This is a genomic window from Aeromonas sp. R6-2, from assembly GCF_040908155.1.
Lineage (GTDB): Bacteria > Pseudomonadota > Gammaproteobacteria > Enterobacterales > Aeromonadaceae > Aeromonas > Aeromonas schubertii.
The window spans coordinates 1-56,174 of sequence record NZ_JBFODE010000029.1 but is presented as its reverse complement, the minus strand read 5'-3'; the positions used below and the strand labels follow the sequence as shown (position 1 = coordinate 56,174).

53 protein-coding genes, 1 riboswitch and 1 other annotated feature (1 of these 55 running past the window's edge) are annotated in these 56,174 nt (G+C 63.2%); of the genes, 30 read left to right on the top strand and 23 right to left on the bottom strand.

Features of this window, described 5'->3' with window-relative positions; genetic code table 11:
- The 3 genes in view from queE to AB5Y48_RS04990 are tightly spaced (each overlapping or abutting the next) and all read left to right on the top strand, a layout consistent with a single transcriptional unit that may run on beyond the window.
- Positions 1 to 46 carry the end of a 7-carboxy-7-deazaguanine synthase QueE gene (gene queE, locus AB5Y48_RS05000; protein WP_050666005.1) on the top strand. The gene continues 626 nt to the left of window position 1, outside the view, so only the last 46 of its 672 coding nucleotides appear in the window; the start codon falls outside the window, past its left edge; it ends in the stop codon at positions 44 to 46.
- Entirely contained in the window at positions 46 to 273 is a 228-nt protein-coding gene (locus tag AB5Y48_RS04995; protein ID WP_050665898.1) for a DUF3820 family protein, read from the top strand. Before queE ends, AB5Y48_RS04995 begins: the two co-directional genes overlap by 1 nt.
- Positions 270 to 833 carry a cob(I)yrinic acid a,c-diamide adenosyltransferase gene (locus tag AB5Y48_RS04990; RefSeq protein WP_136613777.1) on the top strand — a complete coding sequence of 188 codons (564 nt, stop codon included), beginning with the start codon at positions 270 to 272 and terminating at the stop codon, positions 831 to 833. The genes AB5Y48_RS04995 and AB5Y48_RS04990 overlap by 4 nt, the downstream gene beginning before the upstream one ends.
- Positions 834 to 878: 45 nt before the next feature.
- Here the strand turns inward: AB5Y48_RS04990 and AB5Y48_RS04985 are convergent, their stop codons facing one another.
- Positions 879 to 1,283, bottom strand: a complete 405-nt coding sequence (locus AB5Y48_RS04985; RefSeq protein WP_050665900.1) for an H-NS family nucleoid-associated regulatory protein — start codon at positions 1,281 to 1,283, stop codon at positions 879 to 881.
- A 302-nt stretch (positions 1,284 to 1,585) separates the two neighbouring features.
- Positions 1,586 to 1,757: riboswitch (Lysine riboswitch) on the top strand.
- 87 nt (positions 1,758 to 1,844) lie between these two features.
- Between AB5Y48_RS04985 and AB5Y48_RS04980 the strand changes: the two genes are divergently transcribed.
- Together AB5Y48_RS04980 and AB5Y48_RS04975 are read left to right on the top strand one after the other, a co-directional pair.
- Positions 1,845 to 3,419 (top strand): Na+/H+ antiporter NhaC family protein, encoded by a 1,575-nt coding sequence (locus tag AB5Y48_RS04980; protein ID WP_050665901.1) that lies wholly within the window; start codon positions 1,845 to 1,847, stop codon positions 3,417 to 3,419.
- A 95-nt stretch (positions 3,420 to 3,514) separates the two neighbouring features.
- A complete protein-coding gene (locus AB5Y48_RS04975) occupies positions 3,515 to 4,096 on the top strand; it encodes a thymidine kinase (RefSeq protein WP_136613775.1) in 582 nt (193 codons plus the stop codon).
- Positions 4,097 to 4,129: 33 nt separating this feature from the next.
- On the opposite strand, the gene AB5Y48_RS04970 is transcribed toward AB5Y48_RS04975, so the two are convergent.
- On the bottom strand, positions 4,130 to 5,470 hold the full coding sequence (locus AB5Y48_RS04970) for a flavohemoglobin expression-modulating QEGLA motif protein (protein ID WP_050665903.1): 1,341 nt from the start codon (positions 5,468 to 5,470) through the stop codon (positions 4,130 to 4,132).
- Positions 5,471 to 5,655: 185 nt separating this feature from the next.
- Between AB5Y48_RS04970 and mltB the strand changes: the two genes are divergently transcribed.
- Entirely contained in the window at positions 5,656 to 6,720 is a 1,065-nt protein-coding gene (gene mltB, locus AB5Y48_RS04965; protein ID WP_224160015.1) for a lytic murein transglycosylase B, read from the top strand.
- A gap of 81 nt (positions 6,721 to 6,801) precedes the next feature.
- On the opposite strand, the gene AB5Y48_RS04960 is transcribed toward mltB, so the two are convergent.
- The 9 genes from AB5Y48_RS04960 to hisG form a co-directional block, all read right to left on the bottom strand.
- The gene (locus AB5Y48_RS04960) at positions 6,802 to 7,044 is read right to left on the bottom strand and encodes a hypothetical protein (RefSeq protein WP_368163898.1); all 243 of its coding nucleotides are present in this window, start codon (positions 7,042 to 7,044) and stop codon (positions 6,802 to 6,804) included.
- 94 nt (positions 7,045 to 7,138) lie between these two features.
- Positions 7,139 to 7,759 carry a bifunctional phosphoribosyl-AMP cyclohydrolase/phosphoribosyl-ATP diphosphatase HisIE gene (gene hisIE / locus AB5Y48_RS04955; RefSeq protein ID WP_060585570.1) on the bottom strand — a complete coding sequence of 207 codons (621 nt, stop codon included), beginning with the start codon at positions 7,757 to 7,759 and terminating at the stop codon, positions 7,139 to 7,141.
- 12 nt (positions 7,760 to 7,771) lie between these two features.
- Positions 7,772 to 8,545, bottom strand: a complete 774-nt coding sequence (gene hisF / locus AB5Y48_RS04950; RefSeq protein ID WP_368163896.1) for an imidazole glycerol phosphate synthase subunit HisF — start codon at positions 8,543 to 8,545, stop codon at positions 7,772 to 7,774.
- Positions 8,545 to 9,291 (bottom strand): 1-(5-phosphoribosyl)-5-[(5-phosphoribosylamino)methylideneamino]imidazole-4-carboxamide isomerase, encoded by a 747-nt coding sequence (gene hisA, locus AB5Y48_RS04945; RefSeq protein ID WP_368163894.1) that lies wholly within the window; start codon positions 9,289 to 9,291, stop codon positions 8,545 to 8,547. Before hisA ends, hisF begins: the two co-directional genes overlap by 1 nt.
- 5 nt (positions 9,292 to 9,296) lie before the next feature.
- A complete protein-coding gene (gene hisH, locus AB5Y48_RS04940; protein WP_368163893.1) occupies positions 9,297 to 9,899 on the bottom strand; it encodes an imidazole glycerol phosphate synthase subunit HisH in 603 nt (200 codons plus the stop codon).
- Positions 9,900 to 11,009: a bifunctional histidinol-phosphatase/imidazoleglycerol-phosphate dehydratase HisB gene (gene hisB / locus AB5Y48_RS04935; protein ID WP_060585579.1), complete on the bottom strand. Its 1,110-nt coding sequence runs from the start codon at positions 11,007 to 11,009 to the stop codon at positions 9,900 to 9,902.
- Positions 11,010 to 11,018: 9 nt separating this feature from the next.
- Positions 11,019 to 12,077, bottom strand: coding sequence for a histidinol-phosphate transaminase (gene hisC, locus AB5Y48_RS04930; protein ID WP_136613769.1), 1,059 nt, complete (start codon positions 12,075 to 12,077; stop codon positions 11,019 to 11,021).
- A 13-nt stretch (positions 12,078 to 12,090) separates the two neighbouring features.
- Positions 12,091 to 13,377 (bottom strand): histidinol dehydrogenase, encoded by a 1,287-nt coding sequence (gene hisD / locus AB5Y48_RS04925; RefSeq protein WP_368163891.1) that lies wholly within the window; start codon positions 13,375 to 13,377, stop codon positions 12,091 to 12,093.
- Positions 13,378 to 13,381: 4 nt separating this feature from the next.
- The gene (gene hisG, locus AB5Y48_RS04920) at positions 13,382 to 14,278 is read right to left on the bottom strand and encodes an ATP phosphoribosyltransferase (RefSeq protein WP_368163889.1); all 897 of its coding nucleotides are present in this window, start codon (positions 14,276 to 14,278) and stop codon (positions 13,382 to 13,384) included.
- A gap of 24 nt (positions 14,279 to 14,302) precedes the next feature.
- Positions 14,303 to 14,427, bottom strand: a sequence feature (His leader region).
- 212 nt (positions 14,428 to 14,639) lie between these two features.
- On the opposite strand from hisG, the gene AB5Y48_RS04915 reads away from it, so the two are divergent.
- The 7 genes from AB5Y48_RS04915 to rnd all read left to right on the top strand — a co-directional run bounded on the left by AB5Y48_RS04915 (position 14,640) and on the right by rnd (position 22,036).
- Complete coding sequence (locus AB5Y48_RS04915; protein WP_368163887.1) at positions 14,640 to 14,888, top strand: hypothetical protein; 249 nt, start codon at positions 14,640 to 14,642, stop codon at positions 14,886 to 14,888.
- A gap of 131 nt (positions 14,889 to 15,019) precedes the next feature.
- Entirely contained in the window at positions 15,020 to 16,867 is a 1,848-nt protein-coding gene (locus AB5Y48_RS04910; RefSeq protein WP_224160016.1) for an ATP-dependent DNA helicase, read from the top strand.
- Positions 16,868 to 16,879: 12 nt separating this feature from the next.
- Entirely contained in the window at positions 16,880 to 17,569 is a 690-nt protein-coding gene (tsaB, locus tag AB5Y48_RS04905) for a tRNA (adenosine(37)-N6)-threonylcarbamoyltransferase complex dimerization subunit type 1 TsaB (protein ID WP_224163290.1), read from the top strand.
- 38 nt (positions 17,570 to 17,607) lie between these two features.
- Positions 17,608 to 18,144: a Slp family lipoprotein gene (locus AB5Y48_RS04900; RefSeq protein ID WP_050665916.1), complete on the top strand. Its 537-nt coding sequence runs from the start codon at positions 17,608 to 17,610 to the stop codon at positions 18,142 to 18,144.
- On the top strand, positions 18,128 to 18,979 hold the full coding sequence (locus AB5Y48_RS04895; protein WP_368163885.1) for an alpha/beta fold hydrolase: 852 nt from the start codon (positions 18,128 to 18,130) through the stop codon (positions 18,977 to 18,979). Before AB5Y48_RS04900 ends, AB5Y48_RS04895 begins: the two co-directional genes overlap by 17 nt.
- A gap of 188 nt (positions 18,980 to 19,167) precedes the next feature.
- Positions 19,168 to 20,847, top strand: coding sequence for a long-chain-fatty-acid--CoA ligase FadD (gene fadD, locus AB5Y48_RS04890; RefSeq protein ID WP_144431459.1), 1,680 nt, complete (start codon positions 19,168 to 19,170; stop codon positions 20,845 to 20,847).
- A gap of 76 nt (positions 20,848 to 20,923) precedes the next feature.
- Positions 20,924 to 22,036, top strand: coding sequence for a ribonuclease D (rnd, locus tag AB5Y48_RS04885; protein ID WP_368163883.1), 1,113 nt, complete (start codon positions 20,924 to 20,926; stop codon positions 22,034 to 22,036).
- 159 nt (positions 22,037 to 22,195) lie between these two features.
- On the opposite strand, the gene AB5Y48_RS04880 is transcribed toward rnd, so the two are convergent.
- From AB5Y48_RS04880 to dusC, 3 genes are all read right to left on the bottom strand, one after another.
- Entirely contained in the window at positions 22,196 to 22,753 is a 558-nt protein-coding gene (locus AB5Y48_RS04880) for a substrate-binding periplasmic protein (RefSeq protein WP_368163881.1), read from the bottom strand.
- Between the two features lie 139 nt (positions 22,754 to 22,892).
- Entirely contained in the window at positions 22,893 to 23,261 is a 369-nt protein-coding gene (locus AB5Y48_RS04875) for a conjugal transfer protein TraR (protein ID WP_050666007.1), read from the bottom strand.
- A 94-nt stretch (positions 23,262 to 23,355) separates the two neighbouring features.
- Positions 23,356 to 24,300 carry a tRNA dihydrouridine(16) synthase DusC gene (gene dusC, locus AB5Y48_RS04870; protein WP_368163879.1) on the bottom strand — a complete coding sequence of 315 codons (945 nt, stop codon included), beginning with the start codon at positions 24,298 to 24,300 and terminating at the stop codon, positions 23,356 to 23,358.
- Between the two features lie 105 nt (positions 24,301 to 24,405).
- Between dusC and AB5Y48_RS04865 the strand changes: the two genes are divergently transcribed.
- From AB5Y48_RS04865 to AB5Y48_RS04790, 16 genes are all read left to right on the top strand, one after another.
- On the top strand, positions 24,406 to 24,780 hold the full coding sequence (locus tag AB5Y48_RS04865) for a YbaN family protein (protein ID WP_368163877.1): 375 nt from the start codon (positions 24,406 to 24,408) through the stop codon (positions 24,778 to 24,780).
- A 105-nt stretch (positions 24,781 to 24,885) separates the two neighbouring features.
- The gene (apt, locus tag AB5Y48_RS04860; RefSeq protein WP_050666008.1) at positions 24,886 to 25,431 is read left to right on the top strand and encodes an adenine phosphoribosyltransferase; all 546 of its coding nucleotides are present in this window, start codon (positions 24,886 to 24,888) and stop codon (positions 25,429 to 25,431) included.
- Between the two features lie 149 nt (positions 25,432 to 25,580).
- Positions 25,581 to 27,920, top strand: coding sequence for a DNA polymerase III subunit gamma/tau (gene dnaX, locus AB5Y48_RS04855; protein ID WP_050665923.1), 2,340 nt, complete (start codon positions 25,581 to 25,583; stop codon positions 27,918 to 27,920).
- A 120-nt stretch (positions 27,921 to 28,040) separates the two neighbouring features.
- Entirely contained in the window at positions 28,041 to 28,370 is a 330-nt protein-coding gene (locus AB5Y48_RS04850) for a YbaB/EbfC family nucleoid-associated protein (protein WP_050665924.1), read from the top strand.
- An 87-nt stretch (positions 28,371 to 28,457) separates the two neighbouring features.
- Positions 28,458 to 28,919 carry a molybdopterin-dependent oxidoreductase gene (locus tag AB5Y48_RS04845; protein ID WP_368163876.1) on the top strand — a complete coding sequence of 154 codons (462 nt, stop codon included), beginning with the start codon at positions 28,458 to 28,460 and terminating at the stop codon, positions 28,917 to 28,919.
- A gap of 91 nt (positions 28,920 to 29,010) precedes the next feature.
- Positions 29,011 to 29,613 (top strand): recombination mediator RecR, encoded by a 603-nt coding sequence (recR, locus tag AB5Y48_RS04840; protein ID WP_050665926.1) that lies wholly within the window; start codon positions 29,011 to 29,013, stop codon positions 29,611 to 29,613.
- 194 nt (positions 29,614 to 29,807) lie between these two features.
- Positions 29,808 to 31,718 (top strand): molecular chaperone HtpG, encoded by a 1,911-nt coding sequence (gene htpG / locus AB5Y48_RS04835; RefSeq protein WP_050665927.1) that lies wholly within the window; start codon positions 29,808 to 29,810, stop codon positions 31,716 to 31,718.
- A 204-nt stretch (positions 31,719 to 31,922) separates the two neighbouring features.
- The gene (gene adk / locus AB5Y48_RS04830; protein ID WP_050665928.1) at positions 31,923 to 32,567 is read left to right on the top strand and encodes an adenylate kinase; all 645 of its coding nucleotides are present in this window, start codon (positions 31,923 to 31,925) and stop codon (positions 32,565 to 32,567) included.
- 64 nt (positions 32,568 to 32,631) lie between these two features.
- On the top strand, positions 32,632 to 33,606 hold the full coding sequence (hemH, locus tag AB5Y48_RS04825) for a ferrochelatase (protein ID WP_050666009.1): 975 nt from the start codon (positions 32,632 to 32,634) through the stop codon (positions 33,604 to 33,606).
- A 13-nt stretch (positions 33,607 to 33,619) separates the two neighbouring features.
- The gene (locus AB5Y48_RS04820) at positions 33,620 to 34,003 is read left to right on the top strand and encodes an MAPEG family protein (RefSeq protein ID WP_224159945.1); all 384 of its coding nucleotides are present in this window, start codon (positions 33,620 to 33,622) and stop codon (positions 34,001 to 34,003) included.
- A gap of 149 nt (positions 34,004 to 34,152) precedes the next feature.
- Positions 34,153 to 35,457, top strand: a complete 1,305-nt coding sequence (locus AB5Y48_RS04815; RefSeq protein WP_368163873.1) for an inosine/guanosine kinase — start codon at positions 34,153 to 34,155, stop codon at positions 35,455 to 35,457.
- A 141-nt stretch (positions 35,458 to 35,598) separates the two neighbouring features.
- On the top strand, positions 35,599 to 37,230 hold the full coding sequence (locus AB5Y48_RS04810) for a methyl-accepting chemotaxis protein (RefSeq protein WP_368163872.1): 1,632 nt from the start codon (positions 35,599 to 35,601) through the stop codon (positions 37,228 to 37,230).
- A 108-nt stretch (positions 37,231 to 37,338) separates the two neighbouring features.
- Positions 37,339 to 37,704 carry a DUF2750 domain-containing protein gene (locus tag AB5Y48_RS04805; protein WP_050665932.1) on the top strand — a complete coding sequence of 122 codons (366 nt, stop codon included), beginning with the start codon at positions 37,339 to 37,341 and terminating at the stop codon, positions 37,702 to 37,704.
- A 208-nt stretch (positions 37,705 to 37,912) separates the two neighbouring features.
- Positions 37,913 to 39,313, top strand: coding sequence for an HD-GYP domain-containing protein (locus AB5Y48_RS04800; RefSeq protein WP_368163870.1), 1,401 nt, complete (start codon positions 37,913 to 37,915; stop codon positions 39,311 to 39,313).
- Complete coding sequence (locus AB5Y48_RS04795) at positions 39,310 to 40,857, top strand: HD domain-containing phosphohydrolase (protein WP_368163868.1); 1,548 nt, start codon at positions 39,310 to 39,312, stop codon at positions 40,855 to 40,857. The genes AB5Y48_RS04800 and AB5Y48_RS04795 overlap by 4 nt, the downstream gene beginning before the upstream one ends.
- 47 nt (positions 40,858 to 40,904) lie before the next feature.
- Entirely contained in the window at positions 40,905 to 43,280 is a 2,376-nt protein-coding gene (locus AB5Y48_RS04790; RefSeq protein ID WP_368163866.1) for a DNA polymerase II, read from the top strand.
- A 50-nt stretch (positions 43,281 to 43,330) separates the two neighbouring features.
- On the opposite strand, the gene AB5Y48_RS04785 is transcribed toward AB5Y48_RS04790, so the two are convergent.
- The 9 genes from AB5Y48_RS04785 to nrfA form a co-directional block, all read right to left on the bottom strand.
- On the bottom strand, positions 43,331 to 44,503 hold the full coding sequence (locus AB5Y48_RS04785) for a M28 family metallopeptidase (RefSeq protein WP_050665936.1): 1,173 nt from the start codon (positions 44,501 to 44,503) through the stop codon (positions 43,331 to 43,333).
- A 264-nt stretch (positions 44,504 to 44,767) separates the two neighbouring features.
- Positions 44,768 to 45,664 (bottom strand): D-alanyl-D-alanine endopeptidase, encoded by an 897-nt coding sequence (gene pbpG / locus AB5Y48_RS04780; protein WP_050665937.1) that lies wholly within the window; start codon positions 45,662 to 45,664, stop codon positions 44,768 to 44,770.
- 186 nt (positions 45,665 to 45,850) lie between these two features.
- Positions 45,851 to 46,885 carry a cytochrome c-type biogenesis protein CcmH gene (locus AB5Y48_RS04775; protein WP_368163864.1) on the bottom strand — a complete coding sequence of 345 codons (1,035 nt, stop codon included), beginning with the start codon at positions 46,883 to 46,885 and terminating at the stop codon, positions 45,851 to 45,853.
- Positions 46,882 to 47,391, bottom strand: coding sequence for a DsbE family thiol:disulfide interchange protein (locus tag AB5Y48_RS04770; RefSeq protein WP_368163863.1), 510 nt, complete (start codon positions 47,389 to 47,391; stop codon positions 46,882 to 46,884). Before AB5Y48_RS04770 ends, AB5Y48_RS04775 begins: the two co-directional genes overlap by 4 nt.
- A complete protein-coding gene (locus tag AB5Y48_RS04765; protein WP_368163862.1) occupies positions 47,379 to 49,244 on the bottom strand; it encodes a heme lyase CcmF/NrfE family subunit in 1,866 nt (621 codons plus the stop codon). The genes AB5Y48_RS04770 and AB5Y48_RS04765 overlap by 13 nt, the downstream gene beginning before the upstream one ends.
- A 68-nt stretch (positions 49,245 to 49,312) precedes the next feature.
- The gene (gene nrfD / locus AB5Y48_RS04760) at positions 49,313 to 50,266 is read right to left on the bottom strand and encodes a cytochrome c nitrite reductase subunit NrfD (RefSeq protein WP_224162094.1); all 954 of its coding nucleotides are present in this window, start codon (positions 50,264 to 50,266) and stop codon (positions 49,313 to 49,315) included.
- A 2-nt stretch (positions 50,267 to 50,268) separates the two neighbouring features.
- On the bottom strand, positions 50,269 to 51,009 hold the full coding sequence (locus tag AB5Y48_RS04755) for a 4Fe-4S dicluster domain-containing protein (protein ID WP_368163861.1): 741 nt from the start codon (positions 51,007 to 51,009) through the stop codon (positions 50,269 to 50,271).
- Positions 51,006 to 51,515 (bottom strand): cytochrome c nitrite reductase pentaheme subunit, encoded by a 510-nt coding sequence (gene nrfB, locus AB5Y48_RS04750; protein ID WP_231686249.1) that lies wholly within the window; start codon positions 51,513 to 51,515, stop codon positions 51,006 to 51,008. The genes AB5Y48_RS04755 and nrfB overlap by 4 nt, the downstream gene beginning before the upstream one ends.
- A 94-nt stretch (positions 51,516 to 51,609) precedes the next feature.
- On the bottom strand, positions 51,610 to 53,025 hold the full coding sequence (gene nrfA, locus AB5Y48_RS04745) for an ammonia-forming nitrite reductase cytochrome c552 subunit (RefSeq protein WP_082634842.1): 1,416 nt from the start codon (positions 53,023 to 53,025) through the stop codon (positions 51,610 to 51,612).
- Between the two features lie 502 nt (positions 53,026 to 53,527).
- On the opposite strand from nrfA, the gene AB5Y48_RS04740 reads away from it, so the two are divergent.
- A partial coding sequence (locus AB5Y48_RS04740; RefSeq protein WP_368163859.1) for a retention module-containing protein occupies positions 53,528 to 56,174 on the top strand: 2,647 nt, incomplete at its 3' end.

Sequence of the window (56,174 nt, the reverse complement as noted above, 5' to 3'; positions counted from 1 at the left end):
CTGGCGGCTCTCAATACAGACTCATAAATATCTGGATATCGATTGATGACCCATCCCGATCCAGAAGTGTTGCTTCATTTGAATATGAACATGCCTTATGGGAAATATCAGGGACGGCGCCTTATCGACCTGCCCGAGCCCTATCTGGTGTGGATGGCCAGAGAGGGGTTCCCGGCCGGGAAATTGGGCAGTGCACTGGCCTTGGCCCACGAGATCAAGGTCAATGGTTTGGAATCTGTGGTATTACCACTACTCAACGGGACACAGGGATGAGGATATATACCAGACAGGGTGATGGAGGAATGACCAGGCTGGCCGATGGGACCGTATCTGCCAAGACCCATATGAGGGTTGAATGTTATGGTCTTGTCGACGAGCTCAATTCTCATATTGGTTTGTTGATTGCACTATTACCCGACGAGGCTCTCCATATGCAGTCCACGCTGCAATTGTTACAGCATGAGCTGTTCGATCTGGGGGCTGAGTTGGCGCTTCCCGGCTCGGCACAAAATAAGGATGTGTGGCGAGTCACTCATGAATGGACCTTTCGTCTCGAGCAGGAGATGGATCGGATGAGTCAGGATTTGTCACCACTGAAGCAATTTATTCTGCCCGGTGGCTCACTGGTGGCGGCCCAGGCCCATGTGGTGAGAACCCTGACGCGGCGCTGCGAGCGGCAAGTGGTGATGCTGGGTGAGCATGAGCGGCTCAACCCCGCTCTGCTTCCCTACCTTAACCGTCTGAGTGACTGGTTCTTTGTCCTGGCCAGGTGGTTGATCAGGTGCGAGGGGCTCAGGGAAGTCATTTGGCAAAAAGAGAGTGAGCGCAAATAAAAAAAACCTCGCCATGGGCGAGGTTTTTTATTGGGCGATGTCACGTTAGATGGCGAAATCTTCCAGGGCCTTGCCCTCTTCCAGCGCCTTGGCAATCACGGCAGGGGTACGGCCCTGACCGGTCCAGGTCTTTTCTACGCCATTATCCATATAGCGGTATTTGGCAGGACGCGGAGCACGCTTGGCGCCTTTCTTCTTGCTTTCGCTAACAACCGGGCTACCGACCAGTTCGGTCGGGTCGATACCGGCTTCTTTGAGCATTTCGCTAAATTCTTGCAGTTTACGCTGATGCTCGGCCTGAGCCGCCTGGCTGGCAGCGGCTTCTTGCTGACGCTCGTCAACGATAGATTGCAGCTTTTCCAGACCTTCAACCAGTTGTTCCATGGTCATCTCACGGCACGCAGCACGCAGGCTGCGGATATTCAGCAGTACTTTCAAAAATTCGTTCATAAGGACACCACTCGAGCAGTTATTGATTTTTACACAGATGAAGTGTAGCTATTTCGTCGCAATTTAAACAGGGAATATGAGCAAGTCAAGTCGGAGATAATTATTAATTAATATTTCCTGACGTAAACCCATTTATTTACTTTCACGCTATTCCCGTTTGGGGGGGCAAGCGGGAGAAATCGGTCATCATGAGGGAAGGGTAAGATGTTTCTGCTGCACTTTGCGATAGAGTGTGGTTCATATGAGTAGTCATTCATAAAACTTGCGATTAATCTCTCGATTGATAAAATGCATCGCGAATACCTTTAAGTAGAGGCGCGCTGCCTATGAGTAACCGAGCGGAGGGTGATGCCTGTGATGCTCGAGGAAAGGAGTCAGCGCCGAAGTGGCCAGGCCATCATACCGGGCTGCTGGTTCTGCATCGAAGAGGTGCAGGACTGCCATAGTCATCCACTATGGAGCGCTACCTGAAGGGTGAGGAGTATGTCCGCCCCCGGTGGATCTTGTTTCTTTATCCTCTCGGTAGATCTCCACCTGAGTCTGTTGTAGGTGCAAGAGATCATGGAAATCACCCATTACGCCACGTCGGCATTGTCACTCGCCCCCCCCCTGATTGCGGTTATTCTGGCAATCTGGACCCGTAAGGTTCTGCTCTCCCTCGGAATGGGCATTCTCGCCGGCAGCATTCTGGTGAGCGGTTTTTCTCCGCTCGGTACTGCCGAATACATTGGCGATGTCGCCAAAGGCATCTTCTGGGCCGACGGTGCCGTTAACAGCTGGAACGTCAATATTCTCCTCTTTTTGTTGCTGCTCGGCGGCATCATCAGCCTGATGACCGTTTCCGGCGCGACCCGTGCGTTTGCCGACTGGGCCGCGACCCGTATCAAGAGCCGCCGCGGCGCCAAGATACTGACCGGTTGCCTGGTCTTCCTCTTCTTCATTGACGATTACTTCCACAGCCTCTCGGTGGGTTCGGTCTGCCGTCCGGTGACCGATCGTTTCCAGATCTCCCGTGCCAAGCTCGCCTACCTGCTCGACTCGACTGCCGCACCGGTCTGCGTGCTGATGCCCATCTCCTCCTGGGGGGCCTACATCATCGCCATCATAGGTGGCATCCTGGCGGCCCACGGTCTGACCGACCAGACCCCCATCTCGGCCTTTATCCAGATGATCCCGATGAACCTCTACGCCGTCTTTACTCTGGCGATGGTTCTGGTCGTGATCTTCTATCAGCTCGACATCGGCGCCATGCGTCAGCATGAGGAGTGGGCGGCCGAAGGCAAGCTGTGGGACGAGAGCAAGGGGGCGCCGGCCGGTGCCAGCGGCGAACTCTCCAGCTCCGACAAGGGGCGGGTGCTGGATCTGGTGCTGCCGATCCTGACCCTGACCCTCTCCACCGTCTACTTTATGGTGGCCTCCGGCGCCGCAGCCCTGGCCGAGAAGGGCACCCCCTTCACGCTGCTCGGTGCCTTTGAAAACACCGACGTGGGAGCCTCTCTGGTGAATGGTGGTCTCTGTGGTCTGGCCGTGGCCATCCTGCTCTCCCTGCGCCTTGGACTGGGTCTCAAGAACTGGATGCTGGCCGCCAAGCACGGTGTAATGGCCATGCTGCCGGCTATTTATATCCTCATCTTCGCCTGGGGGATCGGTGCCGTTATTCGCGAGGTCGAGACCGGCAAGTACCTGGCATCCCTGGCCCAGAGCGGTCTGCCTATCGCCTTGCTGCCGGCAGTCTTGTTCGTGCTCTCCGGCGCCATGGCCTTCTCCACCGGCACCAGCTGGGGTACCTTTGGCATCATGTTGCCGCTTGCCGGCGACATGGCTGCCGCCAGCGACATCACCATGCTGTTACCCATGCTCTCGGCCGTGCTGGCCGGTGCCGTGTTTGGCGATCACTGCTCGCCCATCTCGGACACCACCATCCTCTCCTCCACCGGAGCCGGTTGCCATCATATCGATCACGTGGTGACCCAGTTGCCTTATGCCCTCACCATCGCCTTCGGTGCCGTGCTCGGTTACCTGGCCCTCGGTCTGATGCACTCGGTGCTGGCCGGTGTCGTGGTCAGCGGGATCTGGTTTATGGCATCGAGCCTCTTCTTTATTCGCCGTAACCAACCTGTTCTGGCCAATGCCTGAGCAAACGGCGATCTCACCATGCGGGGGCCTTAGGGCCCCCGCTGGTTTATGGTAGTATTCGCCCCAGTTAAAAAGACCCTTCGGAATGCGTGCCCATGGCCTCTCTTCACTATAAATTTGCCGCCATGAACTCCGGCAAATCGACCCAGCTCATCCAGGCTCACTTCAACTATTGCGAGCGGGGGATGAATCCCCTGGCCATGACTCCTGCCATCGACGATCGTTTCGGTGTCGGTGTTATCTCGGCGCGGGTTGGTCTGACCCTGAAAGTCGAGGTATTTGGCGAGGAGAGCGATCTCTTCGAATTACTGCGTGAACGCAACGAGCAGAAGCGTATCGATGTCTTTATCGTGGACGAGGCCCAGTTTCTGACCAGGGAGCAGGTCTATCAGCTGGCGCGTATCGTCGATGAGCTCGATATCCCGGTGGTGGCCTACGGGCTCAAGACCGATTTTCGTGCCGAGCTCTTTCCCGGCTCCTACCACCTGCTCTGCCTCGCCGACAAGGTGGAAGAGCTCAAGAGCATCTGCTGGTGTGGCAACAAGGCCCACATGAATGCCAGGGTGAGCGCCTCGGGAGAGGTGATGCGCGACGGGGCACAGGTCGAGATCGGTGGGAATGACCGCTACGTCTCCCTTTGTCGAAAGCACTATCTGGAAGGCAAGGCCTACTCCTGATAAAAGACCCCGGCTGATGCCGGGGTCCTTGTATCAGTCGATGTCCACGTCTCCCTGGGGTTCGTAGAGGGGAGCGGTCTGGGGGAGGGTGTGGAACAGCTGGCGAAAATGCTGCTGTACCCGTCCGATGTCGATGAGGCTCATGCCCGACGAGAAGCCGAACCAGACGTAGAGGCCGGTCAGGTTTTTAAACATGGGGGGGAGGAAGCGCGGCGCCTCGATAAGCCCCTCCAGATAGTGGCGATAGAGCACCGGGATATCATCCAGGCTCACCTTGCCCACGAAGAGCATGGGCAGGATTTCGGGCACCCCTTCGAGTACGGCGCTGCGAATGAAGTTGACCGTCTCCACATAGCCGCGCACATAGGAAAGATCCTTGGTAAAGCAGGCGCTGCCGTCGACCGCGCCACCACGAAACACCCGCTGGGCCACCTTGTAGGCGTCGTGCTGACCCATGCCCCGGGCATGGAAGTGGCGATAGAGCTCGATAAAATCGGCCCCCTGCTCGGCCATATCGATGGCCATCACCCGATCCGAGATGCGCCTGGCCCGATCCGGGAAGGAGCTGAAGGTGAGGGTCTCGATAAGCACGGCCAGCCCCTCCTGACAGGCGGTGATGCGCGGGGAGCCGGCGCTGAGCCAGCTGGCCCAGGGTTGGGCCCGGCCGTTGAGGGTGGTGCCCACATGGACCCACCCTTCGTGGACCTCGAGTACCTGAAGATCCAGCTCGGAGAAGCGGGCGTGACTGCTGAGCTTGATATAGTCTCCGCCGGCGGCGGCATCCGAGACGATGCCATCGCTGAGCTTCACCCGCACCGTCCCCTCATCGAAGTAGTCGGTGAGTTTCTCCTGCAGTCGCGTCACCGCGCCCTCTCCCTGATAGATCTTGGGCCAGGGGCGGGTCAGGTGGCGGGCGCCGGGCAGGGAGAAGATCTGGCACAAACGCTCTCCCAGCTCCTTGAGGGTCTTGCGATCCCCGCGCAGGTGATCCCGGGCCGAGCCATAGAGCAGGCGGCTGTAGCGCAAAAAATCGGGCGTACCTCGTGAGCGCAGCATCTCGCATACCACCATGTATTGCTCGACCGTCTGCTGCAGGATCTGCCCCAGCTCGTCATGGGCTCCCAGGTGGCGGACAATCCTCTCGCGCAGCTCTCTTAGCTCCCGGTAGGTGTGGTGAGGATCGAAGGAGAGGGGGATCGCCTCATAGAAGTGGCGATCGACCCTGGGCAGGTGGCAGGCACCCGAGGCGAAGAACTCCTCCTCGAGCTGGCGCGGCCATTTGATGGCGTCGAGGATGCGGATGGGTTTTTGGATGGCCAGCAACTCGTCGGAGAGGCGGCGAAGTTGTTGGCGGTACTGTTCCTGATGGCTCATGGCGGTGTGAAAAGGGGGAGATGAACTCTATCTTATCGCCAATCTTGCGCCTGCGCCTGCTCCTTGCTTGCCATGGCCTGAATCGAGCCGACAGCGGGTGACGATTTAGCGGGGAGATGCGTTTGTTCCACTCTCACAATGGAGTAACATGACGGCTTCGTTTACCTGCTGGATCTTCAATGTCGATGCGTCACCTGGCTCTCTTTCTTCCCATCATTCCTCTTGTTACCGCCTGCAGCAGCACCCCGGCTCCCGCCGCGCCCAGTGAGCCCCAGGCACCCAAGGGGGGCTTTCTGCTCGATCCCGAGCATGTGCAGACACCCCTGATGGGGGATTTCTCCGCCAATCCACAGACGGCCCGTTTTATCGACAAGATGGTGCAGCAGCATGGTTTCAACCGGCAGCAATTGCACGATGTGCTGGGGCAGGCCAAGCGTCTCGACTGGGTGATCCGTCTGATGGACAAGCAGGCCCCCACCACCAAGCCGCCGGTTGGACCGAACGGGGCCTGGATACGCTATCGCAACAACTTCATCACCCCGGGCAATGTGGAGAACGGCGTCGCCTTCTGGAACCAGTATGAGGAGGCCCTTGACCGTGCCTATGCCCAGTATGGGGTCCCCCCCCAGGTGATCGTCGGCATCATAGGGGTCGAGACCCGCTGGGGCCGGGTGATGGGCAAGACCCGAATTCTCGATGCCCTCTCCACCCTGGCCTTCGACTACCCCCGCCGCGCCGCCTATTTCGAGGGGGAGCTTGAGACCTATCTGCTGATGGCCAGGAGTGAGGCGATCGACCCACTGGATCCCCAGGGCTCCTTCGCCGGGGCCATGGGTTATGGCCAGTTCATGCCCTCTTCTTTCAAGAATTATGCGGTGGACTTCAACGGTGACGGTCACACCAACCTCTGGGATCCGGTGGATGCCATCGGCAGCGTGGCCCACTACTTCCAGGCTCATGGCTGGGTGAAGGGGGACAAGGTGGCGGTACAGGCGAGCGGCCAGGCTCCCGGCCTCGAGCACGGCTTCAAGACCCGCTACAAAGTCAGCCAGCTCTCGGCCGCTGGCCTCACACCGCTGGCTCCTCTCGGTCATCACAGGGAGGCGAGCCTGCTGCGCCTGGACATGGGCAAGCAGTACCAGTACTGGTACGGCCTCTCCAACTTCTACACCATCACCCGTTACAACCACAGCACCCACTATGCCATGGCGGTGTGGCAGCTGGGTGAGGCGGTGCGGGTCGCCCGTTAAGGGAAAAAAGAGAGGGAGCGTCTGGCTCCCTCTGCACGCTTCATCGTGTCAGGCGTTTTTTCATCTCGTCGACGAGCCCCATCACCATCCAGGCCGCGCCTCCTGCCGAGGTGGCGGCGCTGTACTCCCGGCTGAGGTAACCAAAGCCCTCCCTGTGATGGGCGATGGCCTCTTCCCGGGTGGCCGCGTGGAAATATCCCCCACCACCTCCAGCCCCTGCTCCAGCAGTTGTCTCTTCTCCTCGAGAAAGGTGGGCGAGTCCATCTCCAGCAGGGTGAAGTCGGGGGCATCGGGGCGAGTCGCCAGAACCTGATACTTGCTCATGGGGTGCTCCATCATTAAGAGTGCCTGATGAGTACCACTTTGTGGGGGGATTGTCATCCCCCCGAAGGGGAGGGGGCGCCAGGCCAGCCTCCTGTCACCCCTGCCGATGCCGCTCGAAGAGGCGCTGCACCACGTCCTGCAGGGCCAGCCCCTCGTTTTGCAACAGCACCGTCAGGTGGTAGAGCAGATCTGCTGACTCGTTGATGAGCTCTTCTCTGTCCTTGGCCATGGCCGCCAGGGCCACTTCGACCCCCTCTTCCCCCACCTTCTGGGCGATGCGCTTGGTGCCCTTGCCGTAGAGGCGGGCGGTGTAGCTGCTCTCGGGATCGGCCCCCTTGCGTGCGGCCAGCAGTTGCTCGAGCTCGGCGAGAAAGCCCAGCGGCGGCAGCGGGTGGCCATCGAAGCAGGAGGCGTTGCCCAGATGGCAGGTGGGGCCGACCGGCTCGGCGGCGATCAGCAGGCTGTCGCGATCGCAGTCGGTGGTGATGGCCTTGAGGACGAGCACGTTGCCCGAGCTCTCCCCCTTGGTCCACAGGCGCTGCTTGCTGCGGCTAAAGAAGGTGACCTGGCCACAGGCCAGGGTCTTTTCCAGGGCTTCCTGGTTCATGAACCCCTGCATCAGCACCTGGCCGCTGTGGGCGTGCTGCACGATGGCGGGGATCAGGTTGTCACACTTGGCCCAGTCCAGGCTCTGGCTTTCGAAAGAGATGGTCATTGCACGCCCTCCTTAACTGCGAATGGCGATGCCCTGGCCCTTGAGCCAGGACTTGAGTTCGGGAATGGGGATGATCCCCTTGTGAAAGACGGAGGCGGCCAGCGCCCCGTCCACGTCGGCCAGGGTGAAGGCGTCGCGAAAGTGCGCCATGGCGCCGGCGCCGCCCGAGGCGATCAGTGGCACCCTGCACAGGGCCCGCACCGCCTTGAGCTGATCGATGTCATAGCCCTGGCGCATGCCATCCTGATTCATCACGTTGAGGACGATCTCGCCGGCCCCCCGCCGTTGCACCTCCTGTACCCACTCCTGGGTGGTCCAGGTCGTGGTGCGAGTGCGGCTCTCGTCGCCGGTGAACTGCTTGACCTGATATTGACCGCTCTGGGCGTCGAAGTAGGAGTCAATGCCCACCACCACGCACTGCACCCCGAAGCGCTCGGCCAGCCGGGTGATGAGGGTGGGATCGGCCAGGGCCGGTGAGTTGATGGAGATCTTGTCGGCGCCAAACTCGAGGACCTGGCGGGCGTCATCGACGCATCGGATGCCGCCGGCGACGCAGAAGGGGATGTCGATCACCTCCGCCACCCGGCTCACCCAGCTCTTGTCGACCACCCGGGCGTCGCTCGAGGCGGTGATGTCGTAAAAGACCAGCTCGTCCGCCCCCTCGGCCGCATAACGGCGGGCCAGGGCGACGATATCGCCCATTACCTCGTGATTACGAAACTGCACCCCTTTGACCACCACGCCATCTTTGACGTCGAGGCAGGGGATGATGCGACGTGCCAACATCAGCGCACCTCCTGGTTGGCCCAGCAGGCGATCGCCTCGGCCACGGTGAATTTGCCCTCGAGCAGGGCGCGCCCGAGGATGATGCCGGCCACTCCCGATCCCTTGAGCGCTTCGATGTCGGCGAGGGAGCCGATACCGCCGGAGGCCTGAAAGGCAACCTGCGGGAAGCGGGCGCAGAGATCCCGGTAGAGATCGACGTTGGTGCCGGCCAGGGTGCCGTCGCGGCTGATGTCGGTGCACAGCACATGTTTAAGCCCGGCGGGCAGGAAGGCCTCGATGAGCGACTCTATGGTGGTGTCGCTCTGCTCCTGCCAGCCGGCCACGGCGATACGGCGCACCCCATCGCTCCCTATGTTCACATCCAGCGCCAACACGATGCGCTCGGGGCCGTATTGCGCCATCCAGCCCATCACCAGTGCCGGGCTCTTGACGGCGGTGGAGCCCACCACCACCCGGTTGGCGCCGGCGGCGAGCAGGTCGGCCACATCCTGCTCGGCGCGCACGCCACCGCCGACCTGTACCGGGGCGGCAGTGCTGGCCAGCAGCTCGCGCAGCAGGGGAAGCTGGCGGGCGGCGGCGTTCTTGGCACCGTCGAGATCGACCAGGTGAAGCTGCTGCGCCCCCTGGTCCACGTAGTCGTCGAAGCGCCCCTGGGGATCGCTCGAGTATTCGGTCTTCTGGCCGTAGTCCCCCTGATAGAGGCGCACCACCTGGCCGTTTATCAAGTCAATGGCGGGAATGATCATGCCGGTCACAGCTCCAGAAAGTTTTGCAAAAGGCGGGCCCCCACGGCGCCGGAGCGCTCCGGGTGAAACTGCGCGCCGAAGAAGTTGTCACGCCCGGCGATGGCGGTGAACGGCTGGCCGTAGTCGCAGGTGGCCAGGGTCGCCTCGGTCACCTCCAGCGCGTAGGAGTGGACGAAGTAGAAGTGGCTGCCGCTCGGGATCCCCTTGAGCAGGGGGTGGGTCTCGTCGTGCCACACCTGGTTCCAGCCCATATGCGGCAGGCGCAGATCGCCGACCTGCATCAGGCGGATCTTGCCCGGAATGATCCCCAGGCACTCGATATCGGTCTCGCCCCCCATGCGCTCTTCGGAAGAGGCGGCCAGCATCTGCATGCCGAGGCAAAAGCCGAGCAGAGGCTGGGTGGCGGCGCGAATGAGCGGCACCAGAGCGCGTTCATTCAAGTTCTGCATGGCCGCCACCGCCGTGCCTACCCCGGGCAGGATCAGCTTGTCGGCGGCGGCGATAAGGTCTGCCTCGCGGCTCACCACCGGGTTGACCCCGAGCCGCTCGAAGGCCATGCGTACCGAGGCCAGGTTGGCGCAGCCTGTGTCGATGATCACCAGCTTCATTCAGAGCACCCCCTTGCTGGAGGGGAGATCGCTGCCCTCGACCCGCACCGCCTGGCGCAGGGCGCGGCCGAAGCCCTTGAACAGGGCCTCCACCTGGTGGTGGGTGTTGCCGCTGCCCACCTTCATCTGCAGGGTGATAGCCATGGCGTCGGAGAGGGAGCGAAAGAAATGGGGCACCATCTCGGTGGCCAGATCCCCCACCTGGTCGCGGCCAAAGCCGGCCGGGCAGTCGAACACGAAGTAGGGGCGGCCGCTCAAGTCCATGGCCGTGGCCACCTCCTGCTCGGTCAGGGGGCGGGCGTCGATGACCGCCTGCACCTCGTCCATGGCGAGCACGAAGCCAAAGCGCCCGATGCCGCGCTTGGTGCCGAGCGCCGCCTTGAGGGCCTGACCCAGGGCGATGCCGGTGTCTTCCACCGTGTGGTGATCGTCGATATGCAGATCGCCGCTCACCTCGACTTCCATGTGGATCCCGGCGTGGGTGGCAATCTGATCGAGCATGTGATCGAAGAAGCCCAGGCCTGTGCTGATGCGGTTGCCGCCGGCCTGGTCGAGATCCACCGCGATGCGGATCCGGGTCTCTCGGGTGTTGCGCTCCACCTCGGCCTTGCGGCCGCGCCCGAGCAACTGGTCGCGAATGGCGAGCCAGCCATTTTCGGTCGGGTGGTAGCGAATGCCGGCGATCCCCATGTTCTCGGCGAGTTGCAGATCGGTCTGGCGATCGCCGATGACAAACGAGTTGCCACGGTCGATGCGGCCCGCGGCCAGGTACTCCCTGACCAGACCCAGGTTGGGTTTGCGACAGGCGCAGCCGTCACCCGGGAAGTGGGGGCAGATGAGCACCTGCTCCCAGTGCACTCCCTGGGATTCGAAGAGGTGCATCATCAGGTCGTGGGGCGGCTGGAAGTGCTCCAGGGGCAGGCTGGCGGTGCCCAGGCCATCCTGGTTGGTGACCATCACCAGGGTGTAGCCGGCGGCCTGCAGCTCGCGCAACACCGGGATCACCATGGGCTCGAAGCGCAGCTTGTCGAGGCGGTCTACCTGCTTGTCGCTGACCGGCTCCTCGATGAGGGTGCCGTCACGGTCGATGAAGAGGATTGGGGCAGTCATGGGATCTCCTTATCGTATGTCGCGCAGCACGTTGACCACGGCGTCCATCTCGCCGCGATAGCTCACCGTAATGCGCACCGAATCATTTAAACCGGGCTTGCTCGAGAAGTCGCGCAGTATGATGCCGGCCTCCTTCATGGCGGCGAACACCCGGGCGCCATCGTCAAAGCGCACCAGCACGAAGTTGCCCTTGTCCTCGAAGATCTCGGTGACGCAGGGCAGTGCCGCGAGCTCGGCCTTGAGCCGCGCCTTCTGGGCGTTGAGTTCACGTACCCGCTCCTGCATCAGGGTTAGTCCCTTGGCCGAGAGGGCCTCTGCCGCAATCTGGGCCACCGGATCCGGGATGGGGTAGGGGGCGATCACCTTGGAGAGCAGGGCGATCACCTCGCCGGCAGCCAGGGTGAAGCCGCAGCGGATCCCGGCCAGGGCAAACGCCTTGGAGAGGGTGCGGGTTACCACCAGGTTGGGGAAGCGCGCCAGCAGGTCGACCACGCTCGCCTCGGGGCAGAACTCGATGTAGGCCTCGTCCACGACGATGAGGGCGCGATCGCTGGCGGCCTCGAGCAGTGCGATGAGCCCCTCGCGCCCCACCAGATCCCCGGTCGGGTTGTTGGGGGAGCAGAGAAACACCAGCTTCACATCCGACAGGCGGCTCTTGATCTCGGGCCAGTTGGGCTGGCGGGCGGCGGTGAGGGGTACCTCGACAATGCCGACGCCGCAGGTCTCGGCGCTGATGGCGTACATGCCGTAGGTGGGGGGACAGATGAGGATCTGATCCTGCCCCGCCTCGCAGAAGGTGCGGATGAGCAGCTCGATCGCCTCGTCGGCACCGCGACTGACCAGCACCTGCTCGTCCGCTACTCCGGCGTAGGCGGCATAGGCGGCGATCACTGCGGGGGGTTGGCACTCGGGGTAGCGGTTGAGTCGCTCTCCCTCGATGGTGAAGGGGTAGGCCAGGGGGGCCTCGTTGGCGTTGAGCCAGACGTTGCCCTTGCCGCCGATGCGGCGGGCCGACTGGTAGGGGGTGAGTGCGCGCACCGCGCGCCGTGCCAGGTCCTTGATACTCATGCTCTGCTCCTTGTTATTTCAGCGCGGCCAGACGCAGGGTCACGGCATTCTCGTGGGCGCCCAGCCCCTCGGCGCGGGCGATGCACTCGACCACGGGGCCGAGCCCCTTGAGCCCCTCGGCGCTCAGCTCCTGCACCGTGTAGCGGCGCTGGTAGTCGGCGAGCCCCAGGCTCGAGCAGGTGCGCGCGTAGCCGTAAGTGGGCAGGGTGTGGTTGGTGCCGCTGGCGTAGTCACCCACCGACTCCGGGGTCCAGGGGCCGAGGAAGATGGAGCCGGCATTCTCGAGCTTGTCGAGCAAATCGCGCGGCGCCCGGGTCTGCACGATGAGGTGCTCGGGGGCGTAGGCGTTGGAGATGGCGCACGCTTCGTCGAGATCGCGGCACAGCAGGATCAGGCTGCTGCGAAGGGCCTCGGCGGCGATGTCGCGGCGTGTCAGCACGGCGAGTTGGCGGGAGAGTGCCTCCTGCACCTGGTCGGCCAAGGCCGGGGCATCGGTCACCAACACTACCTGACTGTCCGGACCGTGCTCGGCCTGGGAGAGCAGATCGGCGGCCACGAACTCGGGGTTGGCCGACCCATCGGCGATCACCAGCACCTCGGAGGGACCGGCCGGCATGTCGATGGCGGCGCCACGCACGTCCTGGCTTACCTGGCGCTTGGCCTCGGTCACGTAGCTGTTACCAGGGCCGAAGATCTTGTCGACCTTGGGGATGCTCTCGGTGCCGTAGGCCATGGCGGCGATGGCCTGGGCGCCGCCGATGGCGAACACCTTCTCGACCCCGCAGGCGCGGGCGGCAAACAGGATCTCGTCGCTGGCCGGCGACGGGGTACAGAGCACCACCTCACGGCAGCCGGCAAGGGCCGCCGGCACGGCCAGCATCATGACGGTGGAGGGGAGCGGGGCGCTGCCCCCCGGTACGTAGAGGCCGACCCGGCCGATGGGCTGGGTGCGCAGCTCGCACACCACGCCGGGTTGGGTCTCGATACGCAGCACCGGCTGGGCCTGGGCGGCGTGGAAGGTACGGATGTTGCCGATGGCCTGGCGGATGGCGGCTTTAATCTCCTCTCCCAGGCGCGCCTCTGCGGCGTCGAACTCGGCGCGGCTGATGCGCAGGGTCTCGCGAGGAGCACGCTCGAAACGGGCGGAGAGCTCGCGCAGTGCCGCATCACCGCGGCGCTGCACCTCGCTGATGATGCCGCGCACCGTGCTCTCGAGGGTGTCGGCGTTGGCCAGGGCCGGGCGGGCCAACAGGCTGCGCTGTTGCTCCGGGGCCAGGGTGTTCCAGATCAGGGTCTGCATGGCGTTACTCCATCATCTTTTCGATGGGCAGCACCAGGATAGAGCTGGCCCCCAGGGCCTTGAGACGCTCCATGGTCTCCCAGAACAGGGTCTCGCTTGAGACGACATGCAGGGCCACCTGGTTGGTATCGCCGGCCAGTTGCATGATGGTGGGACGCTCGGCTCCCGGCAGCAGTGCCGTGATGGCCTCGAGCTTCTCCTTGGGAGCGTGCAGCATGATGTACTTGCTCTCGCGCGCCTGCAGCATGCCCTGGATGCGCGGCATCAGCGTGTCGATAAGTTGCTGTTTGCTCGCCTCGAGAGGTTGGGCAGCCTGCACCAGCACCGCCTTGGAGCGGTAGATCACCTCGACCTCCTTGAGGCCGTTGGCCTCCAGGGTCGCCCCAGTAGAGACCAGATCGCAGATGGCGTCGGCGAGTCCGGCGCGCGGGGCCACCTCGACCGAGCCGCCCAGCATCACGCTCTTGAAGGGGAGGCCACGCTCGGCGAAGAAGCGTCCGAGCAGGCCGGGATAGGAGGTCGCGATGCGCTTGCCGGCCAGGCACTCGGCGCCTGTGTACTCCATCTCGCGCGGCACGGCGAGTGACAGGCGGCAGCCACCGAAGTCGAGTTGTCTGAGTACCTTGACATCGGCGGCCTGACCCAGGGCGCGGCGGCTCAGCTGCTCCTCTTCGAGCACGTTCTCGCCGATGATGCCGAGATCGACCACGCCGTCCATCACCAACCCCGGGATGTCATCGTCGCGTACCCGCAGGATGTCGATGGGCATGTTTTCCACGTGGGCGATGAGACGCTGCTCCAGGAGGTTGATCTTGAGGCCGCAGCTTTTCAACAGGGCCTGGGAGTCCTGGCTCAGGCGACCGGACTTTTGCATGGCGATGCGCAGACGTTGTGTTTCCATTGCTCGATTTTCCTTCGTATTAAAAACAAAAAACCCTCGGAAGCGGTGCTTCCGAGGGTCTGTTGATCGAGGGCCTGCAGGAAGTCACCAGTATCGGTCTTCCAGCAGCCAACCTCCTGAAAGACTAGTCGGGATGATGGTGGTGATGGTGACGGGTCTTCAGCAGGTTAGACATGATGTAAATCTCTCTTTACGAATTGGAGTGCCAGTGCACAATGGGTTTTAACTTACCCGTCTGGTCAGAAATTGCAACCCCGCCCCCGAAAAATAGTCGCGCATATCAAGCAAGCGGTTTTGCGGTCGATAAGTGATCAGTCCATCTTTAGGGGAGTCCGGCCCTCTGCCGGATAGGGAGCGCACCATGGCCAACCAGGATCTGATCTTCTCCATCCTGCCCCGTGCGCCGGCAACGCCGGGCAGTGAGCCTATCTCCCGTGAGGTGAGGGCAGTCGGCAAGAAGCCCAGAGTTGCCGAGAGCACGGCCGATCCCAAGGAGCGGCGCAAGGAGCAACCCCCTGCCGGCAAGCCGGTGAAGCGGGTGGCGAACGAGGTGGAAGAGGAGGCGTCGCCCCCGGACGATCCCCCCCATCAGATCGATCTCTTCGTCTGAGCGGCGCTTTTGGTATACTCGGCCTTTTCGCCGGAAGACCTGCCTTGACCACTGTCTCGACCCTGTTTGCCCCCGATGGCTCCCTCTCTCGTCACATCGACGGCTTTGTCGCCCGCGCTCCCCAGCTGGAGATGGCCAGGGCGGTGGAGCGCGCCATCGATAGCCACGGGCGCCTGTTGGTGGAGGCGGGGACCGGCACCGGCAAGACCTACGCCTATCTGGTGCCGGCTCTTCACTCTGGCAAGCGCATCGTCATCAGCACCGGCTCCAAGAACCTGCAAGAGCAGCTCTACCACCGGGACTTGCCGACCATCATAGGCGCCCTCGACTATGCCCGCCCGGTGGCCCTGCTCAAGGGGCGCAGCAACTATCTCTGTCTCGAGCGGCTCAACAACCTGATGAGCGAGTCTCATCTGCAAAAGGCCGAGGTGCTGGCCGATCTGGTCAAGGTCAAGTCCTGGTCCGGTACCACCAATACAGGGGATGTGGGGGATATTCCGGGGCTGCAGGAGAACGCCGAGATCCTGCCCCATATCACCAGTACCAACGACAACTGCCTGGGGCGCGACTGCCCCTACTACGACGATTGCCATCTGGTGATCGCCCGTCGCCGGGCCATGGAGGCCCAGGTGGTGGTGATCAACCATCACCTCTTCTTTGCCGATCTGGCGGTGAAAGACACGGGATTTGGCGAGTTGGTGCCCGAAGCCCAGGTCTATGTATTCGACGAGGCGCACCAGCTGCCCGAGATCGCCACCAGCTACTTTGGCAAGTCGCTCTCGAGTCGCACCCTGCAAGATCTTGCCCAGGACATCCAGCTCGCCTATCGCAGCGAGGCCCAGGACATGAACCAGCTTGGCAAGGGGGCCGACCGGCTGCAGATTGCCAGCCAGGACCTGCGCCTGGCCTTTGGCATGGAGAGCGGACGTGGCAACACCCGCGACATGATGAAAAGCAGTCACTGGGGCCAGGCGCTGGCGCGCCTCACCGATGCCCTGTCGCTCTGTTACGACGTGCTCAAGATAGCGCTCGGGCGCGGCGAGCGGCTCGACCAGTGCTTCGAGCGGGTGAGTGAGGTTAAAAGCCGCCTTGGCGAGGTGCTCTCGCTCGGGGAAACCGGCTGCTCCTACTGGTATGAGTGCACCCGGCTGCACTTCTCATTGAATCTGACCCCCCTCTCGGTGGCCGAACGCTTCAATGGCGAGGTGCAGCGCCCCGAGGTGAGCTGGATCTTTACCTCCGCCACCCTGACGGTGGATGGCCACTTTGGCCACTTCGCCGGTGAGATGGGGCTCGGTGGCAGCGCCGAGCTGACCCTGGAGAGCCCGTTTGATTATGCCGAGCAGGCGCGCCTGTGTGTGCCGCGCTCTCTGCCCGAACCCAACGCCTTCGGGCGTGGGGAGCGGCTTGCCACCATGATGATTCCGCTTATCAACCGTACCCCGGGCGGTTGTTTCTTCCTCTGTACCAGCCATCAGGCAATGCGCCAGGTGGCCGAGGTCCTGCGCCGCGAGATGGGCCGCACCGTGCTGCTACAGGGGGAGGAGAACAAGTCGCAGCTGCTCAGGCGCTTCGTCGAGAATGGCCGTGCCGTACTGGTGGCCACCGCCAGCTTCTGGGAGGGGATCGACGTGCGGGGGGCGGCGCTCTCGTGTGTTATCATCGACAAGCTGCCCTTCGCCTCTCCCGACGATCCCCTGCTCAAGGCGCGCATCGAGGATTGTCGACTGCGCGGTGGCGATCCCTTCTTCGACGTGCAATTGCCCAAGGCGGTCATCGCCCTCAAGCAGGGGGTGGGGCGCCTCATTCGCGACAGAGGGGACCACGGGGTACTGGTCATCTGCGATCCGCGTATGGTCAACCGCGCCTATGGCGCCACCTTTATCAAGAGCCTGCCCCCCATCCCCCGTACCCGGGAGTTGGCGCGGCTGGGTGAGTTTTTCCGCGAGGGCGCTGGGCCCTCGCCAAGCAATGTTTAAGGAAACAGCGTGTTGAAGATCCTGGCCGTCGATACTGCCACCGAAGCCTGCTCCGCCGCCCTGCTGGTGGGTGAGCAGGTGTTTGCCCGTTATGAAGAGGCGCCCCGCGACCATACCCGCAAGATCCTGCCCATGGTGCAGTCCCTGCTCGACGAGGCGGGTATCACGCTGGCGGATCTCGACGCCATCGCCTTTGGCCGCGGGCCCGGCTCCTTTACCGGGGTGCGTATCGGTATCGGCGTGGCGCAGGGGCTGGCGCTGGGGGCCGAGAAACCCCTCATCGCTGTCTCTACCCTGGCGGCCATGGCTCAGGGGGCCTGGCGTCGTGATGGCGCCCGCCGGGTGCTCACCGCCATCGATGCGCGCATGAACGAGGTCTATTTCGGACGTTTCGAGGAGCAGTCGGGTCTGATGGTGCCGGTTCAGGAAGAGTGTGTTATTGATCCTCAACGGCTGGCAGCCGAACTCGCCCTGGAGGGGGAGTGGCACGCCATCGGCACCGGTTTTGCCACCTATGGGGAGGTGCTGCAACTGGCAGGCGAACAGGTGCCTGCGAGCGCTCCCTGGCTACCGATGGCCGAGGACATGTTGCCGCTTGCCCGCGCCGCCTGGTTGGCCGGTGAGGCGGTAGCGGTTGAGGCCGCAACCCCCGTATACTTGCGGGACAAGGTGACCTGGAAGAAGCTGCCGGGTCGGGAATGACCGGAGGGGGAGCCCCCCTCTTTCGAGGAGGGTTGTGCATGGGTTATTCATCGAAACCGTGGAGCAGACTACTGTTGGGCGCGGCGACCCTACTGCTCGCGGCCTGCGGCACTGTGCCGCGGGAGCTCGCCTACGAGCCTGAATCGGCGCTGGTACCGTTCAAGCCCGCGCTGGAGCAAAGTGGTGCCATGGCGCGCTGGAGCGGGGTCATTGCCGAGGTGCGCAACGAGCCGAGCCGCAGTGTGCTCGAGGTGGTGGAGTTGCCGCTCAAATCCAACGGGGTGCCGCAGCAGACCGAGCAGAGCGCGGGGCGGTTTCTCGCCATCATGCCGGGCTTTGTGGATCCCACCCTCTATGCCAAGGGGCGCTCCCTGAGCGTGCTCGGCAAGGTGGCGGCCCCGGTGGATGGCAAGATAGGGGAGCATCCCTACCGTTTCGCGGTCCTAGAGGTGGACAAGAGCAAGCTCTGGCCCCCGGTCAAAGAGGTTGAGGTTCGCTATGTGGATCCCTTCTTCTATGACCCCTTCTACGATCCCTTCTGGCCGCGGCGCTCTATCCATGCCCTGCCACGCTGACACCGGCGAGATCCGGCTCGATGATGGCCGCCGGGTCGCCTTTCAACGTTGGGGGGAGCCCGGCGCTCCCCTGATCCTTGCCCTTCACGGTTGGCTCGATAACAGCGAGAGCTTTCGACCCCTGGCCGCTCACCTTCAGGGGTGTCAGCTGGTCGCCATCGATCTGCCCGGTCACGGTCATTCGGACCACAAGTCGACCCCCTATGTGTTTGTGGACTGGCTGGATGATCTTCATCGCATCATCCGGGCGGCGGGGTGGCACCATGTCATCCTGCTCGGCCACTCTCTCGGTGCGCTGATCGCCTCGGCCTATGCCGGGGTCTTTCCCGAGCCGGTCTCTCACCTCATCCTGCTCGAGGGACTGGGTCCTCTCACTGCGCCCGATGAGGAGGTGCCGGGGCAGATCCGCCGGGTACTCGAGAGTCGTACCCGCACCACCCGGCGCCAGCACCCCGGTTTTTCGACACCGGAGCAGGCGGTGGTGGCCCGCTGCCAGGTGGGGGATCTGGCTCCTCATCTGGTGCGTCTCATCGTGGAGCGAGCCCTGATCGAGCGGGCAGGGCGTTGGTATTGGCGCAGCGATCCCGCCTTGCGTGAGCGCACACCCCTGCGCATGAGCGAGGGACAGACCAGGGCGCTGCTCGGGGCGATCACGGCGCCCGTACTGCTGTTGCAGGGGACACGCGGTTATCCCGAGCTCAGCCATCAGTTGGTGGCGCGTCGTGATACCATAGGGCGCTTGGAATCCGGCATGGTGGAGGGAGGACATCACTTCCATATGGAAGATCCTGCAATCACCGCAGCTTGTATCGAAAAATTCTGCCTTATCCGGTAGAATCCCCGCCCTACGTCACTATTCTTTCAATTCAATCCAGTCTCACTCTGTTAAATCGCTGTTAATTCAATAATCCTTGTGTCACCATGTGACTACCTTAGAGCTCTAGCTCAAAACAGCCGATTGAATGATCCAGGGATGGAGGAAACAGGGTGAGCGCACAGGTGCTTTATATGCAGGAGAATCACGTGGAGAAGGTCTGGCTCAAGCGTTACCCGGAAGGGGTTCCGGCCGAGATCGATCCGGACAAGTACGGCTCTCTGGTGGAGATGTTCGAGGAGTCGGTGAGCAAGTTTGCCGACATGCCCGCCTTCGTCAACATGGGACAGACCATCACCTACCGCCGCCTCGAAGAGCAGTCCCGGGCCTTCGCCGCCTACCTGCAAGATGAACTCAAGCTGGAGCGGGGTGATCGGGTCGCGGTCATGATGCCCAACCTGCTGCAATACCCCATCGCCGTCTTTGGCATCCTGCGCGCCGGCATGACGGTGGTGAACGTCAACCCCCTCTATACCCCGCGTGAGCTGGAGCATCAGCTCAAGGACTCGGGCGCCAAGGCAATCGTCATCGTCTCCAACTTCGCCCACACCCTGGAGAAGGTGGTCTACGATACCCCGGTCAAGCACGTCATCCTGACGCGCATGGGCGATAACCTGGGGCTGGCCAAGGGAACCCTGGTCAACTTCGTGGTCAAGTACGTCAAGAAGCTGGTACCCAAATACAACCTGCCGGGGGCCAGCACCATGCGCCATGCCCTCGCCAAGGGACGCTTCCTGCAGTACGTCAAACCCGAGATCAAGAATTCGGACATCGCCTTCCTGCAGTATACCGGCGGTACCACCGGCCTCTCCAAGGGGGCCATGCTGACCCACCGCAACATGATTGCCAACGTCGAGCAGTGTCTGGGTGTCTACGGGCCGCGCCTGCAAGCGGGCAAGGAGTTCGTGGTCACCGCCCTGCCGCTCTACCACGTGTTCGCCCTGACCGTGAACTGCCTGCTCTTTATGCGCCTCGGTGGTTACAACCTGCTCATCAGCAACCCGCGCGATATTCCCGGGTTTATCAAGGAGATCAGGAAATATCCCTTCACCTGCATCACTGGGGTTAACACCCTGTTCAATGCTCTGGTGAACAATCCCGATTTTTCCTCCATGAACTTCGAGCGCCTCAAGCTCACCATTGGTGGCGGCATGGCGGTACAGCGCGCGGTGGCCGAGAAGTGGCAGCAGACCACTGGGGTGCCCCTGCTCGAGGGCTATGGCCTGACCGAGTGTGCCCCCCTGGTGAGCGTTTGCCCCTACGATCTCACTACCTACAACGGCTCTATCGGCCTGCCGGTCTGCTCCACCGAGATCCGCCTGGTCGATGACGAGGGTCAGGTCGTGAGCGAGCTCGGCAAGCCGGGCGAGATGCAGGTGCGCGGTCCCCAGGTGATGACCGGCTACTGGCAGCGCCCCGAGGCGACCGCCGAGGTGATCCAGGATGGCTGGCTCTGCACCGGTGACATCGCAACCTTTGACGAGCAGGGTTTCTTCAAGATCGTCGATCGCAAGAAGGACATGATTCTGGTCTCCGGCTTCAACGTTTATCCCAACGAGATCGAAGATGTGGTGGCCATGCATCCCAAGGTGATGGAAGTGGCCGCCGTCGGTATGCCTCACAAGGTGTCCGGCGAGGTGGTGAAGATCTTCGTGGTGCGCAAAGACCAGAGTCTGAGCGAAGAGGATATGATAGCCCACTGCCGCACACATCTGACTGCCTATAAGGTGCCGAAGCTGGTAGAATTCCGCGACGAACTACCCAAGACCAATGTGGGCAAGATCCTGCGCCGCGTGCTGCGTGACGAGGAGCTTGCCAAGCAGCAATAAGGTCCCTGCCTTCCCCGGCGCCGTGGTTCCCCCACGGCGCTGTTGTTTTCGGGGCCGGTCAGCACAAGGCGACGCCATGCAATACCAACTGATTTTTGAGCAGCCCCGTCTCGAGGCCTACCTGGCCGAGCTCGCGGACGGGCCGCTCGCCATCGATACCGAATTTGTACGTACCCGCACCTATTACCCCCAACTCGGCCTGTTCCAGATCTACGACGGCCATCAACTGGCCTTGATCGATCCCCTGGCCGTGGACATGTCCCCCTTGTGGAAGATCCTCGGTGAGCCGGGTCGTCTCAGCGTGCTGCACGCCTCGGGCGAAGATCTCGAGCTCATTCAGCACGAGGCGGGCCACCTGCCGGCCCTGATGCACGACACTCAGCTCGCCGCCGCCTTCCTCGGTTACGGCGTGTCGGTGGGCTTTGGTGCCCTGGTCAAGGATTTTATCGGGGTGGAGCTGGTCAAGGATCAGGCCCGCACCGACTGGCTGGCCCGTCCCTTGAGCCCGCGTCAGCTCGATTATGCGGCGGCTGACGTCTTCTATCTGGTGCCTCTCTACCGGCAGGTGATGGCGCGGCTCGCCGAGAGTGGCAAGCTGGCCTGGTTCGAGGAGGAGTGTCGTAGCCACTGCGCCCGCAAGGTGGCCATCAGCGATCCCTATCAGGCGTATCTGGACATCGGCAACGCCTGGCAGCTGGGGCGGCGCGAGCTCGCCATCCTGCGCGAGCTGGCGGCCTGGCGCCAACAGGAGGCGGTACGCCGGGATCTGGCAGTCAACTTCGTGGTCAAGGAGCTGCATCTCTACAAGGTGGCGGAGCGCCGACCGGCCTCTTTGCGCGATCTCAACGAGCTTGGCCTGCTGCCCATCGAGATCAAGATCCATGGCAAGCGCCTGCTCGATATCGTCGCCAAAGCCCAGGCCGGGGATCCGCAGCTGTGGCCCGAGCGTATCCGCCGGCTGGTAGACTTTCCCCAGTACAAGGGGGAGCTCAAGCGCATCAAGGCCCTGGTCGAGGAGAAATCCAAGGAGTGTGGCGTGCCGCCCGAACTTATCGCCAGCAAGAAGACCATCCACCAGTATTTCACCTGGAGCTGGCGCCTGAGCGAGGCCGAGCGTGCTGCACTCGAGCCTCCTGCTCTGCTCACCGGCTGGCGCCGTGAGCTGGTGGGGCATCTGCTGCAGGAATAGGGAGCAGGGAGATCTCTGCCCCGAAGCGTTTGAGTATGTTCTCATAACGCCGCTTGTCGACGAGCAGGGCCCGGATCGAGGCATCGATCCGGGCCTTTTGTCGCTCATCGGTACTCGCGAGGCTCATGATGAGGTGCACCGGGGTGGCCCGGGTCGTTATCAGCGGGTAGAGCTCATCGAGGGGAGGGCACTTTGTCTCAGGGTGATGAGATTACCCGGATCTATGATGATGCCCTGGATCCGATCAGAGAGCAGCAGTCGAACCAGTGGCTCGAGGCGCATACGAACGATCAGCTGTTTCTGAAGGCGGGGATCGGCCAGCAGGGGGCGAAAGGTCTCACCGTAATCAAAGCCTTTGAGCACCCCGAGCAGGAAGTCGTCGCGTTCCACAAGCTCCTGTAATCCCTTGAGGTGCTGCCACTGGGGCAACTGGGGGCGGTGGATCATCAGGGCGGTCTGTTCGGTGCGGTAGGGGAGAGAGAAACGGGCATAGCGGGCGCGCTCTTCGGTGTTGTTGGCCGACATGCCGATATCTATCGAGCCAAATTCGATCTCCCGCAGCACCCTGGCCCAGGGCATCTCGATAAATTGGGGGGTGAAGCCTGCCTCTTCCAGGATGAGACGGGTCAGCTCCACATCCAGGCCGGTCAGGTTGCCTGCGCTGCGATAGGAGTAGGGATACCAGTCGGTCCAGCCGACGCGCAGGGGTTGATGCATCTTGTTGGCCTCATGGGCCGCAAGAGGAAGAGCCAAAAAAAGAAGCAGGAGTAAACGAAGCACGATACGCCCCCGGCTGGAGTCACTCCCCAGAGTATTGAGCAGGGGAGAGCGGCTCACCAGCCAGAGGTGGCATCCATTACAATTCGTGGGCGTGGTTGCCCTTGCGATAACGACTCTCGCAGCGCGGGCAGCGCTGCAGGGCGGGATCCTGATCCAGTGCGGCGACGGAGAGCGGCTCCTCGCAGTCGGCGCAGAGACCATAGAGGCCCAGTTCCATCTGACAGAGGGCGGCCTCCACATGGAGCAGCCGGGCGGTCAGGGGGGCGCTCTGATTGGGCAGGAGTCGCTGTCCTATGCTGATCAGCTGCTCGGTATCACACTGGGCCAGCTCGGGCCCCATTTCGCCAACCTGCGTCGCTTCCATCCGGGCAACCAGCTCGGCGCGGGCTTCGGCCCAAAGGGATTCGAGACGGCGACGCCATTCGATCAGGCGTGCCTCACTCAGTTCACACACAATGCCCCCATCAGGCTAACAACAGTGCGCTCAGTATAGGGAGGGCGAAGGGGGCTCAGAATGATATGAGTCAAGTTAGCCATGGTTAGCCCAGCTTTTCTGCCGCCTGCAGCAGGGCCTCCCGGATTGGCGCTATCTCTTTATAGGTACGCAGGGAGAGAAACAGCGCATCGGCCTCAGGGTATTCCCGCTTGAGGTAGCTAAACCACTGCTTGATGCGGCTCGGGTAGTAGTCGGCCTTGTCACTGGCCAGATCCTGATCGCTGTAACGCACCATGAGTCGCAGCACCTCGGGCCAGCTCATGTGGGGGCACCCTTGCTTCATCACATCGGCAAGGTTGGGCAGCGACAGGGCGCCGCGTCCCACCATGAGGCGATCGCAACCCGACACCTCGCGGCAGCGGACGGCGTCGGCGTGGTTCCAGATCTCGCCGTTGGCGGTGACCGGGATGGGCAGGGTGCGGCGGATGGCGTCCACGTATTCCCAGTGGGCCGGAGGACGGTAGGCCTCGACCTTGGTGCGGGCGTGGACTGCCAGCTCGTTGGCGCCCCCCTGACAGACGGCGTCGGCGTTCTCCATATAGAGGGACTTGTCCTCGAAGCCCAGGCGGATCTTGGCGCTGACCGGCAGGTGCGCCGGCACCGCATCGCGCACTGCCCGCACGATGGCGTGTACCGTCTCGGGGGTTTTCAGCAGCACGGCGCCCCCCTGGCTCTTGTTGACCGTGGGAGCGGGGCAGCCAAAGTTGAGATCGACCCCGGGGGAGCCGAGCTCCACGGCGCGCAGGGCATTTTCGGCCATCCACTGTGGGTGTTGTCCCAACAGTTGTACCCTGACCGGCGTGCCGGCACGGGTCTTGCCGCCTTGCTTGAGTTCGGGGCAGAGGCGGTGATAGACCTTGGCAGGCAGCAGCTGATCGACCACCCGCACGAACTCGCTGATGCACAGGTCGTAGTCGTTGACGGCGGTGAGGGTCTCGCGCATGAGATGATCGAGCACCCCCTGCATGGGGGCCAGAGTGACGTGCATGAAGATGGCTGCCTGCGTGAAAAAGGAGGCGAGATTGTAGTGGCAAGGGGGGCGCCTGTCAGCCACCATCTCAGCCAGGATAGTCGTACTCTGGGGAGGAGCGAGATGAAGACACTCTTGATGCTGCTTGGCTGGCTCAGTCTTGTCACTGGTGTGATTGGGATGGTGCTGCCTCTGTTGCCGACAACCCCGTTTGTATTGCTGGCCGCCGCCCTCTTCGCCCGCTCGTCACCGCGCTTTCACGCCTGGCTGTTGGCCCACCGCTACTTCGGCCCCCTGATCCTGGACTGGCAGCAACACAGGGGGATTCGTCGTTCGGCACGGCGGCGGGCCAACCTCTTTATATTGATGACCTTATCACTCTCGCTGATCCTGATACCCGATATCCGGGTGCGTGTCCTGCTTGTGGTGATAATGGTGATCCTGCTCACCTGGCTCAATCGTTTGCCCCTGGTCGAGCCAGTTGCATTGAAGGAGTGAAGTGCCTAAGCTATGGCGGCAAAATGCAATGGAGTGGGCCTGTCATTTTTGCGATGACGGGCTTTTTTGTTTTTCGCCGAGGCGAGTCGAATCAACGGTTACAACATGAACCCGGATACCCTGAAGTTTCTCGAAAACAGCATCAAGACCATTCCCGACTATCCCAAGCCGGGCATCATGTTTCGCGATATCACCAGCCTGGTGGAAGATGCCGAGGCATTTCGCACCACCATCGATCTGCTGGTGAAGCACTATCAGGATCAGGGGATCACCAAGGTAGTGGGTACCGAAGCCCGTGGCTTCATCTTCGGTGCACCGGTGGCCTGTGCCCTCGGCGTCGGCTTCGTGCCGGTTCGCAAGCCCGGCAAGCTGCCGCGTGAGGTGATCGAGGAGTCCTACGAGCTGGAATACGGTCAGGACACCCTGCAGATGCACACCGATGCTATCGTGGCCGGTGACAAGGTGCTGGTGGTCGACGATCTGCTGGCCACCGGTGGCACCGTGGATGCGGCGGTGAAGCTTATCCGCCGCGCCGGCGGTGAGGTCACCGATGCTGCCTTCGTCATCTCCCTGCCCGAGCTGGGTGGCGATGCCCGCCTGACCGCGGCCGGTGTCAAGGTGCTGAGCCTGGTTGAGTTCGAGGGGGAGTGATCCCCTCGTGCTGACAAGGGCCGCCTCAGGGCGGCTCTTGTCGTTTATGGGTGCCGCAAATCCGCGCACTCGATCCCCGGACGGTATTGCCGTCGTCCCCTTTGTGTTAGCATCCCCGCCATTACCTTCCCAGCCCCAGATGGAGTGCGATGAGCTATCAGGTTCTGGCCCGCAAGTGGCGCCCCCGTACATTTGACCAGGTGGTAGGTCAGCAGCATGTGCTGATGGCCCTCACCAATGCCCTGGAGCAGGGGCGATTGCACCATGCCTATCTGCTAAGCGGCACCCGAGGGGTCGGCAAGACCACCATCGCCCGCATTCTGGCCAAGAGCCTCAACTGCGAGCAGGGGGTGAGCAGCCATCCGTGCGGCGTCTGCGACACCTGCCGGGAGATCGACCAGGGTAACTTCGTCGACCTGCTGGAGATAGATGCGGCGTCGCGCACCAAGGTGGAGGACACCCGTGAGCTGCTCGACAACGTCCAGTACCGACCGGCCCGCGGGCGCTTCAAGGTCTATCTCATCGACGAGGTGCACATGCTCTCTCGTCACAGCTTCAACGCCCTGCTCAAGACCCTGGAGGAGCCGCCCCCCTATGTGAAGTTTCTGCTGGCGACCACGGATCCCCAGAAACTCCCCATCACCATACTGTCGCGTTGCCTGCAGTTTCACCTGAAGAGCCTGGATCAGACCCAGATCGCCAAACAACTCGAGTGGGTGCTGGACAGGGAGGCGCAGCCGTTTGAGCCGCGCGCCCTGTTGGCCCTGGCCAAGGCGGCCGATGGCAGCATGCGCGATGCCCTGAGCCTGACCGATCAGGCCCTGGCCCACGGCAACGGCAGCGTGCGCCTCGAGAGCGTGCTCTCCATGCTCGGTACCCTGGATCATCGCCACCTCTACCAGCTGGTGGAGGCGGTGCTGCGCCAGGATGCGCCGGCTGCCATGGCCAAGGTGGCCGAAATCGCCACCCTGGGCCCCGATTTTGATCAGCTGCATGCCGAGCTGGAGGCCCTGCTGCACCGCACCGCATTGGCGCAGATGCTCCCCTCCAGCGTGCAGGAGGAGGGGGGCGATGCCGATGCCCTGCGTCTGTTGGCCCAGACCATGAGCCCCGAAGAGGTGCAGCTCTGTTACCAGATTGCCCTCAATGGTCGCAAGGAGCTTCCCTGGGCCCCGGATGGTCGCTCCGGCCTCGAGATGACGGTGCTGCGCATGCTCGCCTTCTCGCCCCGCCGGGTTGCGCTGCCGCCGGCGAGCTTCAGTCCGGCGCCCCAGGCCATGGCGCCTCTGGGGACCATGACGGCGGTGCCCGCCCAGGTGACGCGCTCTGCCGATGAGAGTGCCCCTGCCCGGCCCCAAGGGTTGGCGCAAGAGCAGAGTATCAGCCCGGCGCCGGTGGTCGCGGACGAGACGGGAAAGTCGTCACCGGCGGGAGAGCCTGAGCCCGCCGAGCAGGCCCTCTTTGCCGAGCAGGCCGAGTTGATGCAGCAGGCCGAGCAGATGGGTTATGCGCCCTCTTCGCAAGAAGAGGTACAGGCCGTGGCGCCTTCCCCCGTGGTCGACTCCCCTGAGCCTGAGCCCAGGGTCTCGGGGGCCCTGGCACTGCTTGGCAAGAAGAATATGCTGCGCAGCCGCTCCCGTGGTGAGCCTGCGCCGGTGCGGGTACCGTCGGTCACACCGCCTCGCCAGGTCGAGAGTGCCCCGTCCCCCGCGCCGCGAGCAGAGCCTTTGCGTCCCGCGCCGCCTCGTGTGGATCCGGCCTTCGCCCCCCTTGAGGAAGAGGAGGATGACGGTCAGCTCTGGAGCGACTACGAGGCGGCCATGGCCAGTGCCGAGCCGCCCATGAGTGCCCCGCCCGCGTCGGCGGCATCCGTCGACGATCTGCCGCCTTGGCCGCTGGATGATGGTCCGGCGCCCATGCCGGCCCCCGAGCCTGTCGCGATGCCAGTGACCGCGCCGGTTGCGCCGCCTGTTGCAGAGCCTGTGATTGCGACAGAGGCGCTTGCCTCCCCCGAGCGACTGCCCATCGACTGGGATGAACTGGAGAGCGACGAGGAGCAGGGGGACTTTGGCGAGCGCCTGATGCCGGCCAGCCTGCTGGCCCACTGCGGCGATCCCTGGGCCGAGCTCATCTCCCACACCCAGGTGGGGGGGCGGCTGCGCCAGCTTGCCATTAACTCGGTGTTGCGCCGGGAGCCGGGTCTGTTGCACCTGACCCTCAAGCCCGAGCAGCGTCACCTGGTGAGCGACAAGGCGTGTCAGGCTCTGGCCGAGCATCTGACGCCGGCGCTCGGTGAGGCGGTGCGAGTCGAGGTGGAGCTGGGGGTCGTCGAGGGGCAGGAGACGCCGCTTGAGATCGAACATCGCCTCTACATGCAGGTGTTGGAGCAGGCGCGAGGGGACATGCAAGGGGATCCCCATATTCAGTTTTTACGTCAGCGCTTCGGAGCCGAACTTCATATCGACTCCATCGAACCTCTGACCGATTGATGTCAGTCACGCTGATGTCACCTTCGGGCCCGCCCGGCTTGAAAAAATGCTTGCCGCCCCCATATTGTTCGGTAAGCCCCGCGGCCTGGCCGCATCCGTTCACGATGAGAGACGAGAGATATGTTTGGTAAAGGTGGAATGGGTAACCTGATGAAGCAGGCGCAGCAGATGCAAGAGCGCATGCAGAAGATGCAAGAGCAGCTGGCCGAGATGGAAGTGATCGGCGAATCCGGCGCGGGTATGGTCAAGGTCACCATGACCGGCAACCACAGCGTACGTCGCGTCGACATCGACCCGAGCCTGATGGAAGATGACAAGGAGATGCTCGAGGATCTCATCGCGGCCGCCTTCAACGATGCGGTGCGCCGTGTCGAGGAGCAGAACAAGAGCAAGATGGCCGAGCTGACTGGCGGCATGCAACTGCCCCCCGGCTTCAAGATGCCGTTCTAATCCCGATGGGCCCCGCTTCGGCGGGGCCTTTTGTATCCGATTCAGGCTCATAGGCTATGATTGTGATGGTTTTTACGGGAGATCATCATGCGCACGCGACACGCTTTCTGGATTGGACTGCTGCTACTGGCCCCCTCGCTTCGGGCCGAGCCGCTGCTCACCATCGAGGCAGGCACCGGTGGGGTGGTGAGCCTGACTCGCGAGCAGTTTACCGCTTTGCCCCAACATCGTTTAACGACCAAGACACCCTGGACCGAGGGGATGCACGCTTACCAGGGGGTGTTGCTGCGGGACTTGCTGAATCAGGCCGGGCTCAAGACCCCCGAGGTGTGGGCCGTGGCACTTAACGACTATGCGGCGTCTATCCCCAGGGAAGATGCTGACCGTTACCCCGTGCTGGTGGCGGCCGAGCAGGATGGCGCTGTGCTCACGGTACGCAACAAGGGGCCGCTTTGGATCATCTATCCCTTAAGCGATTTTCCCGAGCTCGACAAGGAGCGCTACCACAGCCGCATGGTGTGGCAGGTCAAGCGTCTCGAGGCCCGCTAGTCTTCCGTATCGACGCAGGTCTTCGCCCATGACAAGGTGGGGCGGGTTTGGGTATAGTCCTGCCCCACACCGTGAGCAAAACGAGAGCGCGATGAAATTCAGTCCCCTCCTTGACGAGATGATCAAGGCCCTGCAAGTCCTGCCCGGCGTCGGCCCCAAGTCAGCCCAACGGATGGCGTTCCAGCTGCTTGAGCGCGAGCGCAGCCGTGGCCTGCGGCTGGCCCAGACTCTGACCCGGGCCCTGACCGAGATCGGTCATTGCAGCCACTGCCGCACCTTCACCGAGAACGAGCAGTGCGATCTGTGTGCCAGCCCCAAGCGTGCCGAGAACGGCCTGCTCTGCGTGGTGGAGAGCCCGGCCGATGTCGCTGCCATCGAGCAGACCGGCCACTACAGCGGGCGCTACTTCGTGCTGATGGGGCACCTCTCGCCGCTCGACGGTATCGGCCCCGAGGAGCTGGGGCTCGAGATCCTCGAGCGCCGGTTGCAAAACGAGGCCATCGAGGAGCTGATCCTCGCCACCAACCCCACCATCGAGGGGGACGCTACCGCCTGGTACATCGCCGAGATGGCCCGCTCTGCGGGGGTCAAGGTGAGCCGCATCGCCCACGGGGTACCGGTTGGCGGCGAGCTGGAGCTGGTGGACGGCACCACGCTCTCCCACTCATTGATGGGGCGTCAGCCCCTCAACTGAGTCGTCACTCCCGCCACCGGGTCGTCAGGCCCGGAAGATCCGGGCCCTGCACATGCGGGGCCTTTTTCTGCGGGCCAGTGGTGAAATATGCAGCGGTCGGTGCGGCATTTTATCTGTCACCCCTTGAAAGCCGTCAGGGCGCCCCCATCTTCCTTGTCGAATCCGTTCAACCTGAAATCGTCAAGGAATTGCCGATGACCCAAGCCGTTCATGCAGAAACCCACGGGTTTCAGACCGAAGTCAAACAGTTGCTGAGCCTGATGGCCCACAGCCTCTACTCCAACAAAGAAGTGTTCCTGCGCGAGCTCATCTCCAACGCCTCCGATGCCGCGGACAAGCTGCGCTTCAAGGCGCTCTCCGAGCCTTCCTTGTATGAGAACGACGGTCAGCTGCGCGTTCGTCTCATCGTCGACAAAGAGGCGCGCACCCTGACCATCTCCGACAACGGGATCGGGATGAGCCGTGACCAGGTGATCGAGCACCTGGGGACCATCGCCCGCTCCGGCACCGCCGAGTTCTTCAAGAACCTCTCCGGCGACCAGAGCAAGGACTCCCAGCTGATCGGCCAGTTCGGGGTCGGCTTCTACTCCGCCTTCATCGTTGCCGACAAGGTGACCGTGGTTTCCCGCGCCGCCGGCGAGCCGGTTGATCGCGCCGTGCAGTGGGAATCGGAGGGTGAGGGCTCCTTTACCGTCGCCGACGTGACCAAAGAGGGTCGCGGTACCGACGTGATCCTGCACCTGCGCGCCGAGGAAGAGGAGTTCCTCGATGACTGGCGTCTGCGCTCCGTGGTGGGCAAGTACTCCGATCACATCTCGATTCCGGTGGAGATGTACAAGGAGGGCACCCCGGATCGGGAAGAGGATGGCGAGACCATCGTCGGCACTCCGGGTGAGTGGGAGCAGGTCAACCGGGCCACCGCCCTGTGGACCCGCAACCCGAAAGAGATCAAGGACGAAGAGTACCAGGAGTTCTACAAGCACATCGCCCACGACTTCGAGGATCCGCTCTTGTGGGCCCACAACCGGGTCGAGGGGGCTCAGGAGTACACCAGCCTGCTCTACGTGCCGGCACGCGCCCCGTTCGATCTCTACAACCGCGAGCAGAAGCACGGCCTCAAGCTCTACGTGCAGCGCGTCTTCATCATGGACGACGCCGAGCAGTTCATGCCCACCTACCTGCGCTTCGTGAAGGGGGTGCTGGACTCCAATGATCTGCCGCTCAACGTGAGCCGCGAGATCCTGCAAGACAACAAGACCACGGCGGCTCTGCGCAAGGCGTGCTCCAAGCGGGTGCTCTCCATGCTCTCCAAGCTCGCCAAGGACGATGCCGAGAAGTACGCCACCTTCTGGAAAGAGTTCGGCAACGTGCTCAAAGAGGGTCCGGCCGAGGACTATGCCAACCGCGAAGAGATCGCCAAGCTGCTGCGCTTTGCCAGCACTGCCGGTGACGGCGAGGCTCAGACCGTGTCGCTGGAAGATTACGTCGGCCGCATGAAGGAAGGTCAGCAGAAGATCTACTACATCACCGCCGACTCTTACGCCGCCGCCAAGAACAGCCCGCATCTGGAGATCTTCCGCAAGAAGGGCATCGAGGTGCTGCTGATGTGGGATCGCGTCGACGAGTGGCTGATGAGCCACCTAAGCGAGTTCGACGGCAAGCAGATGATCTCGGTCACCCGAGGTGAGCTGGATCTCGGCGAGCTGGAAGATGCCGCCGACAAGGAGGCCCAGGAGGCGTCCGAGAAGGCCAACGCCGACCTTATCGAGCGGGTGAAGCAGAGCCTGGGCGATGCGGTCAAAGAGGTGCGCGTCACCCATCGCCTGACCGACTCGCCGTCGTGCATCGTCACCGACGCCTACGGCATGAGCACCCAGATGCTCAAGCTGATGCGCGCCGCCGGCCAGCCGGTGCCGGAGCAAAAATATATCCTCGAGCTCAACCCCGAGCACGCCCTGGTCAAGAAGCTGGGCGATATCGAGGACGAGTCCCTGTTCGGTGACTGGGTGACCCTGCTGCACGAACAGGCCCAGTTGGCGGAGCAGGGAGGACTGACCGATCCGGCCAGCTTCGTGGCCCGCGTCAACCGGCTGCTGCTGAAGTAATAGTGCAAGGCCCACCTCGGTGGGCCTTCTGTTTTTTGCATGTTCACGCACCACGCTTTCGGTTGCGCGAAGCAAAAAGGGCGTCACAAGGAGCGGGAACTGGTGGTAAATTGTGCGCTTGTCCCCCCGAAACTTGTGGAAGCAGGGGAAAGCGTGTAGCTTTTCTTGCGCTTAATTTTGAATAACCAATCAATAGGAGCGTGTATGCGCATTGTTCTGCTCGGGGCGCCGGGTGCCGGCAAGGGTACCCAGGCTCAGTTCATCATGGAAAAACACGGTATTCCGCAGATCTCCACCGGCGACATGCTGCGCGGTGCGATCGCGGCGGGCACCGAGCTGGGGCTCAAGGCCAAGGCGGTGATGGACGCAGGTCAACTGGTCTCCGACGACATCATCATCGGTCTGGTTAAAGAGCGTATCGCCCAGTCCGACTGCGCCAACGGCTTCCTGCTGGACGGTTTCCCGCGCACCATTCCCCAGGCCGAGGCCATGAAGGAAGCGGGCGTCAATGTAGATTTCGTGCTCGAGTTCGATGTGCCGGACGAAGAGATCGTCAAGCGCATGAGTGGCCGCCGCGTACACCCGGGCTCGGGCCGCACCTACCACGTCGTCTTCAACCCGCCCAAGGTGGAAGGCAAGGATGACGTGACCGGCGAGGATCTGGTGATCCGTGCCGACGACGAAGAGACTACTGTGCGCAAGCGCCTCGACGTCTACCACACCCAGACCGCCCCGCTGGTCGGGTTCTACAAGGCAGAGGCCGATGCCGGCCGCACCAGGTACCACAAGATCGACGGTACCCAGAGCGTCGATGCGGTGAGTCAGCAACTGGCTACCCTGCTGGGCTAAAGTCTGGTATTAAAAGAGGGCCCATCAGGGCCCTTTTTTTATAACGATGACTCAGAGAAGCAAAGTGACAACCAAAACCGGGATCCTGCTCGTCAATCTGGGCACGCCGTCTGCCCCGACCACTGCGGCCGTCAAGGCCTTCTTGCGCCAGTTTCTGCACGATCAGCGGGTGGTCGATGTCCCCCGCGCCCTCTGGTGCCCGCTGCTCCACTTTATCATTCTGCCGACGCGCTCCCCCAAGGTGGCCAGGCTCTACCAGTCTATCTGGAGCGCCGATGGCTCTCCCCTGATGGCCATCAGCCAGCGTCAGCGCGCGGCGCTTGAGCAGGAGCTCAAGCGCGAGGGGGTCGAGGTGCCGGTGGCCCTGGCCATGACCTACGGTTCACCCTCCATGAGCGAGGGGTGGGAGAGCCTCAAGGCGCAAGGGGTGAATCGGGTCATCATATTGCCCCTCTACCCCCAATATTCGGTGAGCACCACCGCCAGCGTCTTCGATGCCTGGGCCAAGGCGATGAAAAAAGAGCGCAACCTGCCGGTGATGCGCCTCATCCACGACTATCATGGCCACCCCGACTATATCCGTGCCCTGGCCCAGAGCGTGCGCCGCTACTGGGAGCAGCAGGGGCAGGGGGATCACCTGCTGATGTCGTTTCACGGCATTCCCGAACGGTATCAGGAGGAGGGTGACCCTTACGGCTATCAGTGCCGTGAGACGGGCCGCCTGCTGGCCACCGAGCTGGGGCTGGCCGAGGGGAGCTGGAGTGTCACCTTCCAGTCGCGCTTTGGCAAGGAGGAGTGGCTCAAGCCCTATACGGACGAGACGGTCGCCGCCTTGCCGGCCAAGGGAATAAAACGGCTCGATGTCGTCTGCCCCGCCTTCTCGGCCGACTGCCTCGAGACCCTGGAGGAGATCGATGGCCAGAACCGCGAGCTGTTCCTCGAGCACGGCGGTGAGGCATTTCACTATATCCCGTCCCTTAACGACGATCCGGCCCATATCCGCATGATGGTGTCGCTCATCTGCCGCGAGCTGGCCTGAAGGAGAAGCCAAGATGCTGCACATTACCTTGATCTATGCGGGCCTGCTGGGCCTGCTCTTTCTGTGCCTCTCTGCCTGGGTGATCCGCTGTCGTCTGCGCTACCGGGTATCCCTGGGTGACGGTAACGAGCCGGTGCTGCGCTCTGCCATGCGCGCCCATGGCAATTTTGCCGAGTATGTCCCCCTGATACTGCTGCTGATGGGTGGCGTCGAGCTGGCCGGTGCCTCCCCGGTCATGGTGCACGCCATCGGTCTGCTGCTTCTGGCGGGACGCCTGCTTCATGCGGTGGGGATCCAGCAGCGGGCTGCCCCCAATCTGGCCCGCAAAGGGGGCATGATACTGACCTTTACCGCCTTGCTGATGGCCAGTGTTCAGGGCATCTGTCTGGGCTGGTGAGCCCGGGGACGCAGACTTCGGCGGTAAACGTTTTCCTTTTTCGTGCCTGCGTTGTCTTGGTAAGGAAAGTGAAACGGGCGACTTTTCGCACCGCCGTGATGTGGTAGAATCGCGCCCCACTTTTTCCCCTTCAGCCGAAGATCAGAGCCATGAAATTTCCCGGTCAGCGCAAGTCCAAACACTACTTTCCGGTGGATCGCCGCGATCCCCTCATCTCCCAGAGTGCAACCCTCGGCGAGCGGGGCAAGGCGTATGTGGTGGGGATTGATCAGACGCTGGTCGATATTGAAGCTCATGTGGATGTCGCGTTCCTCGAGCGCTATGGCCTGAGCCGTGGCCACTCCATGCTCATCTCCGACGAGGTGGCCGAGCAGATCTACGACGAGCTCAAGAGCAACAACATGGTGGTGAGCGAGTTTGCCGGTGGCACTATCGGCAACACCATGCACAACTATTCGGTGCTGGCTGACTCCCACTCCATCCTGCTCGGGGTGATGAGTCAGGACATCCGCATCGGCAGCTATGCCTACCGTTACCTGTGCAACACCTCGTCCCGGGTCAACCTGGACTACCTGCAGCCGGTCGATGGCCCCATCGGTCGCTGCTTCACCTTCATCACCGAAGGGGGTGAGCGCAGCTTCGGCATCAACCCCGGCAAGATGGACCATCTGGATGTGGCCCACATCCCCGAGAGCATCATCAAGGAGGCCTCGGCGCTGGTCATCACCGCCTACCTGGTGCGCGGTGAAGATGGCACCCCCATGAAAGAGGCGGCCATGAGTGCGGTGCGCTACGCCCGTGAGGCAGGCGTCCCCGTGGTGCTGACCCTCGGCACCCGCTTCGTCATCGAGTCCGATCCCCAGTGGTGGCGCGACTTCATCAGCGAGAACGTCACCGTACTTGCCATGAACGAAGAGGAAGGGGAGGCCCTGACCGGCTTTGCCGATCCCCTGGCCGCCGCCGACAAGGCGCTGGACTGGGCCGACATGGTGCTCTGCACCGCAGGCCCTGTGGGTCTTTACATGGCGGCCTACACCGAGGATGACTTCAAGCGCGAGACCACCTTGCCACTGCTGCCCGGTGTCATTCCCGAGTTCAACATGTACGAGTTCAGCCGCCCCATGACCCGCAGTGGCTGCCGCGTGCCCAAGCGCATCTACTCCCACATCTCCCCCTACATGGGTGGGCCGGAGAAGATCAAGAACACCAACGGTGCCGGCGACGGGGCCCTGTCTGCCGTGTTGCACGACATGGTGGCCAATGCCTACCACCGCGGTGCCGTGCCCAACTCCGCCAAGCACGTGGCCGATTTCCTCACCTACTCCTCCCTCTCCCAGGTGTGCAAGTACGCCAACCGGGTGAGCTATGAGGTGTTGGCCCAGAGCAGCCCGCGTCTCTCCCGTGGCCTGCCTGAGAAGGAAGACAGCCTGGAAGAGGTGTACTGGGAGCGGTGATCCCGGCATGTGTGAGAAGGGGCCCTTGGGCCCCTTTTTCGTGTCCGCTATCAAACTCTTGATGCATAAGTTCGGAGTCAAATGGACTATTCAATCCCAATGCCATAGCGTAGCTAGACCTGTTCAACGGAGGAACTCGGTGTGCTAAGAACGCTCTCCATTCGCCAGCGTCTGTTGCTGGTGTCGCTACTCATTGTCCTCTCACTCGTCCTGTTGACCCTGCTTGCGGCCACCCTGGACTACCGCAGTCTGATGGCGGAGAAGGGCAAGCAGACCCGTCATCAGGTCGAGACGGCCTGGAGCCTGGTGGCCAGCTACGCCAAGCGGGTCGAGGCCGGGGAGCTTGATGAGGCGCAGGCCAAGCAGGCGGCGCTCCAGACACTCAAGGCGCTGCGTTATGGCCATGATGACTACTTCTGGATCAACGACAGCCGCCCCTTCATGGTGATGCACCCGATGAAGCCTGCGCTCGATGGCCAGGATCTCTCCACCATCACAGATCCCGCTGGCAAGCGTCTTTTCGTCGAGTTTGTGACCGCCACCCAGACCCGGCGCGAAGGGGGGCATGTGGCCTATCAATGGCCCAAGCCGGGGGCCGATGAGCCCGTGGCCAAGATCTCCTTTGTGAAGCGTTTCGAGCCCTGGGACTGGATCATCGGAACCGGCATCTATGTGGATGACGTGCAGCAGCAGTACTGGCAGGTCTTGGTGCGGCTGTTGTCGCTCAGCGGCGTGATCCTGGCCGTCCTCTGCGGCGCACTCTGGTGGCTGACGCGCTCTATCGTGACGCCGCTGGCGGCGACGACCGGGGCGCTTGATGAGCTGGCTCGCGGGGAGGGGGATTTACGGGCCAGGTTACAGGCCGAAGGGCGTGACGAGCTATCGGCACTGGCTCGCAACTTCAACCGCTTCACCGAACAGATGGGCTCTCTGGTGCTGCAGGTGCAGGGGATCGCGGCGGAAAACGACAAGGCGGCCACCCAGCTGGCGTCGGTCGCACGTAGCCACCATCGGCTCGCCAATGAACAGGTGGGGGATACGAAGAAGGCGGCAGAGGCGATCGCGCTGGTGACGACCGGCTGCACCCAGATTGGCGACCATACCCGTGAGGCGGCGGCGTCGGCCGAGCAGGCCATGATGATGATCCGGGAGGGGCAGAGCCTGATGCAGGAGACGGCCGATGCGGTCGGTCGTCTTGCCGCCCAGCTGATGACCTCGGTCACCGCCGTGTCGCAGCTGGACTCCAACAGTCAGAGCATCGAGAGAGTTCTTGAGGTGATCCGCGGGGTCGCCGAGCAGACCAATTTACTGGCCCTCAATGCCGCCATCGAGGCCGCCCGGGCCGGGGAGCAGGGGCGCGGCTTTGCGGTGGTGGCCGATGAGGTACGCACCCTGGCCAATCGCACTCATGCCTCGACCGATGAGATCCGCGACATGATAGCCAGGGTGCAAGAAGGGACGGCCCAGGTGACGGGCCAGATCGGCCAGTTGCAGTCTCTTTCGGACGTCACCGCCAGCTTGGCGGCTCGCATGGGCGAGGTGATCGGCCATATCTCGACCGTCATCGATACCATCAGCCGAATGAACGGGCATATTGCCGAGGCGGCGAATCAGCAGACCGACTCTGTGCGGGGGATCCACAGCCACATGGACACGATAGCCCTGGCTGCCCACCGGGCCCTCGAGCATAACGAGCAGACGGAGCGGGCCGTGGTTCAGCTTGAATCGCGCAGCAGGCAGCTCTCCACCCTGGTTGGCAGCTACCGAATATGAGGAAAGGGCGGGCTTTTTTCCGCGAATCCCTTGAGTCCACTGGGGTTTTGGGCGACCATTTGCCCCAGATGGCCACCCTGGCCCGCGCACAGTGCAAGAGAGAGCCCAATGAGCAAGTTAACTGATAACCTTGACGCCAATTTCCAGCTGTTTGTCGAAGAGGTCCGCGAATCGGGCCAGTTGTGGGGGCTGCGTTACGGTGAGGACTGGGTGGTCTGCCAATCGGCCGAATTTGAAGACGCCGATGTGATGCCGCTCTGGTCCAACGAGTCCGATGCACGCCTGCACTGTGCCGAAGAGTGGGCCGACTATGAGCCGGATGCCATCGATCTGGAAGAGTTCCTCGATGTCTGGGTCAACGATCTGGATGAGGACGAGGTGCTGATTGGCCCCAACTGGAATAGCGATCTGGAAGGGGCCGAGGTCGAGCCGATTGAGCTGGCCAAGGTGCTGGTCGAGGTGGATGAGGCCTGATCTCTCCTCTTGTCTCTGCTATCCACACCCCGCGATGACCTCGCGGGGTGTTCTTTTTGGGGGCGGCACCCTATTTGTGAGGCTTGTCAGTATTCCTCTGTCGTGCTGACGGCCCCAATGGAGTATTCTCAGGGTTTGGGAAAAGGCTCGCCACGAGCCGGTCAGGGCCGCTTCTGTGAAGAAGAGGGCGTGAAACAGGGAGGTGGAATTGAGCCACTCAGATCAGTGGGATCAGTTGCAATGGCGGGTGCTATGGGATCTGGCACAGACCATAAGCCGTGAGCAAGGACGCCTAGCCCTGCTCGAGAGCACCATGGTGCGCATCTGCCATCACACCGGGGCACTGGCCGCCGTCGGGTTGGCGAGGGAAGAGGGGCGTTATCGGCGGCTCTGCACCATCCCCTCGGCTCCCTTGCACAAGGGGGGGCTCATGGCGCTGGAGTCCACCGTCGTCACTGGGCTGGTGGCACAGCTTTGGCCCGAGTGGGGAGAGCAGGCCGCCTATTTTGCTCTGGCGCCCACCGAGGATCTCCTCTTGCTCTTTCTGCTGGGGGAGGGGCCCCATCCCGATTGGTCGGCCAGGCTCTCTCCTCTCTTGCCCAACCTGGCCCGGAGTATTGCCTTGCTGGGCGAGCGTGAAGAGTTGGCGCAGCTGCGAGCGCATACCCTCTCTCCTCTCTCGAATCCTCTTCTGCTGATGGCACTTCCTCTGCCTCTCTTTACCCAGGACAGCAATGGTCATCTGGTATGGGGTAATGCTCCCTTCACCGAGTTGCTGGGGATCAAGCTGGCAGACCATCTCGCATTGGGCCCCACGAGCTGGTGGCCGGGTGAGGGGGGAGAGCAGATGCACCTTCGGGATCTGCGACTGCTCCAAACGGGTGGCTCCTACCGGGAGCGCTTCGATATGGCCGGCAGAGGAGGCATCCTGTGTTGCAAAGGGGCCGTGCCCGACTCGTTAGGTCGAGCCGGGCTGGTGGGGGCGCTTGTTCATCTCCCCGGGGAGGCCTTATGGGAACAAGATGAGCTGCTGGAGTCGGTGATGACGGCCCTCTCTCTGGGGATGGCCCACAGAGACAGCAATACCCGTGAGCATGAAGTGAGGGTGATGGATCTTGCCTCGCGTATTGCCGATCGGTTGGGATTATCCTCCTCCAAGTGCCGGGAGATCGCGCTGGCTGCCATGGTGCACGATGTGGGGCTTGTCCGGGTTCCCGTCGAGATCCTGGTTCGTCCCCGGCGCCTGACGCCGCTCGAGTTTGAGTTCGTCAAGCAGCATGCCCGGGATGGCTTCGAGTTGCTCAAGACACTTCCTCTGCACGCCCCTATCGCGCAGATGGTGCTGCAACACCATGAGAACCTCGATGGCAGCGGCTATCCACAGGGACTCAAAGGGGAGGCCATCATGCTGGAGGCCCGTATTCTTCGGGTCGCCGACACCGTAGAGGCGATGCTCTCTCACCGCCCGTTTCGCCACCAGTACGATACGAACGCTGTACTGGCCGAATTGCGCCGTTATAGCGGCCTCTGGTTCGATGCCCGGGTGGTCGAGGCGGCGGCAGCCATCCTCGGATCCGGTTATCGGCTGCCGGAGGGAGGGGTAAAATGACGAAAGAGATGCTTGGTCGAGAGGAGCTATCGCCCCCGGTTGCTCCCACGCTCCTGACGGGATTGATCGCGCAATTACCGGCTCGCCTTTTGGTCACCGACAAGCAACAGCGGATTCTGGGTTGCAGCAAGATGCTGGCCGCAGAGCTGTCGCTACCGATCGATAGCATCGTCGGCAGGCGGCTCGACGAGCTGTTGCCCGTCAGCTGGCTGGAGGGGGACGAACGGGTTATGAGGGGGGGCGAGACCGTCACTCTGAGGCGCGCATACTCTGGTGGGGAGGGAGAGCCCCAGGCGCGGCTCACCAAATACCCTCTCTATGACGAGCAGGGGGCCGTCATGGGGATGGGGCTCGCCATCGACTCCCCCCAGAGCGAGCAAGGAGAGCCGGAGCTGAGGCGAAAAGTGTGGGCCATGGAGGCGAGCAGTCGCTGTAACCGGGCCCTGGTCACCGCCCAGAGTGTCGAGGGCTTGCTGCGGGGGGTGTGCGAGGCCCTGGTATTGCAAGATCGCTATCGTCTGGCCCTGGTCGCCTGGCTCGAGCAGGGTGAAGATCATCCTGTGGCGCTGGCGGCCCAAGCTGGTGAGGCGCGCGGTTACCTCGAGGGTGTCGCACTGACCTGGGATGATGTGCCCGTAGGGCAGGGACCTATAGGTCGCTGCCTGCGCGAGGAGCGCAATGTCAACGAGCCGGATCTTGTTCGCAGCCAGCACGGGACCTTTTGGCGCCGGCGAGCCGAGCGTTTTGGTCTGGGCTCGGCGCTGGCCTTGCCGCTGCTCTGCAGTGACGGGCGCAAGGGGGCGCTGGCCCTCTATGCCGATATCCCTCACGCCTTTGGCGAACAGGAGATAGCCCTCTTTGGGGAGCTGGCCGACAACCTGGTCTTCGGCCTCGAGGCTCTCTGGACCCGGGAGGCGTACCAGAGCACCCTGCGCACCCATGCGGCGCAGGCTCTCGCTCAGGAGAAGGCGCTGGCCGATGCCCTGGAGGCGATCGCCGCCACCCTGGAGCAGCGCGACCCCTACACGGCCGGTCATCAACAACATGTGGCCGAGCTCTCCCTGCGGATCGGTATGGAATTGGGGCTGAGCGCCAACCGGCTGCGGGGCCTCTATCTGGCAGGCATTGTTCACGATCTGGGCAAGATCCAGATCCCCATCGAGATATTGAACAAGCCGGGCTCGCTGACCGCGCTGGAGTATGAGCTGGTCAAACAACATCCCAAGACCGCCCATGACATTTTGAAAGGGGTCGCCTTTCCCTGGCCCATCGCCGAGATCATCTATCAGCACCATGAGTATCTGGACGGCTCGGGTTACCCGCGCGCTCTGGCGGGGGAGGCTATCTTGCTTGAGGCACGCATCCTGACGGTGGCCGATATTGTCGAGTCCATGTCATCGGATCGCCCCTATCGTGCCGCCCTCGGCATCGTGGAGGCGCGCCGGGAGATCCTGCGGATACGGGGTAGCCGCCTCGATCCCGAGGTGGTGGATGCCTGCGTACGGATCCTGGATCGAGGAGAGTTCGTCCCGCAGCTGCTCTGAGCGCGGGTGACTTGTCCAAAAGCACTGTACAAACGTACAATGCGCCCATGAGCGAGCCCCTCTCTTCGCCTGTCGCCCCGAGCGAAGGTTTCATTCTGACCCGCCATGCCCGCGATCACGGTGGGCAAACCGAGATCATCCTCTGGCTGTGGAGTCCACAGGGGCCGGTGCGGTTGGTGATCCCGGGCCAGGAGCCCCTCTTCTTCGTGCCTGCCGATCAGATAGACGAAGCCATGGCCCTGTTTCGCGCCCACGGGGTTCGCGGGCGCGCCCGCCGCCTGCCGATGCAGACCTTCGATGGCCGACCCGTCGCCGGCCTCTACTTTCCCACCCTGGCGGCCTTTCACAAGGCGGTAGAGCTGCTGCTCATCAAGGGCACCGAACACTTCGAGGCGGACATCCGCCTGCCCGAGCGCTACCTGATGGAGCGCTTCATCACCGCTGGCGTGAGGTTTCAGGGGCATTCAAGCCGGCGTGGCGGTCTCTGGCAGATCAGTGACGGGCGCTGCGCCCCGGCCGAGGTGGCGCCGACCCTCTCCTGGGTGTCGCTCGATGTGGAGTGTGCCATGGACGGGGCCCTCTTCTCGGTGGGGCTCTCTAGCCCCATGGACGAGCGGGTCATCATGATTGGCGAGCCCGAGGAGATGGGGACACCGGTGGAGTGGGTGGCCGATGAGCCGGCCCTGCTGGCGGCCCTGGAGCGCTGGTTCCAGCGCTTCGATCCGGATCTGGTGATGGGTTGGAACGTGGTCAACTTCGATTTTCGACTGCTGCTGCGCCGCGCCGATCTCCACAAGCGTCGACTGCGCCTCGGGCGCGGCCGAGAGCTCGCCTTCTGGCGTGCCTCGCGCCAGGATCCCCAGAGCGGCAACGTGACCCTGCCCGGACGCATGGTGCTGGACGGGGTCGACACCCTCAAGAGTGCCACCTGGCAGTTCCCCAGTTTTAGTCTGGATGCGGTGGCAGGCGAGCTGCTAGGCCGCGGCAAGGAGATCGAGGATGTGGCCAACCGGGGCCAGAAGATCACCGAGCTGTTCCATTCCGACAAGGGGGCGCTGGCTCGCTACAACCTGGAGGATTGCCGCCTGGTGCACGAGATCTTCGCGCACTGCGATCTCATTGCCTTCGCGGTGGAGCGGGCGGCCCTCACCGGCCTCGAGCTCGATCGCATCGGCGGCTCGGTGGCGGCCTTCACCAACCTCTATCTGCCGCATTTGCATCGGGGCGGCTACGTGGCCCCGAATCTCCCCCGCGAGGGGGGATTGGCGAGCCCGGGGGGTTACGTGATGGACTCGGCCCCCGGCCTCTATCGCCACGTGCTGGTGCTCGACTTCAAGAGCCTCTACCCGAGCATCATCCGCACCTTCTGCATCGACCCCATGGGGCTGGTGGAGGGGCTGCGCACTCCCGAACACGCCATTCCCGGCTTTCGCGGTGCCCTCTTCTCCCGCGAACGCCACTTCCTGCCGGGCCTTATCGAGGGGCTGTGGCAGGCGCGCGATCGGGCCAAGGAGGCGGGCAACCAGCCTCTCTCCCAGGCCATCAAGATCATCATGAACTCCTTCTACGGGGTGCTCGGCTCGGGGGGCTGCCGCTTCTACGATCCGCGCCTGGCGAGCTCCATTACCCTGCGCGGTCACGGCATCATGCAGACCACCCGTGAGTGGATCGAGGCAAAGGGGTATCAGGTCATCTACGGCGACACCGACTCGACCTTCGTACACCTGGGCAAGGCGGTGAGCGGCGAGGAGGCCGACGCCATCGGCCGCTCTCTGGCGGAGCATATCAACCACCGCTGGCGGGAGAAGATCCGCGCCGAGTTTGATCTCGAGAGCGCCCTCGAGATCCAGTACGAGACCCACTACCGGCGCTTCCTGATGCCAACCATCCGCGGCCTCGAGAAGGGGAGCAAGAAGCGCTATGCGGGTCTGGTGGGCGAAGGGGAGGGGGAGCACCTGGTGTTCAAGGGGCTCGAGACGGTACGCACCGACTGGACGGCCCTGGCCAAGGAGTTTCAGTCCGAGCTCTTCAATCTGGTGTTTCACGACCAGGATCCGAGCGATTTCGTGCGCCAGGCGGTGGATGCCACCCGCAAGGGGGAGCGCGACGACCAGCTGGTCTATCGCAAGCGGCTGCGCCAGCAGCTCGAGGAGTATCAGAAGAACGTGCCGCCCCACGTGCGCGCCGCGCGTCTGGCCGACGACGAGAACCGCCGCCGCGGCTTGCCCCTGCGCTACCAGCATCGCGGCACCATCGCCTACGTCATGACGGTGAGTGGCCCAGAGCCACTCGAATACCGGCGCAGTGCCATCGACTACGAGCATTACGTGGACAAGCAGCTGCGCCCCATCGCCGACGCCATCCTTCCCTTCGTCGGGGCCTCGTTTGATCGCATCTGCGGTCAGCAGCTCGATCTGTTCTGATCTGCACAGCAAGAGGGCCCTCACGGGCCCTCTTGCTGTGGTCTGGCGGGTCAGTCGATACGTCCCATCTCGACGGCGAAACTTGCCGCCAGCTGGGCGAACTTCAGGGCGTGGCCCGCCTGGCTGTCGGAGTTTTGCAGGGTGTCGTAGCGGGTGTGGATCTTGGGGTTGTAGTCGTTAAAGCGTGATTCGAACGGCATGGCCGCCGGGTAGCCCTGATTGTGCCAGGAGGCGTGATCCGAGCAGCCGTAGCCGCAGCTGTCGTAGCCATAGGTGATGGCCGGCAGGTAGGCGTCGATGAGGCTGGCCAGATAGGCATTGAGCTGGCTGTCGGTGTAGTCGGTCATGAAGACGATGTCCTCGGCCGACCCCTGATAGTTGGTCATGTCGAGCTGCAGCGCCGCCAGCACCCGGGTGCCGGCACTCTTGTAGCGGCCGGCGATATCCTTGGAGCCGCGCAGCCCCACCTCTTCTGCCGCATAGCCGATAAACTGCAGGGTGCGCTCGGGCTGACGACCCTGGCTCGCCAGCACCCGCAGCACCTCGGTCAGGGTGGCGATGCCGGAGGCATCGTCGTCGGCGCCCGGTGCCAGGGTCTGGCTGTTGGGGGCGTAGCCGGCGGTAGAGTCGAGATGACCGCCGAGCACCACCACCTCGTCCGGGTACTTGCTCCCCGTGAGAGTGAGTACCACGGACTGCTGGGGGTAGCCGCTGTGCTTGACCCGGCTGACCCTGGCCCAGGGCAGGGTACCGGTGAGCCCCTGCCATTGCTGGGCGACCCAGTCGGCGGACTGCACCCCTGTGGTGGTGGTGTAGTAGCGGTTACGCCAGCTCGAGAGTTTGCCGATGGTGCCGGCGATCTGCCCCTGATCCAGGTTCGGCAACACCCGGCGCACGCTGTCACCGCGCGCGAGGGGAGGAGCGGTGAAGCCCGCCAGGGTCTGGGGCTGGGCCATGGCCTGCAGGGCATCGGCCAGGCTGGCGTGTACCATGTAGCCGCCGCAGCGGGCGTGCTCCTCGTGCATCAGGGTGGAGAGGGCGGCCAGCTGGCCGGGCTCGACCCGGGCCAGCTGGATGGCACTCCCCTTGGCGCTGAACAGGGGCGCGACCTCGGCCCCCACGCGCCTGAGTTCGGGGCCGGCATCCGAGCCGACCGTGATCCAGACCGGCTCGGCGGCCTGAATGGCCAGGGGTAACAGCAACAGGGGAAGCATCCGTTTCATAACAGCTCCTTGATGGGTGAGAGTCGCAGCCAGTCTAGACGCGCCCCGGGATGGGTGAGACCCATGTGAGGATTTTGTCTCTGCCGACGATGTGTCGGCATGGCGGGGGACGTGAGGGAGGGAGAGGAGATGCGCCGAGAGGATGGCACGACAATCCTCTGTCGATACCGCAGGGGGTGGTCAAATCATCCACCAACCCGAATGGGGGGTATGCTCAAATGGGGGTAAAGAGAGAAGCCCCGATTGGGGCTTCACTCGAGGGGTTTATTGATTGGCGGTCCGAAACGGGTTGGCGGCGAGGGTGGTGCGACCGGATCCCTCCAGCCAGGTCTTGATACGCTTGGCGTCGGCGACCCGTTGATCCGTGGTATCGGCGTTGAGCAGCACCATGATGACGGGCTCGCGCTGCACCCGGGTCTCCATCACCAGACAGCGGCCCGCCTCGCGGATGTAACCGGTTTTGGAGACGTTCACATCCCACACACCCTCGCGCACCAGACGGTTGGAGTTACGGTAGTGGAGCTGGGTCTTGTTGGTGCGCACCAGGCTCTGATCGTCGGTGGAGTATTGGCGGATCAGGGGATAGCTGGCGGCGGCGGCCACCATCTTGGCCAGATCGTGGGCGGTGGAGACGTTGCGCGGGGTCAGCCCCGTGCTGTCGTAGAAGTGGGTATCCCACATGCCGAGCATGCGGGCTTTGGCATTCATCGCCTCGACGAAGGCGCGCTGACCGCCGGGATAGTGGCGAGCCAGGGCGGAGGCGGCGCGGTTTTCCGAGGCCATCAGGGCGATATGCAGCATCTGGGCACGGCTCAAGCGCGAGCCGATGGCCAGACGAGAGCCGGTACCCTTGAGGCGGTCGATGTCGGCCTGGGTGACGGTGAGGGTCTCGTTGAGGCGAAGTCCTGAGTCGAGCACCACCATGGCGGTCATCAGCTTGGTGATAGAGGCAATCGGCATGACCCGATTGGCGTTGCGCTCGCTCAGTACCTCACCGGTTCTGTGGTTGGCGATGACAAAGGCATCGGAGTTCATACCCGAAATCGAGCCGTGCTGAGGATGACTCTGGCCGGCAGAGAAGGGATTGGCCAGAGCCGGCACGGTTGCCATCGGCAACAGGGCCAGACCCAGCAGCAGTGAGGTGAGGTGGCGCTTCATCATGATCTGGTGTACCGCACGAGTCGAAGGGGATCCTGATTAGTTATATGTCGGCCTTTGACGCAGCACAATCCTTTATCCCTTGCCAGGGAAGGGAATCATGAAATTTGTGTCATCCACGGCATCTGTAGCCCGACGGGCGCCGCATTCTGCCATGGCGGCGCCGGGGGCGCATACCCTAATTTGCATTCAGCCGGCTCCTCCGAGGAGGCGGGCCGTCTGCAGGGCGCGGGTTACCGCCTCCCGATCCAGGCGGGGACGCCCCTCGTCGAGCAGTCGCTGCCACAGATGAGCCGCCTCCCGGTAGCGACCGTTCAAGAAGTGATCCGACGCCTTGAGCATCAGGGCGGTCACCTCCCCCGGGTCCTGGCCCAGGGCTTGATTAAGCTCCTGCTCGGCCTGGGGCGTCATGCGCTGGCCGGCCCGGTAGTAGAGCACGGTGGCCCGGGCGGCCCGGGTGGCGGCGCTCTGCTCTCCCTCCAGCTGGGCCAGTCGGTCATAGGCCCACAGGGCATCGTCGAAGCGATTCTGATAGAGCAGCCACTGGGCCAGCTCGGCCCAGGCATCCTTGTCGCGCGGCTGTTGGCGAAGGCGCTCCTGCAGCCTGGCTCCGGCGGCCTCCTTGAGGGCGCCGGCCTCGAGACCCTGCAGGGGATCCGGGTTGGCCTGCCAGTGGCGCCACGGCTCGAACTGACCCAGGGCCTGATAGCCGAGCGCGGCGAGCCCCAGGCTGGAGAGCAGGATCAACGGGGCAAGCCAGGGGGCGAGGGGGCGGGGGGCCACCGCTTCGGGGGCGCTCGCCTGCCACTGTGCATGCAAAATGGCCTGCTCCTCGCTCAGGGTTGAAGGTTGTCGGGGAGGCCGCCCGGTGGCGAGCCAGAGGCCGCACAGGGCCAGCAGCAGGGGCGGCAGGCCCCACAGCAGCAGGGTCGAGAGGCGCAAGGGGGGGCGGTAGGTGACAAACTCGCCGTAGCGCTCGACCAGCGCGTCGCGCACCGCCTCGTCGCTCTGCCCCGCGGCGACCCGCTGGTAGACCTCGAGGCGCAGATCTTGCGCCAGGGGCGAGTTGGACTCCACCAGGTTCTGGTTCTGGCAGGCCGGGCAGCGCAGGCTCCTGGCCAGGGCCTCGGCCCGCTCGGCCTGGGCCGCATTGGCAAAAGAAAACTCGTCGGCGGCCCACAGCAGGGACGGGATCAGACAGAGGGCAAGTAGCAGGCTTCTCATGGTCTCTCCAGCAGCGGGAGGAAGCGGCGCTGCCACTCCTCCCGGGTCAAGACGCCCCGGTGGCGGGCCAGCAGGCGCCCGTCTGCGCTCACCAGCCAGCTCTCCGGCGTACCGACCACCCCGAGGGCCAGCCCGAGGGCGCCGTCGCCATCGTCGAGCACCAGCTGATAGGGATTGCCGGCGCTCTCGAGCCAGGCGCGCGCGGCGGCCGGTTTGTCCCGGTAACTGATCCCAAGGATGGGCAGGCTCTGGCCTATCTCCAGCAGCAGGGGGTGTTCGCTGCGGCAGTTGGCGCACCAGCTGGCCCAGACGTTGAGCAGGAAGGGGCGGCCGAGCAGCTGTGCAGTGGAGAGGCGTTGCCCCTCCAGGGTGGTCAGGGTGAGCTCGGGCAGGGGGCGGTTTAGTCCGGCCTCATCGTCCACCTGGGCGGGGGTGAGGGCGTGCCAGAGCAGCAGCAGTAGACCGAGGCCGAGCAGCAGGGGGAGCCAGCGGATCAGACGGGACATGATGCCTCCTGGTTGCGCTTGCGGTGAAAATGACGACCGAGGGGCAGCAGGCCCGCCAGGGCGAGCAGAACGCCTCCCAGCCAGAGCCAGCTGGCCCCGGGTTTATAGGCCAGGCGCAGGGCGATACGGTTTCCCTGCTTGTCACCGGGCACGGCGTAGAGATCTCCCGAGGGGAGACGCAGCAGTCCCACCTCGTTCATCTGCATGGTCCGCACGCTGTAGTGGCGCCGCTCCGGGAAGAGTCGGCCCAGGGTTTTGCCCTCCTTGAAGGCGGTCAGATGATAGCGCTCGGCGCTGTAGTTGGGTCCGAGCTCAGGGGTGATGGCATCGAGACGCACCCGATATTGACCCAGGGTGGCGCTCTGCCCCGGCGCCAGCAACAGGCCCCGCTCCCGGGTATGGCCGGCCAGCTGGCTGGCAGCCAGCACCACCAGGGCCAGCGCCAGGTGAGCCAGGTGGGCGCTGCGCAGCCCGTCGTGCCAGAGGGCGTGCAGGCAGGTGAGCGAGAGCCAGAGGGCGAGCAGAGTCGCCATCCCGGGCAGCAGAGCGCTCCCCTGATTGAGCCAGAGGGTCGGCGGCAGGGCCAGCAGTAGCCAGAGCCAGGGGGCCCGGGGCAGCCGGCTTTGCTGCCAGCCGAGCCAGGGCAGCAGGATGAGGCCGAGCAGGGCCAGCAGCACCAGGGGCACGAAGAGGGCGTTGAAGTAGGGGGGGCCCACCGAAATGGCCCCGTGGGCGATGAGGGGATGAATGAGCGGATAGAAGGTGCCAATCAATACCACCGCAGCCCCCAGCAGGGGCAGTGCCAGGGCGCAGGCGAGGGCACTTTCGCGAGAGAGCAGGCTGAAGTGAGCCCGCCGGACACCGAGTTGACCACGCCAGCCATAGAGCAGCAGGGCACACAAGGCCACGGCTCCGAGCAGGAGCAGCAGGCGCTCACCACGGTTGGTGTCGATGGCGAAGGCGTGGACCGAGCTCATCACCCCGGCCCGCACCATGAAGGTGCCGAGCAGGCTCATGACGAAGGTGAGCAGGGCCAGCAGCAAGACCCCCTGGCCAAACAGGCCGCGCCGCTCGAAGGCGGCCAGGGCATGGAGCAGGGCGGTGCCAAACAGCCAGGGGAGCAGAGAAGCGTTCTCTACCGGGTCCCAGAACCACCAGCCTCCCCAGCCGAGCTCGTGATAGGCCCACCAGGCCCCCAGTACGATACCGGCGGTGAGCCAACCCCAGGCCGCGCGGGCGAGCGGTCGCCAGGCGCGCACCAGGGCCCCGTCGAGGCGCCGCTCCCACAGGGCCGTGATCCCCAGGGCGAAGCTGGCGGCAAAGCCCACATAGCCCAGATAGAGCAAGGGGGGGTGAAGGATGAGGGCGACATCTTGCAGCATGGGGTTGAGATCGCGCCCCTCGAAGGGGGGCGGGAAGAGGCGCACGAAGGGGTTGCTCTCGGTCAACAGATAGACGGAGAGCAGGACGATAAGCCAGCCCATCACGCTCTGGGCGCGGGCCCGGGTGGCGAGCGATTGGGCCAGGTGGCCGAGGCGTGCGTTCCACAGGCACAGGGCAAACAGGAAGAAGAGCAGGGATCCCTCATGGCCGCCCCACACTGCGGCAAGCTTGAAGGGGAGGGGGAGCCGGCTGTTGCTGTGCTGGGCCACATAGAGGAGGGTGAAGTCATCGCTCTGGAAGGCATGGGCAAGCAGCAGCAGAGCGAGGCCCACCAGCACGACCTGGCTCCATGCCAGGGGGCGGGCCAGACGCCGGGCCCCCAGCCCCTGCGGCAGCCAGGGGAGCAGCCCCTGCCAGCAGGCGAGCAGAGGGGTGAGCAAGAGGGTCATCAGAGCCAGTTCGGGCAGCATCTAGCCCCTCCCTTGAAACGAAAGCGGGGAGTGGTCGACACTCCCCGGAGTTATTGCAGGCAGTGCCATCAGGCGACGGTCATCTGGCCGGCATAGAGGATGAAATAGCGCAGCAGCAAGATCCCGGTCAGGCTGCAGCCGCAGATGAGCAGCAGCTTACCACGGCCGTGACCCGGAAGCAGGCGGCCGAGCAGCAGGGGCGCGATCAGGCCCACTCCCACCACGCCAAACCAGAACACCTGGGACCAGAAGCCACCGCCGATGGCGCTGATGAGGGCCACCATCTTCTGCCCGTCACCGAACCAGAGGCCGGTGAAGAAACACAGCAGCAGCAGCGCCTCGATGAGTACCAGAGGCGTCTCGAAGCGGTGCAGGAACTGGATCTCGTCACTGTGCGCCCGGGTCTTGAACAGGGTGGTCGAGACTAGGATGCAGCTGGCGACGCCGGAGCTCAGGCCCGAGACCAGAAACAGCACCGGCAGCACAGGGTTGTTGAGCATGGGGTAGCTCTTGAGGGCCGAGAGCAGAAAGCCGGTGTAGGCTCCCAGCAGCACGGCGAGCAGCAGCAGCAGGGGTTCGACGATCTTGTCAAATCCCGGGATCCTGGCCAGCAGGCCATCGACCCAGCCAAAGCGCCCCGGCAAGAGGCGCTCGCGCAGCCACGCCAGCTCACTGGCGAAGACGCCGCCGAGCCAGACGAAGAGCACCGCCATATAGACCTGGAACAGCATCACCCCCATCGACATGACCGAATCGAACTGGTAGTGGAACATCAGCTTCCAGAAGGTCCAGGGGCGGCTCAGGTGGAAGATAAGGATTAGCAGCCCCAGGACGACGGAGGCGGGCCCCAGGATGGCGGTTGCCTTGAGCACGCCGCTTTGGGAGGCCTTATCCCCCAGCACCTTCTGCTTTAGCAGCACGGCGAAGGTGACGCTGCCGGCCGAGATCCCGAGCAGGAACAGGTAGATGGCGATGGGCCAGTCCCACACCAGAGAGGGGAAATGGAACGAGTCTGCGGGCAGCATCATGACTTCACCTCCCCATTGACGGCACCGTTCACATAGCCGGTAGGCACGCCGTCGCGACCAATCTCCAGCTCCTCACCGCTGCCCAGGGCCGGCACCCGGTACATCTTGGGCTCTGTGCCCAGATGACTCTTGGCCCGGTAGGTGGGCAGGCGGCGCAGCGCGCGGTTGAGCTCGCTCGCCGGATCGTCGAGATCCCCGAAGGTGAGCGCCTTGGTCGGGCACGCCTCGACGCAGGCGGGCAACTTGCCGCGGGCCAGGTTGGTGTGACGGCAAAAATCACACTTGTCGGCCACCCGGGTTTGGGGGTTGATGAAGCGCACCCGGTAGGGGCAGGCGGCGATGCAATATTGGCAGCCGACACAGAGATCGGCATCCACATCGACGATGCCGGTGTCCGGATCCACGTGGGAGGCCCCGGTCGGGCAGACGTGGACGCAGGGGGCGTTGTCACAGTGCTGGCAGGAGTGGCGATAGAAGTGGTAACGCGCCTCGGGGAAGGTCCCGATGGGGCCGCTGCGCACTATCTGCAGGCGCGACACCCCCTCGGGCACCTTGTTCACCTCGCGGCAGGCATCCATGCAGGCGGTGCAGCCGATGCAGGCCGTCTCGTCATGGAGCATGCCAAGGCGCTTGCCATCTATGGTCATGCTGGCGGCAAGGGAGTTGACCGGGCCCGTCATCATGATGAGGGCACCGGCTCCCGCGCCGGCCAGAAAACCGCGACGGGAGCAACTCATGGGGCCTCCTTGCCACTCGCCTCGGCCTCGTTGGCCAACTTGGCGGCGTGTTGCTTGCCGTGACAGTCGACGCACAGGCCGATGCGGGCCTTGCTGTCGATGCCGACCATGGGCTCCTTGGCCACATGCAGCTCGTGGCAGTTGGTACAGGCGAGCTTGGTGGCGTGCACATCGTGGGCCCAGAAGGCCTCGCGCAGGGGCTTGGGCTCGTGGCAGCTCAGGCAAACACCGTTTTTCTGATCCAGGGGCATGCTCTTGTCCTGGAAGTCCATCACATCCTTGACCCCTTCCCGGTGACGGGGAGAGGGCTTGCCGTGGCAGTTGGTACAGGTGACGGGCCCCAGGTTGTTGGGGTTGGTGGCCTTGGCGTGCTTGCCGTGCATCGCCTCGTCCTCTTTCTTGTGACACTGGGTGCAGGCGTAGTCAGGGTTGCGCTGCAGCTCGACCTTGGCCTGGTCGCCCTGAGTCTCGCTCTCTTGAGCCTGTGCCAAGGGCGCACCCAGCATCAGGGTGAGCGCCAGCAGGCTGGGGGGTAACAGTTTCATCATGGTCTCTTCATCCCTCTGGGGCCCCGCGTGGCGGGGCCCTGTGATACACGACTCACTTGGTGAGCAGGCCAGCTTCCTGAGCCTGTTTGTCCCAGGCGGGGACAGTGGTCTTGAGGAACTGCTGTTTGTCGCTGATGAACTGCTTCATATTCATGCCGAGGGCGGCCTGGGCCTTCTCCTTGGTGCTGATATCCGGCAGCGGGATCTCGCCGGTGATCCCCTTGGTGGCGAGCAGTCGGGCCAGTTTGGTGCGGGCGTCGGCAGCCTTGTCCAGGGCGGTGCCCAGGGTCTTGAGGGCCACATCCGGGGCGTGCATATGGACGCCATGGGAGGCAATGGAGTAGTCCCAGCGCCACTGGGCGTGACGGATATCCTGGAGGATCGGCTTCATCTGCTCCTCGGTGGCACCCGCATCCCAAGCGGCTTTCGCCTCGAAGTGAGCGCGGACCAGCTGCTGCTCCACCTTCAGCTTCAGATCGTTGACCGCCACCTTGCGCTCCTTGACCACCCCTTCGAGCATGGTTTTGCTCTGGGTGTGGCAGTTGGCACAGGTCTGGTCGAAGCGATCGAAGGGGTTACCTACCTTGTGATCCGTGTAGAGCTTGCCATCCTCACCGCGTACCTTGGGCATGTGGCAGTCGACGCAGCCTACGTTGTTCTTGCCGTGGATGCCGGCACGCCAGGTCTCGTACTCGGGGTGCTGGGCCTTGAGCATGGGGGTCTTGGAGAGGCCGTGAACCCAGTCGGCAAAGCCGAGCTGGTCGTAGTAACGCTCCATGTCATCGGCCGTGGTGCCCTGATCCCAGGGGAATTTCACCGACTTGTTCGGACCGGTGAAGTAGTACTCCACGTGGCACTGACCGCACACCTGGGCCTGCTGATCGAAGCGGCCCTGCTTGTCAAACGGCATATGGATGGCATCCATGGCGCGGCTGGCATAGGGGCGGGACTGGTGCAGGGCCGGTTTGCCCTCTTTGAATTCCTTGCTGTCGGTGGCGTGGCAGTCGGCGCAGCCGATGGTGTTGACGATCTCGGGTCCACCCTTGGCCCACATCCCCTTGAAGTAGGCGTCCTCACCCTGACTGTCGATCACCCGGGCTACGTCCGGGCTCTTGCAGCTCCAGCAGGCCATGGGCATGGGGCCCTCTTCGACACTCTTGGGGGCGCCGGTGCGCAGGGTCTCGCGCACGTCGGTCAGGGCGTAGTAGTGGCCACGGGGCTTGTTGTAATCCTTGGCGAAGCCGTAGCCGGCCCACAACACCACCAGGTTGGGATCCTCGGCCAGGGCGTCGGCACGCTCCTCGCTCTGCTTGGTCTGCTCCCAGGATTGGTACTGCTTGGCGTGATCCTTGGCGAACAGGTCGTTGCGCCCTTCGACCTTGGCATGTACTTGCCCGGTCCAGATGGCCCCGGCTATCAGAGCGCCCATTGCCAGCGCCCACTGTTTGGTTTGTGAACCCACGATCATCACTCCCAGATGACGGCCCCGCACTGTGAGGGGACCTTGTTGTTATGAATGGGAAAAATCCCAATTATTCAATGCTGGATACTACTGAATGAGTAAATCAAATGGTGATTTATTCGAGTCATATTTGTTCTGGATCAACTCAGCCGGCCTATACCTGACAAAAGTGAGAGCGAGATAACAATTTCATTCTGCTCCGGCTTTGGTGCCTTGGAAAAAAAACACCTGTTATTCCAAATGGTTGAATGCTTTGCAAGGTGGTGTTATGCCTGTGTTTATCCTTCAATTAATCGTGATTTGTTGGAGTATTGGTCGGTTTTGTTTTTGTTTTGTAAGATCTAATGCTGCCTTCGTGGGTGCTCGGGAAATGGCGTAAAAATGCAACGAAAAGCCCTTATTGACCGAAATAATGAAAGGGTTGGATGTTTCTGAGTCTGTATAATCACCAGCACACGCCCGCAGCAGGGCGAACCAGGCGCGATGAACTATTGAGTAGGAGAGTGTTATGGCAGAGCTGCTCATCGAAAAACCGACCCGTATTATGGGGTTGGAGCAGGGGCAGGGCGTTGTGATTGCAACCGATGGAACGGTTCATCGCGCACAGGTCGGCATGGAGCTGCAACCGGGAGAGCGACTGCTGGTTGCCCGAATGGAAGGGGTCGAGCTGAGCGAGTCAGGCACTCCCGATGCCCCCATCAGTCCGTTGGTGACGCTGGGTGATACGGGGGGAAGCGACCCCCGGCTGGAGGCGCTACAGCGTGCGATTCTCGACGGGGTCGATCCGACTCGAGCCTTTGAGGCGTCAGCGGCCGGCGCCGGTGATGCAGTAGCCGGTGGCGTCATCGGTTCCAGCCCCGGTGGTTTTGTGTTGGTGGAGCGAAATAACGACGCCACCCTGGCCGAGGCCGGCTTTGATACAGCGCACGGCGAGGGGGCCCCACTCGAGCGTCAGGAGAGTGCCGGAGCCGTCGATGCCTTTGCGGCCATTACCATTCGTGAGCCTCAGACCGTCGACAACATCATCAATGGTGCCGAGGCAACCGGAGTCGTCATCCGCGGTACGGTGGACGACGTAGAGGTCGGTCAGCCGGTGACTGTGACCCTGACTGATCAGGCGGGCAACGCGCTGACGGTGACCACGGTCGTGCTGCCCGGCTTGGTCTGGGAGGCCAACTTTGGCGATCTGACCGGCAGGCTGGTGGATGGCCCGCTCACCATAGCGGCGGAGACCCGGGATGCATCGGGCAACCCGGCCAGCGATCTCGGCCAGACCCTGCTCGATACCATCACCACCATTACCCTCGATCTCAGTGATAAGAGTGACACGGGCGCCAGCCAGACCGACGATCTGACCCGTGACAATACGCCACTCTTTCAAGGCAAGGGGGAGCCCGGCGCCACCGTGACCCTCTCCCAGGGCGGCAATGTGCTCACCGTGCTGACGGTGGATGGGGCAGGCAACTGGCAGTATCAGCTGCCCAATACTCTGGCCGATGGAAATCATACCTTCGAGGTCAATGCCGTCGACATCGCCGGCAACCGCGCCAGCGATACCCTGACGGTGACCGTCGACACCCGGGCCGGCATCGATATCGACGATCTCGACACTGGGCTTATTCTGGGTCAGGGCGGTGTCACCCTGAGCGGGACGACCACGGAGGTGGAGGCCGGTCAGAGCGTCACCATCACCCTCATCGGCCAGAGTGGGGAGACGCTTTTGAGCGGCAGCGCCCTGGTGGGGAGCGATGGTCGCTGGCAACTCGCGGCCTTGGATCTCTCCGGGATTGCCGGACCCTATGAGGTGCGCGCCGAGGTGACCGACCTGGCGGGCAACCGAGTGATAGATGGTGCTCCCCTTATCGGACAGAGCGATACCCTGACTCTTTCCGAGGCAGAACTGGCGAAGGGGCCCGTCAGCGCCACCGGCTCCCTGCATACCGGCGCCGGCCAGGATGGCAACCTGCAGGTCGGGTTTGCCGCCGACCAGAGCGCCCTCGAGGGACTGGGTCTTAGCAGCCATGGCTCGCCCCTGAGCTATCAGACCAGCGGCCAGAGTCTCACGGCCAGTGCCGCCGGGGTCACCGTCTTTACCCTGACCCTGACCAATGACGGCAGCTATCGTATCGTTTGGAGCCAGAGCCTGGATCACGGTCAGGACAACCTGAGCCTGCCTTTCAACCTCGAGTATCGGGACGGCGACGGGGATCTGGTTCGCGCCACCCTAAACGTCAATCTGGTGGACAGCACGCCCCCCGATTTTACCCTGCCATCCATCACCCTGACCGAGGATGCCTTTACCGATGCCGGGGCCGTGGTGGGGCAGAGCCACTTTGTGATTGGCCACCAGGCCGACCCCCTGCTGGCGGACTCCGTTATCTTCACCAATCAGGGCGATACCCTGACGCGCCTCAACGGCAGCGGCATAAGCAGCGACGGCCATGCTCTCGCCTTCGAGTTTTCCGGGGATCGCCTGCTGACCGGCTATTACCTGAATGCCAATGGCAAGCGGGTCGAGGTACTCAAGGCCGAGCTCGGCGCCAGCCAGTCCGGCAGCGATGTTGATGGCACTGTGACCGTCACCCTGAACGGCCCGCTGGATCATCAGGGAGGCGATCAACTTTCTCTTGGGCTCTCCGTCTCGGCCAACGAGATAGACGGGGACGAGACCCGCGCCGATCTGGTGGTCACCATCAACGACGGCATTAACCCGATTCTTGGTATCGATAGTGGTGTGACGTTGCAAGAGGGGGCGGCGGGCCAGAGCCTGGAGGGCCAGCTGCCAGTCACTGTGGGCAGCGATCGCCTGGTCTCCCTCAACTTCGAGGCAAATCAACCCGGGCTCGACGGTCTCACCAGTGGCGGCAGGCCCACGACCTATCAGGCCAATGGCAACGTTATTACCCTGCTGGATGCCGGTGGCAAGGTCATATTGACCGTCACCCTGGATCTGGACGGCAAATATCATGTGCAGCTCGACGGCGTGCTGGATCAGCCGGTGGGTACCAACAGCGTCAACCTGGGGTTGCAGGTGCAGGGCAACGACTTTGACGGGGACAGGAGCAACCTCGGCACTCTCAATATCCAGATCACCGATGGCGCCTTGCCCCAGGTCGACCCTGTCTCCCTGACCCTGACGGAAGACAGCGACTGGA

Bases quoted from the DNA above. Each gene is read 5' to 3' on its own strand.
- AB5Y48_RS04995 (WP_050665898.1), top strand. From the start codon at position 46: ATGACCCATCCCGATCCAGAAGTGTTGCTTCATTTGAATATGAACATG.
- AB5Y48_RS04990 (WP_136613777.1), top strand. From the start codon at position 270: ATGAGGATATATACCAGACAGGGTGATGGAGGAATGACCAGGCTGGCC.
- AB5Y48_RS04985 (WP_050665900.1), bottom strand. From the start codon at position 1,283: ATGAACGAATTTTTGAAAGTACTGCTGAATATCCGCAGCCTGCGTGCT.
- AB5Y48_RS04980 (WP_050665901.1), top strand. From the start codon at position 1,845: ATGGAAATCACCCATTACGCCACGTCGGCATTGTCACTCGCCCCCCCC.
- AB5Y48_RS04975 (WP_136613775.1), top strand. From the start codon at position 3,515: ATGGCCTCTCTTCACTATAAATTTGCCGCCATGAACTCCGGCAAATCG.
- AB5Y48_RS04970 (WP_050665903.1), bottom strand. From the start codon at position 5,470: ATGAGCCATCAGGAACAGTACCGCCAACAACTTCGCCGCCTCTCCGAC.
- mltB (WP_224160015.1), top strand. From the start codon at position 5,656: ATGCGTCACCTGGCTCTCTTTCTTCCCATCATTCCTCTTGTTACCGCC.
- AB5Y48_RS04960 (WP_368163898.1), bottom strand. From the start codon at position 7,044: ATGAGCAAGTATCAGGTTCTGGCGACTCGCCCCGATGCCCCCGACTTC.
- hisIE (WP_060585570.1), bottom strand. From the start codon at position 7,759: ATGACCATCTCTTTCGAAAGCCAGAGCCTGGACTGGGCCAAGTGTGAC.
- hisF (WP_368163896.1), bottom strand. From the start codon at position 8,545: ATGTTGGCACGTCGCATCATCCCCTGCCTCGACGTCAAAGATGGCGTG.
- hisA (WP_368163894.1), bottom strand. From the start codon at position 9,291: ATGATCATTCCCGCCATTGACTTGATAAACGGCCAGGTGGTGCGCCTC.
- hisH (WP_368163893.1), bottom strand. From the start codon at position 9,899: ATGAAGCTGGTGATCATCGACACAGGCTGCGCCAACCTGGCCTCGGTA.
- hisB (WP_060585579.1), bottom strand. From the start codon at position 11,009: ATGACTGCCCCAATCCTCTTCATCGACCGTGACGGCACCCTCATCGAG.
- hisC (WP_136613769.1), bottom strand. From the start codon at position 12,077: ATGAGTATCAAGGACCTGGCACGGCGCGCGGTGCGCGCACTCACCCCC.
- hisD (WP_368163891.1), bottom strand. From the start codon at position 13,377: ATGCAGACCCTGATCTGGAACACCCTGGCCCCGGAGCAACAGCGCAGC.
- hisG (WP_368163889.1), bottom strand. From the start codon at position 14,278: ATGGAAACACAACGTCTGCGCATCGCCATGCAAAAGTCCGGTCGCCTG.
- AB5Y48_RS04915 (WP_368163887.1), top strand. From the start codon at position 14,640: ATGGCCAACCAGGATCTGATCTTCTCCATCCTGCCCCGTGCGCCGGCA.
- AB5Y48_RS04910 (WP_224160016.1), top strand. From the start codon at position 15,020: ATGGCCAGGGCGGTGGAGCGCGCCATCGATAGCCACGGGCGCCTGTTG.
- AB5Y48_RS04900 (WP_050665916.1), top strand. From the start codon at position 17,608: ATGGGTTATTCATCGAAACCGTGGAGCAGACTACTGTTGGGCGCGGCG.
- AB5Y48_RS04895 (WP_368163885.1), top strand. From the start codon at position 18,128: ATGCCCTGCCACGCTGACACCGGCGAGATCCGGCTCGATGATGGCCGC.
- rnd (WP_368163883.1), top strand. From the start codon at position 20,924: ATGCAATACCAACTGATTTTTGAGCAGCCCCGTCTCGAGGCCTACCTG.
- AB5Y48_RS04880 (WP_368163881.1), bottom strand. From the start codon at position 22,753: ATGCATCAACCCCTGCGCGTCGGCTGGACCGACTGGTATCCCTACTCC.
- dusC (WP_368163879.1), bottom strand. From the start codon at position 24,300: ATGCACGTCACTCTGGCCCCCATGCAGGGGGTGCTCGATCATCTCATG.
- AB5Y48_RS04865 (WP_368163877.1), top strand. From the start codon at position 24,406: ATGAAGACACTCTTGATGCTGCTTGGCTGGCTCAGTCTTGTCACTGGT.
- apt (WP_050666008.1), top strand. From the start codon at position 24,886: ATGAACCCGGATACCCTGAAGTTTCTCGAAAACAGCATCAAGACCATT.
- dnaX (WP_050665923.1), top strand. From the start codon at position 25,581: ATGAGCTATCAGGTTCTGGCCCGCAAGTGGCGCCCCCGTACATTTGAC.
- AB5Y48_RS04850 (WP_050665924.1), top strand. From the start codon at position 28,041: ATGTTTGGTAAAGGTGGAATGGGTAACCTGATGAAGCAGGCGCAGCAG.
- AB5Y48_RS04845 (WP_368163876.1), top strand. From the start codon at position 28,458: ATGCGCACGCGACACGCTTTCTGGATTGGACTGCTGCTACTGGCCCCC.
- recR (WP_050665926.1), top strand. From the start codon at position 29,011: ATGAAATTCAGTCCCCTCCTTGACGAGATGATCAAGGCCCTGCAAGTC.
- htpG (WP_050665927.1), top strand. From the start codon at position 29,808: ATGACCCAAGCCGTTCATGCAGAAACCCACGGGTTTCAGACCGAAGTC.
- adk (WP_050665928.1), top strand. From the start codon at position 31,923: ATGCGCATTGTTCTGCTCGGGGCGCCGGGTGCCGGCAAGGGTACCCAG.
- AB5Y48_RS04820 (WP_224159945.1), top strand. From the start codon at position 33,620: ATGCTGCACATTACCTTGATCTATGCGGGCCTGCTGGGCCTGCTCTTT.
- AB5Y48_RS04815 (WP_368163873.1), top strand. From the start codon at position 34,153: ATGAAATTTCCCGGTCAGCGCAAGTCCAAACACTACTTTCCGGTGGAT.
- AB5Y48_RS04805 (WP_050665932.1), top strand. From the start codon at position 37,339: ATGAGCAAGTTAACTGATAACCTTGACGCCAATTTCCAGCTGTTTGTC.
- AB5Y48_RS04795 (WP_368163868.1), top strand. From the start codon at position 39,310: ATGACGAAAGAGATGCTTGGTCGAGAGGAGCTATCGCCCCCGGTTGCT.
- AB5Y48_RS04790 (WP_368163866.1), top strand. From the start codon at position 40,905: ATGAGCGAGCCCCTCTCTTCGCCTGTCGCCCCGAGCGAAGGTTTCATT.
- AB5Y48_RS04785 (WP_050665936.1), bottom strand. From the start codon at position 44,503: ATGAAACGGATGCTTCCCCTGTTGCTGTTACCCCTGGCCATTCAGGCC.
- pbpG (WP_050665937.1), bottom strand. From the start codon at position 45,664: ATGATGAAGCGCCACCTCACCTCACTGCTGCTGGGTCTGGCCCTGTTG.
- AB5Y48_RS04775 (WP_368163864.1), bottom strand. From the start codon at position 46,885: ATGAGAAGCCTGCTACTTGCCCTCTGTCTGATCCCGTCCCTGCTGTGG.
- AB5Y48_RS04770 (WP_368163863.1), bottom strand. From the start codon at position 47,391: ATGTCCCGTCTGATCCGCTGGCTCCCCCTGCTGCTCGGCCTCGGTCTA.
- AB5Y48_RS04765 (WP_368163862.1), bottom strand. From the start codon at position 49,244: ATGCTGCCCGAACTGGCTCTGATGACCCTCTTGCTCACCCCTCTGCTC.
- AB5Y48_RS04755 (WP_368163861.1), bottom strand. From the start codon at position 51,009: ATGAGTTGCTCCCGTCGCGGTTTTCTGGCCGGCGCGGGAGCCGGTGCC.
- nrfB (WP_231686249.1), bottom strand. From the start codon at position 51,515: ATGCTGGGTGCGCCCTTGGCACAGGCTCAAGAGAGCGAGACTCAGGGC.
- nrfA (WP_082634842.1), bottom strand. From the start codon at position 53,025: ATGATCGTGGGTTCACAAACCAAACAGTGGGCGCTGGCAATGGGCGCT.